Raw genomic sequence first — 55,187 nt, 5'->3', positions numbered from 1 at the left:
GGCAGATGGACAGGCCGAGGCCAAGGCCATCGGGCTTGCTGGTGTTGAAGGCGTCGAACAGGCGCGGACGGATCGCCGGGTCGATGCCGGGGCCGGTATCGCTGACCTCGACGCGGATCATGCCGTCGGGCTGGACGCGGGTCGCAATGGTGACGTCGCGCACCGGCATGTCCGCCAGCGCCTCGACCGCGTTGCGGATCAGGTTGACCAATACCTGCTGGATCTGGACCCGATCGACCAGCGCCAGGCGGGCATCGGGGTCGAGGTCCTTGAGGCCCCTCACCCCGCGCTCCCGCGCCCCGGTCATGGCGAGCCGGGTGGCGTCTTCGACCATCTGGGGCAGCGATTCGACGCGCTTTTCGACCTCGCCACGCGCGACGAATTCGCGCAGGCGGCGCACGATATTGCCCGCCCGCAGTGCCTCGTTTGCCGATTCGGAGACCGCCTCGCCCAGCAGCTCAAGATCCGGTTCGCCCGCCGCGATCAGATCTCGCGTCGCTTCCATATAGTTGGCAATCGCAGTCAGCGGCTGGTTGAGTTCATGCGCCAGCGTCGACGCCATCGTCCCCATCGCCGACACACGCGAAACGTGGACGAGCTCGGATTGCAGCTCCTTCATCTGCAGCTCGGCACGCTGCCGTTCGGACAGGTCGCGGATGAAGCCAGTGAAGATGCGGTGCCCGGCGCTGCGGGCTTCGCCGACCGCGAGCTCCATCGGAAACTCGCTGCCGTCGCGCCGCTTGCCGACCACGATGCGCCCGATGCCGATGATCCGGCGCTCCCCGGTCCGGCAATAATGGTCGATATAGTCGTCGTGCCGCAGGCGATCGCCATCAGGCATCATCATCGCGATATTTCTGCCGACGACCTCCGCCTCGGCATAGCCGAACAGCCGTTCCGCCGCCGCGCTGAACGACAGCATCTGGCCGCGCTCGTCGATCACGATCATCGCATCGGGCACGGTCGCCAGGATCGAGCGGAGATGAAGCTCGCTCCGCGCGACGGCTGCTTCAGCGGCCTTGCGGTCGGTAATGTCCTCGATCGTCCCGCCAAAGCCGAGCAGCGTGCCATCGTCGTCGCGTAGTGCGATGATCCGGGCATCCGCGGCGAACTCCGTCGCGTCCTGCCGCCGCCGCCAGCCTTCCTCGGCATAGCGGCCATAGGTCACTGCGCGGTCGAGATCGTCGCGGGGTTTGCCGGCGGCGGCGTCGGCCTGTGAATAGAGCATCGCGACCGATTGCCCGACCGCAGCGCTGGCGGCATAGCCGAGCAGGATCTGCGCGCCGGGATTCCAGCTGCGGATTGTGCCGTCCGGATCGACCACAAATTGCGCGCGATCAAGATCGCTCGCGATGAATCGCGCGGCAAGCTTCTCGACACTGTCGCCGCTCATTTCCATTCCCCGCCTATGGCCCCGGCATCCGGGCAAAACCCATTGGGAAAACTACCAATGCAGTCGCGCGCCGCAATATCCGATGCCGCCGCCGCGCACCCATCGCGCAGATCGTATCGGGGAACTACCCATGAAAACCACCCATGTCCTCATCGGCGTGCTGGCCTGTGCGGCCGGTGTGCAGCCTGCCATCGCCAAGGAAGGCGATTTCCTTGTGCGCGGTCGCGCCATCCTCGTCGCCCCGACCGAAAGCTCGGGTCCGGTGACCCCAGGCTTCCCGGGCAGCGAAGTCGGCGTCAGCGACAGCGTGATGCCCGAAGTCGACTTCACCTATATGCTGACCGACAATATCGGCGCGGAGCTGATCCTCGCGACGACCAAGCATGACGCGCAGGGCCGCGGCACGCTGTCGGGCTTTGACGAACTGGCCAGCACCTGGGTGCTGCCGCCGACGCTGACGCTGCAATATCATTTTGCGCCCGAGGGGAAGGTGCGGCCCTATGTCGGCGCGGGAGTGAACTACACCATCTTCTATTCGACGAAGGCGAGTGACGCGCTGGTGGCGGCGATCGGCGCTACCGATGTCGAGATGGACGACAGCTTCGGCTATGCGCTTCAGGCCGGGATCGACATCGACCTCAATGAGAAGATGTTCCTGAACCTCGACGTCAAGTACATCGACATGGACACCACCGCGCGGCTGCGCACCGGTGCGGCGACCAATACCGCGCGGGTCAGCATCGATCCGATCGTAGCGGGCGTCGGCGTCGGCTTTCGCTTCTGATGCAAGAAAGGGCGGCGAACCGGTTGGTTTGCCGCCCTTTTCTGCGCGCTCGATCCGGACCTAAACGTTCGGCTCAAGCAGCAGCTTGGGCGGCAGATCGCCATAGCGCAGTACCGTGGCCCGCTCACGCGCGGTCTGACGGACGATCGACAGATGCTCCGCGACGAACCGCGCGTCGAGCCCCGGCACCACCGCATCGAAATGGACATGGTGGCAATCGGCAAGACCGAAGGCGCGGGTGAGATAGGTGTCGAACGCCTGTTTGAGCGCGAGCCACTGCCCCCGCTCCTCCAGCCAGGGCCGCGTCGCTGCCGAGGTCGAGAAGATGATCAGGCGCTTGCCGCGCAGCACCGGGTTGGGCAGGTGCGCCTTCAGCTCTTCGGGCGAGAAATCCGCGCCCATCACCCGATCGACATAACCCTTGATCATCGCCGGCGGCATGCCGAACCAGATCGGATAGACGAGGACGATCGCGCTCGCGCCCTCGATCTGGGCGAGCGAGGTGGCGACATCGGGGCGCGGCTTGAAGCCGGGTCCGGGCAGTTCGTCGCGGCGCAGCAGCGGATCGAAGTTGCGCGCGTAGAGGTCGTCGACTTCGACCACCTGATGCAGGCTTTCGACCTCTTGCCGGTAGGCGCGGACGATCGCGTGGTTGAAGCTGTCGAGGCCGGGATGTCCGAGGACGACCAGGTGGCGCAGGCTTGCGGGATCGCGAGGCTCGGTCATCGGCTCTGCTCCTTCACTGCGCGAGGAAGACGGGATAGGGGCTGTTGTGCAGCAGGTCGCGCGTGACCCCGCCGAACAGCGTCTCGATCAGGCGCGAGTGGCCAAAGCCGCCCATCACGATCAGCGCTGGCTCGATCCGCAGCGCCTGGGCGAGGATCTGCTGGCCGATGCGGCCGGATTCGGCGGGCACGACCATGATCTCCGGGCGGATCCCATGGCGCGAGAGGTAGCTCGCCGCCAGCTCGGGCGGGTGCTTGATCGACCCGCGATCGATGCTGAGGATCCGCACTTCGCGGGCAAGCGCGAGGATCGGGATGGCGGCACGCAGCGCCGCGTCGGATTCGTCCGACCCATCCCACGCCACCAGCGCGGTGCCCTGAAGTGCGATCCCGCGCGTAGCGCTGGGGACGGCGAGTACCGGACGGTTGAGGCGCAGCATCGACGCGACCACGCCATCCATGTCGCCGCCGGGAAATCCGTCGAACACCGTGTTGATGACGACAAGATCGGTCAACGCAGTATGGCTGGCGAGGCAAGAGGCGACGTCGCCCATGCACTCGGCAAGGGTCCAGGGTGCGTCGTCGATCAACAGCCGCGCCTTGATCCGGGCGCGGTTATCGTCCTGCACCGCGAGTTCTTCGCTGATGTAGCCCGCGAGCGTCGCCGGGCCGATGACCGGGTCCTCCGCGATCGGGGGCATTGCGGTCACGTCGATCGCAATGAGGTGCCCATGGAGCCCGCGCACCAGGTCGAGCGCGGCCTGAAGTCGCGACTCCTGGCCGGCATCGGCGTGAATCAGTACGGCAACATTCTTCACAGCCCGTCTCCCGAGTTTCATGGGAGCAAGGCTAGGCCCCGTGTGCCGGGGTCACTATGAGGAGTGATACGTAGACGGATCAGACCGCCGCGCTGAACTGGCCGCGACTGACCGCGCGATAGCGGTCGAACGCCGCGGCGGCGAGGCGGGCATAGGGTGCGCCGGTTGGGGCGACTGCGATGTTCCAGCCGTCACGAAGGATCACGCCCTGCTCTTCCAGTTGGTCGAGCAGGGCCGGGTCGTGGCAGAGCTGCTCCGCCGTCGCACCATGCCGCGCCGCGATCACCGCGACATCGATCCGCCCGTCGCAGAGTAGGCGTTCGATAACTTCGCCCGCCGCGGCATCATGGGCATCGCGCACGACGCCGCGAACGCCCGCCAGCTCGCCGGCCAGCACCGCCATGCGATAGCGGCCGACATGCTTTTCATTCTGGACGATCGCGCCGTCGAACTGGCTGATCGCCGAAGCGCCAAGGCCGATCAGCGTGGTGGCGCGATCGTCGGTGAAGCCTTGAAAGTTGCGGCGCAGATCGCCTGCCCGCGCAGCGACCGCCAGACTGTCATCGCGCCGCGCGAAATGGTCGAAGCCGATCGCGTCATATCGTGCCTCGACCCACAGATCATGGGCCAATGCGCGTTGCCAGAAGCGCGCCTCTGCGCCGGGCAGTTTCGATGCATCGATCTGCCGCTGGCGCGGGAGCATCGCAGGGAGGTGGGCATAGCCGAACATCGCGACCCGGTCAGGCGCCAGGCGTCGCGCGGCAGCGACCGTCGCGGCGATATCGTCCAGCGTTTGACCGGGCAGGCCATACATCAGGTCGAGGTTGATCCGATCGATCCCGGCGCTGCGTGCCTCGGCAATGGCTGAGGCGACCTTGGCGAAGGGCTGGATACGTCCGATCGCGGCCTGCACGAGCGGCGCAAAGGTCTGCGCGCCGACGCTGATCCGCCCGATCCCTGCCCGCGCGAATGCATAGGCATGGGCGCGGCCAAAGAAGCGCGGGTCGATCTCCGCCGCCCAGTCCGCGTCCGGGGCAATGTCGAACCGCTGACGCAGGGTGCAACACAGTTCGGCGAAGGCTTCGGGGCTGAGCGCGTTGGGGCTGCCGCCGCCGAAATGGACGGAGGTCACCCGCCCGCGCATGCGTGCCGAAACCGTTGCAAGCTCCGCCGCGATCGCCGCCCGATACACGTCGAGCCGCTGCGGCCGCCCCACCGCCCCGGTGTTGCATCCGCAATACCAGCAGATCTGCTCGCAATAGGGGATGTGCAGGTAGAGCGAGACCGGCGTGCCCGGCGCAATGGCGTCGAGCGCCGCCGCCTGATCCCCCGCCCCCACCGCCGGTCCGAACTCGGCGGCGGTGGGGTAGCTGGTGTAGCGGGGCACCGCACGGGCGGCGAGCGCGGGCAGGTAACGGTGGGTCACCGGATCAGCCTTCGACGATCTGGTCTTCGGACGGCGGAGAATGGAACTCGTGCCAGATGCCGTTGAGCACGGCGACGGCGACGGCCAGCGTCACGCCGAGAATCCAGGCGAAATACCACATGGCGGCTTCCTTTCGATCAATAGTAATCGGGGTTGGTGCGGACCTGCTCGATCGTCACCCGACCGAACAGCACGCGATAGACCCATGCGGTGTAGAGCAGCACGATCGGCAGGAAGACGAGCGTGACGCCCAGCATGATGAACAGCGTGGTGTGGCTGGACGATGCATTCCACACCGTCAGGCTCGAGGTAGGATCGATCGCGCTCGGCAGGATGAACGGGAACATCGACAGTCCCACGGTCCCGATGATCCCGACATTGGCGAGCGAGGAACCCGCAAACACCAGCACATCGCGGCGCGCGCGGATCCCCGCCAGCGCCACCAGCGGACCGACGAGGCCGATCAGCGGTGCAGCGATCATCCATGGATAGGCCGCATAATTGTCGAGCCACGCACCCGGGGCTGCGACTGCGCCGGTGAAGCGCGGGTTGGACGGGCCGGCGGTGTCGACCAGCCCCTCGACCCGGAAGCCAAGGCCGCCCCAGGCGACATAGAGGCCGCCCGCGACGAACAGGACGACTGCAGCGACCGCAGCGAACTGCCCGATCGTCCGCGCCCGATCGAGCACCGGCCCCTGCTCCGCCTTGAGCGACAGCCAGCCCGCGCCGTGCAGCACCAGCATTGCGACCGACAGCAGCCCGGCGAGCAGGCTGAACGGGGTGAACAGGCCGAGCAGTGTCCCGTCATAGAAGGAGCGCAGGTCGCTATCGAGGCGGAAGGGCAGCCCGAGCAGGACGTTGCCGACCGCAACGCCGAACACCAGAGCGGGCACGAACCCGCCGACGAACAGCGCCCAGTCCCAGCGCGCGCGCCACTTCGGGTCCGGCCGCTTCGAGCGGTATTTGAACCCGACCGGCCGCAGGATCAGCGCGGCGAGGACCAGGAACATCGCGAGGTAGAAGCCGGAGAAGCTGACCGCATAAACGAACGGCCATGCGGCAAAGATCGCGCCGCCGCCGAGGATAAACCAGACCTGGTTCCCCTCCCAGGTCGCGCCGACGGTGTTGATCACCATGCGGCGTTCTTCATCGGTCTTGGCAATCCATGGCAGCAGCGACGCCACGCCGAGGTCGAACCCGTCGGTCAGGGCAAATCCGATCAGCAGCACGCCCATCAGCAGCCACCATATGACGCGGAGCGTCTCGTAATCGAGCGGTAGGGTCATGATTGGTCTCCTTGTCCCGCGCGGCTCATTCGGCCGCGACGGTCTGGAAGGGGTTGGGCGCGCCGGCGGGGGCGATGGGCTCGGCTTCGGGAGCGCCATGCTCAGGGCCGTGCTTGATCGCGCCGAGCATCAGCCGCACCTCGATCACCGCGAGCACGCCATAGATCAGGGTGAAGCCGATGATCGTCGTCCACACCTGCGCCACAGTCAGACTCGATGCGGCGAGGAAGGTCGGCAGCACGCCTTCGACAGCCCAGGGCTGACGCCCGATCTCTGCAATCAGCCAGCCCGACTGGATCGCAACCCATGGCAGCGGGATTACCCACAGCGCCGTGCGCAGAAACCATTTGCGGTCGAACTTGCGCGTGTTGGCGTAGTAGAGCGCAACCCCGAAGAAGGCGATGAAGAAGAAGCCAAGCCCGGCCATCCCGCGGAACAGCCAGAACAGCACCGGCACGTTGGGCACCGTCGACCACGCCGCCTTGTCGATCGCGGCCGCATCGGCCTGACGCGGGTCGGCGACATAGCGCTTGAGCAGCATCGCATAGCCAAGATCGGCCTTGTGCCGCTCGAACTGCTCGCGCGCGGCGAGGTTGGTGCGGTCGACCTTGAGCTTTTCCACCGCATCATAGGCGTCGATGCCGCGGATGATGCGGACGCGGGCCTGTTCGACCAGCGGCGTGATCCCGGCGACCTCGCCGGTCAGGCTGCGGGTGGAGATAAGGCCGAGGACATAGGGGATCTTGACCTCATATTTGGTCTCGCGCCCCTCATTCGACGGAATGCCGAAGATCGACAGGCCGGCCGGCGCGGGATCGGTGTGCCACGCACCCTCGATCGCGGCTAGCTTCATCCGCTGGTTGTCGGTGAGTGCATAGCCGCTCTCGTCACCAAGCACGACGACCGACAGCGAGGAGGCAAGGCCGAACGCCGCCGCCACCGCGAAGCTGCGCTTGGCGAATTCGACGTGGCGCCCCTTGAGCAGATACCAGGACGAGATGCCGAGCACGAAGACGGAAGCGAGGACATAGCCCGCGCTGACCGTGTGGACGAACTTCGCCTGCGCGACGGGGTTGAACACCACCGCCATGAAGTCGACGACCTCCATCCGCATCGTTTCGGGATTGAAGCGCGAGCCAATCGGGTTTTGCATCCAGCCATTGGCGACGAGGATCCACACCGCCGACAGGTTCGTGCCGAGCGCGACCATGAAGGTGGTCAGCAGATGCTGCCGCTTGGACAATTTGTCCCAGCCGAACACCATCAGGCCGATGAACGTCGCCTCAAGGAAAAAGGCCATCAGCCCTTCGATCGCGAGCGGCGCGCCGAACACATCGCCTACATAGTGCGAGTAATAGGCCCAGTTGGTGCCGAATTCGAACTCCATCGTGATGCCGGTGGCGACACCAAGCACGAAGTTGATTCCGAACAATTTTCCCCAGAAGCGCGTGATGTCGCGCCAGATCGGCCGATCGGTGATCACATAGACCGTCTCCATGATCACAAGCATGAAGGCGAGGCCGAGCGTCAGCGGCACGAACAGGAAGTGATACATTGCCGTGAGCGCGAACTGGAGCCGCGACAGCTCGACAACTGCCATATCTATCATCGTCATTTCCCCCCTTTTGCGGGACGTGTACCGCGCTGCCCTAGGTGGCGCGCTGGCATGCCGACATCGGGAATAGTACGGACTCGACCCGGCATCCGATTAGGCAGAAGGTCCACCCCATGCGAAAAGGCAGTCGCGCCGGAGGCTTCTGGCTTCTCGATATTGGTGGCGCCGCGGCCTTTGCATGGGGGCTGGCGGCGGCCGTTTCCGCGTTGATCGACGGATCGACGCCGCTGACCGGCATTCTTGCAATGCTGGGTGGCGGCGCGATCCGTGCGCTGTCGGGCTTTGCCGCCCAGTCGCTCGCGATCCGTGAGGCACAGCGCAGCGTCGCCCCGTTGCGCGCGCGACTGCATCGCCGCCTGCTCGGCGAGCCGCTTCCCCGTGCCATCCCGATCGGGGAGAGTGCCGCGATTGCGATCGACCATGTCGACCGGATCGAGGCGCATGCCGCGCGCTTCCTGCCCGTCCGGTACGCGGCGGCGATGGGGCCGCTGCTGGTCGCGGGTTGCGTCGCGCTCGCCAGCCCGATCGCAGCCGCGATCCTGATCGGGACGCTGATCCCGTTCATTCTCGGCATGATCCTGGCGGGCACGATGGCCCGCCGCGCCGCCGACGCACAGCTGCGCGCGCTGGAGCAGCTTTCGGACCTGTTCGTCGAACGCCTGCGCAGTTTGGCGATGATCCGGCATTTCGGCGCGGGCGAGCGGATTACGCGGCAGATCGGTGCCGCGACAACGGGCGTCGCGACGCGCACGCTGGTGGTGCTGCGGATCGCGTTCTTGTCGAGCGCGGTGCTGGAGTTTTTCGCGGCGCTCTCGGTCGCGTTGGTCGCGGTCTATTGCGGGTTCAGCCTGCTCGGCATCCTCCCCTTCCCCGTCCCGGAGACACTGACATTTCGCGAGGCGCTGTTCGCGCTGGCGTTGGCGCCCGAATTCTATCTGCCGATGCGCCGCCTTGCCTCCGCCTATCATGAAAAGCAGCTGGGTGAGGCCGCGCTTGCGGTGGTCGATCCGCTCTGCGAGCCTTTACCGGAATTAGCTGCCACGTCTGCTTCGTTTTCCGGGATCGCGGTCTCAGGGCTGGTCATCGCATGGCCCGGCGCGCGCATTGGCCCAGTGTCGTTCAGCCTTGGTAGGACCGGGCTGGTCGCGCTCACCGGCCCGACGGGGAGCGGCAAGACCAGCGTGCTCGCCGCCTGTGCGGCACAGGTCGCCGCGTCGGAGGGGACCGTGTCGGCTATCGCCGGGCCGGACATTGCCTGGGCGGCACAGCGCCCATTGGTGGTGCCGGGAACGCTGCGCGACAATCTCGCGCTTGCCCGGCCCGATGCGCGCGATGCCGAGATTCTTGAGGTATGCCACCGCGTCGGGCTCGACCCGCTGCTCGCGGCGCGCGGCGGGCTGGACCTTCCGCTTGATCATCGTGCGGCGGGGTTGTCCGGCGGCGAGCTTCGCCGCCTTGGCCTGGCCCGAGCACTGCTGTCGCAGCGTCCGGTGTTGCTGTGCGACGAGCCGACCGCCGATCTCGATGCCGCCAGCGCCGCGCAGATCACGGCGCTGCTCGTAGAACTCGCCAAGACCCATGCGATACTGGTCGCGACCCACGACATGGCACTCGCAGCACATGCGCAAGCGGAGGTGCGGCTGTGAGGGCTATGGACCGCATCGCTGCAAAATTGGGCATTGGCCGTCGCGTCGGCCTTGGCTGGCCGTTGCTGTTGTCGGGGATCGCGGCGGCGGCGTCGGTTGCTTTGCTTGGCATTTCGGGCTGGTTCCTGACCGGTTCGGCAATCGCCGGAGCGGGCGGATTGGCGGCGGTGACCGCGTTCAACTATCTGCTGCCCAGTGCCGCGATCCGCGCGCTGGCTATTGCGCGCACCGCTGCCCGTTATGGCGAGCGGCTGACCAGCCATAGCGCCGCGCTGACCGCGATGGCGGGGCTGCGCACCCGGCTGTTCGGCACGCTCGCCGCCGCTGACCCACGGAGTGCGCCGGATCTTGCCAGCGGTGAGGCCAGCACGCGCCTGATCGACGATATCGAGGCGATCGAGGATCTGGTGGTGCGCCGCTCGGCGCTGCCCGGTGCGCTGGTTGGCGGGGTAGTCGCCACTGGGTGTATCGCGCTGTCGGGGTGGCGCGCGGCGGCTGCGTTTGTGGTGCTCGCGGGGATCGGCTTGGTTGTCGGCGCGGCGCTGGCGCGGCGAGTGAGCGCCGGCGCCGCCCGTGCCGCGGCGCAAGCGCGCGGTCGGGTGCGCGACCGCTATGTCGAACTGGCCGCGGCTCGGCCCGAGATCATCGCTTATGGGCTGGCCGACCGCGTGGAGGCCGCGCTGGCCGAGGATCTCGCAGCGCTCGACGCGGCGCGGCGGTCGCTCGCTAGGGGAGAGGCGGCGCTGAACGGACTGGTGGCGCTATGGAGCGCGCTGCTGGCGGTCGTGATCTTGCTGGTCGCTGAGAATGGTCCCGCGCTGGCCGCGCTGGCTGCGCTCGCTGCCTTTGCGGGGAGCGAGGCGCTCGCGATCCGGGTGCGCAGTGCGTTGCGGGAGGCGGTCGTGGGTGAAGGGCTCGCGCGTGTGGGGGCGCTCGCGGCAATTGCGCCGCAGCCCGCGCCGGAGCCGGGCGCAGCCGCCCTCCAGCTGCGGATCGGGGACATGGAACTCGAGCCGGGAGCGCGGATCGTCATCACTGGCGACTCTGGCAGCGGCAAGACCACCTTGGTCGAGACGCTCGCCGGGCTGCGTTCCGCGCCGCTGCCGCTCAGCGTGGGCGCGACGCCGGTGGCACAGGCCGAAGCATCAACGCTTGCGGCGCAATTCGCCCTCGCGCCGCAATCCGCCCAGCTGATTGCTGGGACGATCGGCGACAATCTTCGCCTCGCCCGGCCGGGAGTCGATGCGGGCGCGATGTGGGCGGCGCTGGACGTCGTTCGCCTCGCCGACAGGGTGCGCACTATGCCCGGCGGTCTGGACTGCCCGATCAGGGAAGGCGGCGGAACGCTGTCAGGCGGCGAGCAGAAGCGGCTGTCGCTCGCCCGCGCTTTGCTGGCGAACCGACCCTGGCTAGTGGCAGACGAGCCCAGCGAAGGACTCGACCCGGCGACCGAAGCCGAACTGGTCGCGCGGCTCGATGTGTGGCTGACGCAGACCGGCACCGGCCTGATCCTGGTATCGCACCGCCCTGCCCCACGCGCGCTGTGCCCGCAGTCGCTAGCGCTTACTCCGCAGCCTTGAGCGTCTTCTCGGCGTCCGGCTCGGCTGCAGTGGAATGGCTGGCGAGCAGTTCGACCGGCGGCACGCTCTCGATCTCGCGCGCGCCGGTCTCGATATTATAGTCTCTGAGCTTGCGCGCCGATACGAGTGCGCGGCTTTCGAGCGAGCTGGCGAAAGCGTTGAAATTCTTGACCGCGGTGTTGAGTCCGCTGCCGACGGTACGCAGGTCGCCCAGCGCCTTGGCCAGCCGGTCGTAGAGTTCCTTGCCCAGCGCACCGATCTCGCGCGCATCCTTGGCCAGCATCTCCTGCCGCCAAACCGCCGCCACCGTCCGCGCAATCGCGATCAAATTGGTCGGCGTCGCCAGCAGAACGCGTTTCTCGAACGCGAAATCCCACAGCGCCGAGTCATGTTCCAGCGCAGCGGAGAGGAAATGCTCGCCGGGGACGAACATGATCACATAATCCGGCGCATCGTCGAACTGGTTCCAATAGGCCTTGTTACCGAGCGCGTTGATGTGGGTCTTCATCGATGCGGCGTGCGCGGCGAGGCCGATATTGCGCTCGCTCTCATCGACCGCCCCGAACGCGTCCTGATAGGCGTTGAGTGATACCTTGGCATCGATCACCAGCGACTTGCCCCCGGGCACCCGCACGATCGCATCAGGACGCAACCGCCCGCCATCCTCTCCCGCTACGTTCACCTCCAGATTGAAATCGGTATGTTCGGCGAGGCCACAGGTCTCCAGCACATTCTTCAACTGCTGCTCGCCCCAGCGCCCGCGCGACTTGGGGGCGTTGCGCAGCGAGTTGACCAACTTCGCCGCCTCGCTGCTCACCCGCTCCTGCCCGATCCGCATCTGTTCGATCTGGCCCTTGAGCTCGCCGAACGCGTCGCGGCGCTCCGCCTCGACCTTGGCGACGCCTTCTTCATAGCGCTGCAGCCGCTCGGTCACCGGCTGGAGCAGCGCCTTGAGGTTTTGGCCCGCAACGCCCTCCGATTCCTTGAAGCGATCTTCCGCGCGCTTGAGGAAGGCGGCCTGGGTTTCGGCGAGCATCGTCCCGGCCACCTCGCGGAACTGGCCGGTCAGCCGTTCCTCAAGCCCCTCTGCCTTGACCCGCAATTCGGCCAGTTCGATACGCGCGGCGTCGCGCTGGTCGCGGATCGCGTCGAGCTGGTCGCGCAGTTCCGGGATCTCTTTCGCGCGCTCCTCGGCCGCGGCGAGATCGGCGATGGCTGCCTTGAAGTCCCCCTCGCGCCGGTCGCGTTCGGCGCGCAGCGTGGCCGCCCCGCGGCTCCCCGCAAACCAGCCGAGCAACGCCCCGACCACCAGCGTCACCAGCAACGCCACCACGACTTCGATCGACACGCATCTTCCCTTCGGTTCCGTACGCGACGGAACATAGCCCGAACGCGCGCCGGGTTACAGGGCTAATCGAACTGCGGGATTTAGAAGGCGTGGGCGAGTCGGTCGAGCATTGTTCGTGCGGGGCTGATCGGAATCCCGACAACCTCGTCCTGCGCGGCGTCGAGCCGCGCGATGCGGCGGTGCAGGTCGATGCTGGCGGCGATCAGATGCTGGGCGCCGACCGGCATGGCCTCGAGTGCGGCGGCGTCGGTCACCGGCGCCTCGCCAAGCCGGCGTGACGGATCACGCGCTTCGCCCACACCAATCTCCCCCGCCGCGACCGCGCGCTGGGTCAGCAGCCACGCAATGCTGTGCATCAGCCGCGTCGTGACCTTGAGCGACTCGCATGAGAAGACGACGCGGTCCATTGCGCCCAGCATGTCGCGCTGTTCGCGCCCCACCACGTCGAAATAGGCGCGCGCCTCGTCGGCGAGCAGCATCGACTCGGTATAGAGCGAGTCGATCAGCGCGCGCTGAACGCGCATGGTTTCCACTTCCCCGGTCATGGACATGAACGCTGACAGAAAGAGTTCATTAACGAAATAGGGATTTGCACGACCCTGATGTCCCAAAGCGACGCGGGATCAGGCGATGATGTCCGGGATCAGCTGATCCTCAAGCATCGCGATCTCGTCCCGCAGCAGCAATTTGCGTTTCTTGAGTCGTGCGATCTGGAGCTGGTCGGGCATCGTCGTGGTGATGAGGGCGTCAATCGCCACGTCGAGATCGCGATGGTCGACGCGAAGCAGCTCAAGCCGCCGTAAAATCTCGCTTTCGTCCATCACTCGACCATCCCCGGACTCAACCCGTCGCACGTCGCCGTTGCCCTGTCGATGGGTAGTTTTGCAAGGGGCGACAAGCCCTGCGAATCGTGATCTACTCGATATTCCCCCAACCAGAGCAGGAGGATTGCTTCCATGCAGAACGCGCATCTCTCGGCACTTGAGGCCAAGCATGCATCACTCGACCGGCGGATTGTCGCCGAGTCGCAGCGGCCGGCGCCCGATCAGATCGTCATCGCCGACCTGAAGCGTCGCAAGCTCAAACTGAAGGAAGAAATCGCGTTTAGCTGACGCGCTCACCGGGTTGCCCCGCTTGTGCGGGGCGGCCCACCGGCGCCGCTGTGTCGGCGCGATGTTTAGAAATGCCCGACCGTTGCCCGCGCTACTCTAAGCGCGAAGAGCCGGTTCAACCCCGAAAAATCTGCGGCTTTGCGTAGTGCGGCGTGCTCTGCCCGTGCCCGACAGGTTTGCGCGCCAAAAGCGGGTCGATCGGACGGTCGAACGCAATGCCGATCCGGCCCTCCGCGCTCCATGCGATATGGCCGCGGGTCCACCCGACGCCACGCACATTGATCTCGACCGGCGTGCCCGAATCGACGGGGTCGCTATACTCGGCCATCAGCCCGCCCGCCGAGAGATTGCGCACGCGAACCGGAACCTCGACCTTTTCGATGCGCAGCGTTGCAGCGAGAAACAGGCTGTCGCGCACCGCATTGCGCTGGCTTGCCGGATCGTCGCTGAAGCGTCCGCTGAATGGGTCGGAAGAGAACTGGTCCATCTGCCGCTCGTGTCACGTGTTACGCGCGTAGTTTAGAGCAGCAATGACTATCGAAACCGTTAACCCGCGGACGAAAACGCCAACGTCACTCCTCGCGCGACACCTTTTCGTTCCGCTCGTGGCGCTCCTGCGCCTCGACGGTCATCGTCGCGATCGGGCGGGCTTCGAGCCGCGCGAGGCTGATCGGCTCGCCGCTCACCTCGCAATAGCCATATTCGCCCTCTTCGATCCGGCGCAGCGCGGCGTCGATCTTTGAGATCAGCTTGCGCTGGCGGTCGCGGGTGCGCAACTCGATCGACCAGTCGGTCTCGCTCGACGCGCGATCGGTCAGGTCCGCTTCGCGAAGCGAGTCGACCTGAAGCTGGTTGAGCGTCCCCGCCGCCTCACGATGAATCGCGTCCTTCCAGGCGAGCAGTTTCTCACGAAAATATTGCTGCTGGCGCGCGTTCATGAACGGTTCGTCTGCAGTCGGACGATAGCCATCAGGCAAATCGTTCGCAGCGACAGGCTTTTCAGGATCGTCGCGGTGATCGAAAACGGTCGCCATCCCACACTCCACAACGGGATCGGATGGCTGGGCCGATCGCAATCCCCTTATCCCCGCGCGCCCTATATCGGGGCAAATTGGGTACCACAAGCTACCGAATCCACAGATTCGTGCGCCAAGCCGTTCTTGGCACGCGGGAAATTACACCGCGCTGAACCAACGTGCAGTTTTATCTCAACAAAGTCCGGACGCTGGTTAAGCATTAAATAACCAACCGCATCCATTCCGTCCCTTTAAGGCACATTAACCATAGATCATCCGAGCGCCCTGCAAATAATGGCGTGGATAGCATCGAAACCATGGTTAACGACATTGCACTTAATACTTTCTTCTGCACTTTTAGGGCAATGACCCGCCAAACGGGTGCAGTGCGCACCCCTCGGCGGCCGGGGACAAGAGAGAAGCACAATGTCGGTTCGGATGGCTTTGGCAAAACTGTGCGCCTGCGCATGCGGCGGAGCCGTAGTCGGCGGCGGCGCAGTTCATGTCGCCGAAACCCGCGCCGAGCGCGGCTATCAGCAACAGCGCCAGTCGGTGAAGCAGGGTGTTGTCCAGCGCCGCGTCGTCAAGCGTCCGCTGCGCAAGCGCGTGGTCCGTCGCACGGTCACGACGACCGCACAGTGCCAGCCTCAGGTCCTGACCGTCACGACGCAGGGAACCGCGATCCCCTTGCCCCCGCCCACCTATGGATCGAGCGGCGAAATGCCGGTCGTCGGCGGTGGTGGCGGCGGCGGTGGCGCAGCGGCGGCCGTGACGGGTGGTGGCAGCGGCGGCTTTGTCGGCGGCTTCTTCGCGGGCGGCTTCTTCGGCGGATCGAGCGGCGGCAGCGGAGCGTCGGGCAGCGGCGGCATCGTTATCTCTTCGACCAGCAGCACCAGCGGCGGTTCGACTTCAACTTCGGGCGGGTCGACTTCGACTTCGGCCGGCGGGTCTTCGGGTGATGTGTCGTCGTCCAGCGGCAGCGTCAGCTCGACGTCCTCGACCGGCGGATCGTCCACGTCGACCGGCGGCCTGTCGAGCACCAGCACGTCATCGACCGGCGGTTCCTCGACCAGCTCGGCATCGGGCGGCTCTTCGGGCAATGTGTCGTCGGCCTCGGGTGGTTCTTCGGGCGACGTTTCGTCTTCGTCGGCCTCAGGCGGCTCGTCCGGCAACGTGTCCTCGTCGTCCAGCGGCGATGTCTCGTCGGCTTCGGGTGGCTCGTCGGGCAACGTCTCGTCAGCGTCGAGCGGTGACGTATCCTCGTCCGCCTCGTCGTCGGGTGATGTTTCGTCGTCGACCTCCGCATCGTCATCGGGCGACGTCTCGACCTCTTCGTCCAACTCCTCCGCTTCTTCGACGTCGGCCTCATCTTCGGGCGATGTGTCGTCATCGACCTCCAGCGGCTGGAGTACGTCGAGCGGCTGGAGCACCTCGACCTCGAGCAGCACGTCTTCGGGCACCTCGAGCGGCACCAGCAGCTCGTCGGGCGGACCCGATCCGGTTCCCGCGCCGCCGATGGTGCTGCTGTTCGGCGCAGCCGCAGCGGCGCTGGTGGTGCGCAAGCGGTTCCAGAACCGCAAGGCAAAGGACGCCGCGGCGGCTGAATAAGCGCCGCGGCGACCAGCGCCGGGTTACTCCGCGTTCATCAGGGCCTGTTCGATATCCGGGATCGGATGACCGGTCAGCGTCTTGTCGATCTCACCGGTCAGCCGCTCGCTCACTTCCTTGTGATAATGTTTGCGCAGCTCGCCCAGCGTGCGCGGCGGCGCGATGATGATCAGCGATTCGAAATCGTTGTTCAGCGCACGCTTCTTGAGCAATTCCGCCGTCTCCGCCGCGAACCGGTCTTCTTCCAACTGGTGGAAGTCGGTTTCCTCATAGGCGCTGCGGCCCGGCCCGACGCTTGAGAAGCTGCGGCCCGGCGCGTCGGTGCGCTGGTCGATATTGTCGGGATTATCCTGCACCCGCTTGCGCTCGACCTGCAGATTGAGATGCACCGCATCACCCTCGTTCCTCAGGAACAGCATCTTGCGGCCATCGGCGACGACGACCATTGCGTTATGGGGAACCTGCATCGGTGTTTCTCCTGGTTATGTTGTGCAGCATGAACGCACGCCGCGCGCACCGGGTTGCCTAGCCCCGCGCGGCTCGCCATAGCCTGCGCCCATGCACGACATCCGCGCCATCCGAGAGAACCCCGAGGCGTTCGACGCCGCCCTTGCCCGCCGTGGCGCCGAACCGCAGGCCGAGATGCTGGTCGCGCTGGACGAAGCCCGCCGCGCGCTGACCACGCAGCAGCAGGAGGCGCAGACGCGCCGCAACGACCTGTCGAAGCAGGTCGGTCAGGCCAAGGCGGCAAAGGACGAGGAGCGCGCGCAGGCGTTGATGGCGGAAGTCGCGGGGCTCAAGCAGACGCTGGAGGACCTTAATCTCGCCCAGAGCGCGGCGGACGAAGCGCTGCGGACCGCCCTCGCCGCGATCCCCAATTTGCCCGCCGCCGATGTTCCGGAAGGCGCGAACGAGGACGACAACCAACTCGTCCACACGATCGGTACGCAGCCGGCCTTTGCCTTCACGCCAGGGGAGCATCACGAATTCGGCCCTGCGCTCGGCCTCGATTTCGACACGGGCGCGATGCTCGGCGGATCGCGCTTCACCCTGCTGCGCGGCCCGGCGGCGAAGCTGCACCGCGCGCTTGGCCAGTTCATGCTCGACACGCTGACCGGCGATCATGGCTATGACGAGTGCGTGCCGCCGGTGCTGGTGCGCGACGAGATCATGTTCGGGACCGGCCAGTTGCCGAAGTTCGCCGAGGATTCGTTCCGCACCACCGATGGCCGCTGGCTGATCCCGACATCGGAAGTCAGCCTGACCAACAGCGTGCGTGAGCAGATCCTGAGCGGCGAGGAACTCCCGCTGCGGCTCACCGCGCTGACCCCCTGTTTCCGCTCCGAAGCGGGCGCAGCGGGGCGCGACACGCGCGGCTTCATCCGCCAGCACCAGTTCGAAAAGGTCGAAATGGTGTCGATCACGACGCCCGAGCAGTCCGAGGCGGAGCATGAGCGGATGACCGCGTGCGCCGAGGATATTCTGACGCGGCTCGGTCTGTCCTTCCGTCGCATGCTGTTGTGCGCGGGTGACATGGGGTTCAGCGCGACGCGGACCTATGACCTTGAGGTGTGGCTTCCCGGACAGGCGCGCTATCGCGAGATTTCGTCCTGTTCGACCTGTGGCGACTTCCAGGCGCGCCGGATGAACGCGCGCTACCGCAATGCTGAGGGCAAGCCGGCGTTCGTGCATACGCTCAACGGATCCGGCCTCGCGGTCGGCCGCACGTTGGTGGCGGTGCTGGAGAATTACCAGCAGCAGGACGGCGCGGTGGCAGTGCCTGAGGTGCTCCAGCCCTATCTGCGCGGCGTGAACCGGCTTGAGCCGCGCGGGTGAGGATCCTCCTCACCAACGATGATGGCGTCCATGCCCATGGCCTCGAGGTCCTCGAGCGGCTCGCCCGCACCCTATCCGACGACGTCACCATCGTCGCGCCGCTGGAGGAGCAATCAGGCAAAGGCCGTTCGCTCAGCCTGACCGATCCCGTGCGTCTGCGCCGCTTCGGCGAGCGGCGCTTTGCCGTTACCGGGACGCCAACCGATGCGGTGATGATGGCGCTGGCGGAGATCATGAAGGACGGGCCGCCCGACCTGATCCTCTCCGGCGTCAATCGCGGCGCGAATCTGGGCGAGGATGTCAGCTATTCCGGCACGGTCTCGGCGGCGATGGAGGGCGCGCTCGCCGGCATCCGCTCGATCGCATTGAGCCAGCGCTACGTCGCGCTCGCGCCCGGAGAGCGGGTGAGTTTCGAGGCGGCGGAGCAATGGGGCGAGCGCGTGCTGCGTCCGTTGATCGCAGCCGACTGGGCACCGCGCACGCTGATGAACGTCAACTTCCCGCCGATCCCGGCCAGCGATGTGGCTGGAATCAAGCCGGTAGGACAGGGTCTGCGCGATTATGGACGGCTCCGACTCGACAAGCGGACCGACCCGCGCGGGTTCGACTATTACTGGTTTGGCCTTGGCCGCGTCCCGCACTCGCCGGTCGCCGATACCGACCTTGAGGCGATCGAACAGGGATGGATTACCGTTACGCCCCTGCATCTGGACCTGACGCATCGTGAATCGCTTGTTATGCTCAACCGGACATTTGGCTAAGCCGGGCGGGATATGCGGGGGAACAGCAACAGGGCGGGATTGATTGCGGCGCTGGTGCTGGCGCCGCTGACCGGCGGTTGCATCCCGCCGGGAGCAGCTCCCGCTGCGCGTCCCGCTCCGGAACCCCGGCAGGTCGATCCCACCAGCGCGCCGCGCCGTGAGGCCGATGTCTCGGCACTGCCCGCACCGGTTTCGGCATGGGAAGCCCGCCGTGTCACCGCCGATGCCCGCGCGATCGCGGCGTCGGAATATGTCGTGGTTCCCGGCGATACGCTGCGCCGAATCGCCGACCGGACCGGCGCAGGGTCGGAGGCGATCGCGCGCGCCAACAACCTGCCCCCGCCCTACACGATCCGCGTCGGCCAGCGGCTGTCGATCCCCGGCGGGCGGTATCACCTTGTTCGTTCGGGTGAGACCGGCATCGCCATCGCCCGCGCCTATGGCGTCGATTGGGGCCGCATTGTCACCGAGAACGACCTGGCCGAACCGTTCATCCTGCGCACCGGAATGCGGCTGCTGATCCCCGGCGATCCGCGGACGATGACGCTGGAAGAGCGCGCTGCGGCGTTCCGACTCGACATCGACGACATTGTCACCGGCGGCCAGCCCGCGATTGCCGAGACCGCCCGCCCGACCCGGCCGACTGCCTCTTCTGCACGCATCCTGCCCCCTGACGCAGCGGTTGCGGCGCCGGCGACGCTACGCGGTGGCTTTGCCTGGCCCGCACGGGGTACGATCATCCGGCGCTTCGGCCCGATCGCGAGCGGCGAGCGCAGCGACGGGATCAAGATCGCGGTGCCGCTCGACACCCCGATCCTCGCCGCCGCCGACGGCACCGTCGCCTATGTCGGTAGCGAAATTCCGTCGCTCGGTGGCCTCGTGATCCTTCAGCATGGCAGCGGCTGGACCAGCGTCTATGGCCATGCCGGCCAGTTGCTCGTCCAGCGCGGCCAGTCGGTCAAGCGCGGTCAGATGATCGCCCTGTCCGGCGACAGCGGAACAACGCGCCCGCAATTGCATTTCGAACTGCGTGAGGGCCGCACCCCGGTCGATCCGCTACCGAGACTGCCCAGTCGTTGAGCCGCAAAAGCACCCCGACCCATGCGGCGCTCCGGCGCAAGTCGAGTTTATCGCCCTGGGTGTCGATCGCCTGGCGGGTTGGGGCGGTACTGGGCCTCTATGCCTTTGCGGTGGCTTTCCACTGGTTCGACCGCGAAGGGCTGCGCGACAATTTCGATCAGCATATCAGCTTTCTCGACATCATCTATTTCACGATGATCTCGATCACCACGACCGGCTATGGCGACATCGTGCCGATCTCGACCGGCGCGCGCATGTTCGACGCGCTGGTAGTGACGCCGATCCGCATCTTCGTGATCCTGATCTTTATCGGCACGACCTACCAATTCATCCTCAAACGCACATGGGACAGGTGGCGCATGGCCCAGATCCAGAAAATGCTCACCAATCACATCGTCGTCGCGGGGTACGGGAAAACCGGGTCCGACGCAGTCAACGAACTGGTCGCGCGTGGCATCGACCCCGCCTGTATTGTCGTCATTGACGGCAGCGAGCACGCGCTGTCCCGTGCCGAAGAGGCGGGCTGCAATGTGCTGGTCGGCGACGCGACCCGCGACCAGACGCTGCAGGACGTGCGCATTGGTGAGGCAAAGACGCTGATCGTCGCCACCGGGCGCGACGACACGTCGATCCTCGTTACCCTGACCGCCCGCCACCTCGCGCCCAAGGTGCCGATCTCGATCATCATCAAGGCGGACGACAACGAATTTCCGGCGCGCGCAGCCGGAGCGAATACCGTCATCAACCCGGTCAGCTTCGCCGGACTACTCCTCGCTGGGTCGGTCGAGGGGATGCATGTCGCGGACTATATGCTCGACCTCGCTTCGGTCGACGGGCGGGTGCATCTGTCGGAGCGCTGCGTGGCTGCCCACGAGATCGGCAAGCCGCTGTCGGCAATCGCCACGGGCCTTGGCGTGCGCATCTATCGCGATGGCGTGCCGCACGGATTCTTCGAGCCGGAAGCGCACGCGCTGCGCGAAAACGATGTAATCGTCGAGATTATCCCGACGGGCGCCGTCGCTTCCAGCTAGCAGGTTCGTCAATCCAGCTTTGGCAGCGCGCTTTCACGTTTCACGGTGATGCTGATCGTCGCGCCCTGCCCGCGGTTCCAGGCTTTCAGCTCACCGCCATGCACCTCGATGATCCGGCGGCAGATCGACAGTCCGATGCCCAGGCCATGCTCGGCTTTGGTCGAGATGAAGGGCAGGTTGAACTGCTCGAGCACACTGTCGGGAAAGCCCGGGCCATCATCTTCCACGCGGATTTGAAGCATATCATTGGGCAGAACGTCGCTCGCTATCCGGATCTCACGCCGCTCCGGTGGGAGCGGCGCGAGCGCCTCTTCGGCATTGCGGATCAGATTGACGAGAACCTGCTGGATCTGGATCCGGTCGATCAGCACGCGGGTCTGTCCATACCCGCCATTATACAGAATGCGCGCGCGCGGAGCGCTATTGCCGCCACGCGCCAGTTCGATCGCGTCGTAGATGACGGGGTCCAGCAGTTCGACGCGCAGTTCCGCGCTTCCCTTCGACAGATAATCGCGAATGCGGCGGATGATGTCGCCCGCGCGGGCAATCTGGCCGCGCACCTGGTGAAGCTGCGATGCCACGGCCTCTCGCGTGCCTTCACCCCGTAGCATCAGTTCACCCACCGCAAGGTAGTTCGACGCCGCGGTCAGTGGCTGGTTGAGCTCATGCGCCAGCCCCGCCGCCATCTCGCTCAGCGACGAAACGCGCGCCGAATGTGCGAATTCATTGCGCATCATATCGATCCGGCGCTGCGCCTGTTCCTGATTGCTGATGTGCCGGAAGTAGAGCACGAGCAGCGCACCGACCACCAATGTCAACGCGGTCGCAAAGCTCAGGAACCACCCCGCCCGGCGGGCAGCCGGGGCCAGCACATCAGCCTCACCGACCCCAGAGGTGACAAAAATGGGATAGTTGGGAAGCCGCTGGTGGCTGAACAGCCTACGCTGACCGTCGAGCACGCTCGGCCCCCAATAGTCTCCCATCGGATTGGCCAGCTGGCGCTGCATGACCAGCGTAAACTGCACGTTCTGTCCCCAGGTCACCCTGCTGCCTTCGCGTCGCGCGAGCGTCATGCCGCGCAATGAGATGAGGGAGATGAGGTCTGCCGCGCGATAGTTGAGCCCGACGTTGAAATCGACGAAGCGCTGCGCCGGAATCTCCACCGCCGCTATGCCCTGGAACCTGCCCCCTTCATCGCGGAGCGACCGGGCGATCAGCAGCACGGTCTCGCCGGTTTCGCGTCGCAGGATGGGATCGGAGATGGCGCGCATGCGATCGGGCGTGGCCCTCAGCTCGCGAAAAACACGTAGCCCGCTCAGATTTTTCTGCTCGCCGTCCCCGGCGCTGAAGCGAACATTGCCATCCGCGTCGGCAATTTGCGCACCGACGATCGCCGGATCAAAATACCGCGGCAGGACGATCTGGCGCGGGGCGCTAGCTTCCTCGGCGCGCGCCTGTTCGCCATAGCGTTGCTCAAGATAGACCGTGGCAAGCTCAGCCGCCTCCAGCGTCTTGCGCACATATTGGCCGAACGCGACCACCCGACCCCGATTTTCGCGTATCGCCGCCTCAGCCGCAGCGGCCCGGTCTTCCGTGATCTGCCAGATCACCGTGACCCAGGCGACGATGATGAACAGCGTGCCCGTGATCGTCACGATACGCGCGGCTGGCTGACGAAGGATCGTCAGCATGATGTTCGGTGCCTGCACCCGCCCCACCAGCCTCATTCAAATGAGGACCTTTCATTCACCACGTTAGGACGGTGATTCGGCAAAGACCAGAGACGTCATCGCCGCTGCGCGCCGGGGTGAAAAGACACGCACTTGCACCGTCGTGAAAGTCTGGCGGCACGCGGCACGGTCGACAACTGACAAGTTCCGGCACAACAAAGCTGGAGGATTGCCCGCGCCCCTATCTTTTTTCGCCAAATCGCCTATGTCGCCGACCGATCATGGCAACGCGACTCCCCGAAGCCCCGAAGGTGGGCATGGTGTCGCTCGGCTGTCCCAAGAATCTGGTCGACTCCGAGCGTATCCTGACCAAGCTCCGTTCCGATGGCTATGCCATGTCCGCCGACTATGCCGGCGCCGATGTGGTGCTGGTCAACACCTGCGGCTTCCTCGACAGCGCCAAGGAAGAATCGCTCGAAGCGATCGGCGAGGCGATTGCCGAGAATGGTCGCGTCATCGTCACCGGGTGCATGGGCAAGCAAGCCGAGGTCATCCGCGCCCGCTTTCCCAATGTGTTGGCGGTGACAGGTGCGCATCAGTATGAGGAAGTGGTCGGTGCCGTCCACGACGCCGCGCCAATGCCGCCCAACGCGTTTCTCAACCTCGTCCCCGAAGGCGGGCTCAAGCTCACGCCGCGCCACTACAGCTATCTGAAGATCAGCGAGGGCTGTAACCACCGCTGCTCCTTCTGCATCATCCCGGCGCTGCGCGGCGATCTGGTTAGCCGCCGTCCCGACGCGATCCTGCGCGAGGCGGAGAAGCTGGTCGAGGCGGGGACCAAGGAACTGCTGGTCATCAGCCAGGATACCTCGGCCTATGGCGTCGACATCCGCAAGGAACCGCGGATGTGGAAGGGTGCGGAGGTCGTTCCCCACATGACCGATCTCGCCCGCGAGCTGGGGAAGATCGCGCCATGGGTGCGGCTGCACTATGTCTATCCCTACCCGCATGTCGATCAGGTCATCCCGCTGATGGCCGAGGGGCTGATCCTCCCCTATCTAGACATCCCGTTCCAGCATGCCGCGCCCAGCGTGTTGCGCACCATGCGCCGCCCGGCGAACGAGGCGAAGGTGCTCGAGCGCATTCACAAATGGCGCGAAATCGCCCCGGACATCACGATCCGCTCGACCTTCGTCGTGGGCTTCCCCGGTGAAACCGAGGCGGATTTCCAGTATCTGCTCGACTGGCTCGACGAGGCACAGCTCGACCGCGTCGGCGCGTTTCGCTTCGAACCGGTCGAGGGCGCTGCCGCCAACGACCTGCCCGGCGCGGTGCCGGAAGAAGTCAAGGAAGAGCGCTACGCCCGGATCATGGCCAAGACCGCCGCGATCAGTGCGGCCAAGCTGCAGGCAAAGGTCGGCCGCACGCTTGAGGTGATCATCGACGAGGTCGATGGTGACGGCGCCAATGCCCGGTCACAGGCCGACGCGCCCGAGATCGACGGCACCGTCTTCCTGCGTGATGCCGGGCATCTGAAACAGGGCGATATCGTCAAGGTCGAGATCGAAGACGCCGACGAGCACGACCTCTACGGCGCGCCGCTGGCCTGAATGAAGCGCCGGCTCCTCGCCCTTCCGGTCTGGCTTGCCCTCACCGGGATCGCGCCGGAGCCGGGTGTTCGCGGCGAGGCGGTCGATCCGCTGACGCTGACCGACGACGATTTCGCCCGTCATCGCGATCCCGCGACGTGGCGCGGGCTATCGGTCACGAAGATCGAATTTCGTGAAGAACGAGGGGCTTGGCGGCTGTTCCGCATCGCCAATGTCAACAAGCCACGCGGGCCGCTGTGGTTCGTGCCGCATGACAACGAGAATGCCGGCTTCGAAGCAGGTCTGGCCGGCGTGCGCGCCTATGGCGGGGTGATGATCGTCGTAGACTCAGGAATCGCCGAGGACGGCCGCCGCCGGAACGCGGCGGTCGATCGTGGCGGGCCGATCGACCCCAATCGCAACTTCCGTGACGGCACACCGCTCTACGCCAACACCATCCTCGCCGATGTGCGCCGCGGGGCGCTGCCGATCATCGCGCTGCACACCAACTCGCCCGGCTTCGACACGCGCAACTCACGCTGCAACCAGTCCGACCCGCCGGGGCGCGGCGAGGTGTCGATCCGCTTCTGCGACGACGTCATGCAGCCGCACGCGTCGCAGGGCCGGGCATGGCCGTTCGATGATGACGACAGCCTGGCCTATGTCGCCTACCGCTCCGGCCGCTCGCCCTATTCGGCCTGGTGCGGCAAGGCGCTGGCGCTGGCCGATTTCAACGTCGTGTTTGAGCGGGTGAGCGTCAGCGACGGGTCGCTGTCCAACTACGCGCTGCTGCGCGGCCTGCCCTATGTGAATTTCGAGACGCAGGAGCGCGGGCTGGACCCTGCCCGCCTCGCGGAAAGCCGCAACCGGCTGGTCGCGATGATCGATCGCGCAATGGAGCGCTGTACCGCGCCGACCACGCGGCTCGCCCGCTAGTTGCCGTCGCCGGGTCACCGTCCTAGATCAGCGGCGATGACCGATCTCTCCATGCAGCTTCAGCCCGATCGCGGCCAGTCCGCCCGCACCATCCATGTTGTCCACCCCGACCAGTGGCAGGACTGGCTCAAGGCACAGCCACCGCGCATCCGCACCGCGATCGCCGCGCACAAGCTGACGGGCAAGGCGGGCAACCGCGCCGTGCTGCCCGGCGAGGGGCCGGAGGATTGGGCGATGCTGCTGGTTTGCGACGAGGCTGAGACCTCGCCCTTCCGCATCGCCTCGCTCGGGGAGCAGCTGCCCGAAGGCACCTATCGCCTTGCGAACGGAGAACCCGGCGCAGCGATGCTCGGCTGGGTGCTCGCGCAATATCGCTTCGATCGTTACCGCAAGGACGAGGCAGCGCAGGGCCCGCGCGTCCTGCTCACCGGTGAGCCGGGACGGATCGAGGAGACGCTGCGCCTCGCTGCAGCGACCTTCAAGGTTCGCGATCTGGTCAACACTCCTGCGTCCGACATGGGACCGGCGGAGTTGGAGGCCGAGGTCGAGGCGCTGGCCAAGACCAACGGTGCGACGCTGACCGTCACGCGCGGCGATGCATTGGAGCAGGGCTACCCGATGATCCACACGGTCGGCATGGCGGCGGCGCGCGGGCGGGAACCACGGCTGATCGAGCTGGAGTGGGGCAATCCCGAGCATCCCCGGCTGGCCCTGGTCGGCAAGGGCGTGTGCTTCGACACCGGCGGGCTCGACATCAAGCCGAGTGCGGGCATGCGGCTGATGAAAAAGGACATGGGCGGCGCGGCGCATGCGATTGCGCTGGCCGGACTGGTGATGGCGCAGCGGTTGCCGGTGCGGCTGCATTTGCTGGTCGCGGCGGTCGAAAATTCGGTGGCCGGCAATGCCTTTCGCCCCGGCGATGTCTTGAACACCCGCAAGGGCCTGACGGTGGAGAACACCAATACCGATGCCGAGGGGCGCCTGATCCTCGGCGACACGCTGACCAAGGCGGTCGAGGGCAAGCCCGGCCTGATCCTCGATTTCGCTACGTTGACCGGCGCCGCGCGGGTAGCACTTGGTCCCGATCTCCCTGCCCTGTTCGCCAATGACGATGCGCTGGCGGGCGCAATGCTCGATGCGGGCGATGGAGTGAAGGACCCGTTGTGGCGGCTACCGCTATGGGACGGCTATGACGAGATGTTGAAGTCGGACATCGCCGACATGGTCAACGCCCCCGATGGACCGTTCGCCGGGCCGATCACCGCCGCGCTGTTCCTGCGCCGCTTCGTGCCGAAGGACATCGCCTGGGCGCATCTCGACCTGTTCGCCTGGCGACCCGCTGCCAAGCCGGGTCGACCCAAAGGCGGCGATGCGATGGGGCTGCGTGCAACCTGGGCGATGTTGAAGTCGCGCTACGCCGACAAGCCGTAAGCGGCTCGACTTCGCGGTATCGCGGCGGCAAGGTGCGGCGATGACGAATACGCGCAACGGCGGCCGCATCCTGGTCGATAACCTCGTGGCCCAGGGCTGCGACCGCATCTTCCACGTACCGGGCGAGAGCTTTCTCGCGGTGCTCGACGCCCTGCACGACGTGCCCCAAGTCGATCTGGTCACATGTCGCCAAGAGGGCGGCGCGGCGTTCATGGCGTGCGCCGATGGGGCAATGACCGGCAAGCCCGGCATCTGCTTCGTCACGCGCGGCCCCGGCGCGACCAATGCCAGCATCGGCGTGCATGTCGCGATGCAGGATTCGATCCCGATGATCCTGTTCATCGGCGATGTCGACCGGTCGATGCGCGATCGCGAGGGGTTTCAGGAGGTCGATTTCCCGGCCTTCTTCGGTCCGCTCGCCAAATGGGCGACGCGGATCGAGGATGCAGCACGCATCCCCGAATATGTCGCCCGTGCGTGGAATGTGGCGATCAGCGGTCGTCCCGGCCCGGTCGTCGTCGCACTGCCCGAAGACATGCTGCTCGATGTCGTCGAGACGCTCGACCGCCCGCGCTTGACCCGGCACAGCGCCGGGCTGGACCCGGAAGACTTCACCGACGTCCTCGACCTGCTCCGCACCGCCGAGCGCCCGGTGGCGATCGTCGGCGGCGCGGGATGGGACATAGCCACCGGCGCGGCGTTCGACAGCTTCGCGCGCAGCTGGGGCATTCCCGTCGCGGGCGCATTCCGGCGGCAGGACGCGATTCCGAACAGCTCCCCGGCATGGGCCGGCAACCTCGGCTATGGTCCCAATCCCAAGCTCGTCGCGCGGATCAAAGCCGCCGACCTGCTACTGGTCGTCGGCGCGCGGCTGGGTGAGGCAACCACCGATGGCTATACGCTGGTGACGCCCGACCATCCCGGCCAGACGCTGATCCACGTTCACCCGGATGCAGGCGAGCTCAACCGCGTCTATCGCGCCGACCTCGGCATCGCCGCCCCGGTATTCGAGTTCGCCGCGATGCTGGCGGCCGCCGATGCTCCCGCAACGCCCCGCCCCGCCTGTGCCGAGGCACATGCGGAGTGGCAGGACTGGTCCACGCCAAAGCCGCGCGACGGCGTCGCGCTCGACCTCGGCCAGTGCGTCGCGGCGATGCGTGAGCGGATCGATGCCGACCATGCGATCGTCTGCAACGGCGCGGGCAATTTCTCGGGCTGGTGGCACCGCTACTGGCGCTATGGCGCGCAGCCGTCGCAGCTGGCCCCGACTGCTGGAGCGATGGGTTACGGCACCCCCGCCGCCGTCGCCGCAGCTTTGCGCCGCAAGGACAAGCTCGCGGTCGCGCTCGCGGGCGACGGCGATTTCCTGATGAATGGGCAGGAACTGGCGACCGCGGTCCAGCATGGCGCGGACATGCTGGTGCTGGTGATCGATAACGGCGCCTATGGCACGATCCGCATGCATCAGGAGCGTGAGTTCCCCGCGCGCCTGTCGGGCACCACGCTGCACAATCCCGATTTCGCGGCGCTCGCCCGTGCTTATGGTTGCTGGGCAGAGACGGTCGAGCGCACCGAGGATTTCGCCCCGGCGCTCGACCGTGCGCTGGCGGAGCGCGGGGTTCGCCTGCTGCATCTGAAGACCGATGTGGAGGTGATCAGCCCAGCGACCACGATAACGGCGATACGGGGATAGCGATCAGGCGCGAGCGGGCTTCAACCCATCCGCCAGCATGGCGCTAACCGCGTCGACCGCCCAGCGCTCGCATAGCCCCACCGCGCGGGCGAACGCTTTCACAAAGCCCTTGATGTAGATCACGCCGGGAATCTCGTCGAACCGCTCCGCCTCGATCGCGGCGAGATAACGGATCGGCACGCGCGTCTGCGCGGCGATATCTTCGATCGACAGGGCACAGCGGCGGCGCGCATCAGCCAGCGCGTTACCCACGCTGCCACGCGGTTCAATCCGCCAGTCCCCTCTGGCAAAGGGCAGAACAGGCTGCTGAGTAACGGCGTTCATCGGCGTCTAGCCCCCCGGCTGGCTGACAATGCCGAGGTAAGTCCCGGCCCGGACCGATGTGATGACTCGAATCGCCGCAGGAGTCGATTCGACTCGTCCACGAAAAAGGGCCGTTTCCCGAAGAAAACGGCCCCAGATCGGTTAAACGTTGGATTCGAACGATCAGATGTCGTCGCCCAGCGCGCCCTTGATCTTGCCGCCGAGCTGCTGGGCCTTGCCCTTGCCTTCCTGAGCGGCGCCCTCGGCGCGCGTCTCGGGGTCGTTGCTCTGCTGCTTGGCCTTGCCGATCGCTTCGTTGACGTTGCCTTTGATCTTGTCGACGAGTTCGCCCATGATGGTCTCCACTGGCTCGGGGTTGGGGTTTCCTGTTCAACCGCCGGACCGCGTTTGAGTTCCGAAATTCCGCCCCTATCCCGGAGGTTCGGACGATGCCACACCGGATTGTCGACCTTTACCAGCGCCATGCAGCAGCGTTCGACGCGGCACGGCGCGGCAGCTTCCCTGAGCGGACCTGGCTCGAACGATTCGACCGCATGCTCCCGCGCGAGGCAAATCTGCTCGACCTTGGCTGTGGCGGCGGCGAGCCGGTTGGACGCTTTCTGATTGATCAGGGGCATCACCTCACCGGGGTCGACACCTCGACCACGCTGATCAACCTCGCCCGCACGCGCTTTTCACGCCACACATGGATCGAGGCGGACATGATGCGCTTTGGCGGCGACAGCGCGGCCTATGACGGCATCGTCGCCTGGTGCAGCCTGTTCCACCTTGAGGTGGAGCGGCAGGAAAAGCTGATCCGCCGGATGAGCGTGTGGTTGCGCAAGGGTGGCGTCGCGCTGTTCAACACCGGCCCCGCAAACGGCGTCGCGATGGGCGAGTTCGAAGGCGAAGACCTCTATCACGCCAGCCTGTCCCCCGCCGAATATCGCGCGATCCTTGCCGAAAGTGGGCTGACTGTCGTCAATCACGTCAGCGAGGATGCGAGCTGCGGTGGGTTCACCGTGTGGCTGGTGGGGAAGATGTGATGCGGTTGAGCCGAAAGAGCCTCGCTACCGGACTTGCGCTTGTCACCGCTGGTTGGGTCGTTGGACCGCTTGTCACTGCTGCAGTTCAAGCAGCCAGTCCTTGGGCAGATAACGGACCGGCTCGGGCGATCGCGGCCTACACCTCGGAACCGGTGTACTATCTCCCACGGCGTGCAGAACATGCCCACTTTGTCGATCGAATTCCCGCAGAGGAGTGCGGATATGACAGATCACTGTTCCACAAATCCGAGCGCCTTTCACATAAACCCGATCAGACAAACTTGGGCTATAATCGTCTGATGGATGTAAGCCCGTGGGTAGACCGTCACAGCGCCCAGACCCTGCAGGCTTGGCAGCTTGAGGCGAGCGCTTCTGAACTCGAACTCAACTTCCTCGCTAATTGCATAACCTACACGGCATTCAGCGGGTTATGCCGACGAAGGGTCGCTCACTATCTCGGGGGAGACAGCGATCTGGATGCTACGGTCGCTAAGGTGGTCGCGCTGGGCCGCTCAAATGGCAGGTATGTCATGTGCCGCTATCTCGATGGAATCGCGTCCCGAAAGGGAGTGCCGATTCCGAGAGATCGTTTTGGCACGGCCCCCTAAATCAACCCCGCCAGCGGACTCGACGGATCGGCATAGCGCCGCTGCCCCATCCGCCCGCTGCGATAGGCCAGCCGCCCACTTTCGACCGCCAGCTTCATCGCGCGCGCCATCATGATCGGGTTTTTCGCCTCAGCGATCGCCGTGTTCATCAGCACGCCGTCGCAGCCCAGCTCCATCGCCACCGCCGCGTCGCTCGCCGTTCCGACGCCGGCATCCACCAGCACCGGCACCTTCGCGCCCTCGACGATCAGGCGGATCGTCACGCGGTTCTGGATGCCCAGCCCCGATCCGATCGGTGCGCCCAGCGGCATGATCGCGACCGCGCCGACATCCTCCAGCCGCTTCGCTGCGATCGGATCATCGACGCAATAGACCATCGGAAGGAAGCCTTCCTTGGCCAGCACCTCGGTCGCGCGCAGCGTTTCAACCATGTCAGGATACAGCGTCTTCGCCTCGCCCAGCACCTCCAGCTTGACCAGATCCCATCCACCCGCCTCACGCGCCAGGCGCAGCGTGCGGATCGCGCTCTCCGCGTCGAAACAACCCGCAGTGTTGGGGAGGTAGGTGATCTTCTTGGGATCGATAAAATCGGTCAGCATCGGCGCATTGCGGTCACTGACGTTGACGCGGCGCACCGCGACAGTGACGATTTCCGCGCCGCTCGCCTCGACCGCCGCCGCATTCTGCGCGAAATCCTTATACTTGCCGGTCCCGACGATCAGGCGCGAGTTGAACGTGCGCCCCGCGACCGTCCAGCTGTCGTCGTGATCGCCACCGCCGACGAAATGCACGATCTCGATCTCGTCGCCATCCTCGACCACGACCTGCGCCAGCGTCGAACGCGGCACGACTTCCAGATTGCGCTCCACCGCGACCTTCTCGGGCACCAGCCCCAGCTCGTTCGCCAGATCGGCAAGGCTGATCCCGCCTGCAACGCGGCGATGCTCGCCATTGACCGTGATCGTGATCGTCCCGTCGGTGTGAGTCATGCTGGTCCTTTCGCTGCGCCGCGATATAGGGAGTTAGGCGCAAGGCTCAAATGCGGGCCGCAAATTCTCGGGGAAGCGAATTGGCCGACACCATCTTTGTCCTCAACGGTCCGAACCTGAACCTGCTCGGCACGCGCGAGCCGGACATCTATGGCTCCGACACGCTCGACGACATTGCCGGGATGCTGGAGGATCGCGCCCGCGAGCTCGACCTGACCGTCGATCTGCGCCAGTCGAATCATGAGGGGCATCTGGTTGACTGGATGCACGAGGCGCAGGCGCGCGGGGCAAAGGCGGTGCTGCTCAACGCCGGCGCCTTTACCCACACCAGCATCGCGCTGTACGATTGCATCAAATCGATCCGCACCCCGGTGATCGAGGTGCATCTGTCCAACCCCCACGCGCGCGAGGAATTCCGGCATCTGAGCTATGTCGGACGCGCCGCGAAGGGCACGATCGCGGGCTTCGGTGCCGTTTCCTATCTGCTGGCGCTCGAGGCCGCTGCCCGCCTTTGACCGAGGACCGGTTTGCAAGCCGGTCCATCTTGACTATTAGCCGCGTTTTCCTGCGCGCCCTTGGGGAAGGGCGCGCGCCAAGATATTCGAGGTCGCATGAGCGAAGAACACAAAAAGGGGATGCACGTTGATATCGAGCTGGTGCGCCAGCTTGCTGCCGTGCTCGACGACACCAACCTGACCGAGATCGAAGTCGAGGACGGCGATCGCAAGGTCCGCGTCGCGCGCAAGGTCAGCGCCGCACCGGTCGCCTATGCGGCGCCCGCGCCGGTCGCAGCTCCGCTCGCAGCCGCGCCTGCGACGATGCCTTCGGACCCCGCGTCGATTACCCCGCCGCATGAGAATGCGGTCAAGTCGCCGATGGTCGGCACGGTGTACCTTTCGGCCGAGCCCGGCGCGAAGGCGTTCGTGTCGGTAGGACAGGCGGTCAAGGCTGGCGACACGCTGTTGATTGTCGAGGCGATGAAGGTGATGAACCCGATCGCTGCGCCGCACGGCGGTACCGTCAAGGCGATCCTGGTCGACAACGGCCAGCCGGTCGAATTCGACCAGCCGCTCGTCGTCGTCGAGTAACGCGCCTTGCCCGAGATCAAGAAACTTCTGATCGCCAATCGCGGCGAGATTGCACTCCGCATCCACCGCGCGTGCCATGAGATGGGGATCAAGACCGTCGCGGTGCACTCCACCGCCGATGCCGACGCGATGCATGTGCGTCTGGCGGATGAGGCGATCTGCATCGGCCCGCCGGCTGCGGCGGAGAGCTATCTCAACATCCCCAACATCATCTCGGCCGCCGAGATCAGCGGCGCCGACGCGATCCACCCCGGCTATGGCTTTCTCAGTGAGAATGCCAAGTTCGCCGAGATCGTGGAGCTGCACAACCTGATCTTCGTCGGGCCGAAGCCCGAGCATATCCGCACCATGGGCGACAAGATCGAGGCGAAGCGCACTGCTGGCGCGCTCGGCCTGCCGCTCGTCCCCGGTTCGGACGGCGCGATCAGCGACCTTGAGGAAGCCAAGGCGATCGCCGCCGAGGCGGGCTATCCCGTGATCATCAAGGCGGCGTCGGGCGGCGGTGGTCGTGGCATGAAGGTGTGCACGTCCGAGGACGAGCTTGAGACGCTGATGCAGCAGGCCGGCCGCGAGGCGAAGGCCGCGTTCGGCGACGCGACGGTCTATCTCGAAAAATATCTTGGCAACCCGCGCCACATCGAAATCCAGGTGTTCGGCGACGGCAATGGCAACGCCATCCATCTGGGCGAGCGCGACTGCTCGCTCCAGCGCCGCCACCAGAAGGTGCTGGAAGAAGCCCCCTCCCCCGTGCTCGGCCAGGCCGATCGCGATCGGATCGGCAACATCTGCGCCAAGGCGATGGCCGATATGGGCTATCGCGGCGCAGGGACGATCGAGTTCCTGTGGGAGAATGGCGAGTTCTACTTCATCGAGATGAACACCCGGCTTCAGGTCGAGCATCCGGTGACCGAGGCGATCACCGGCCTCGACCTCGTCCGCGAACAGATCCGCGTTGCCGAAGGCCATGGCCTGACGCTGCGTCAGGAAGACGTGCAGTTCCGCGGCCACGCGATCGAATGCCGCATCAATGCCGAGGATCCGCGCACCTTCGCCCCGTCGCCGGGGCTGGTGAAGCAGTTCCACGCGCCGGGCGGCATGAACGTCCGCGTCGATAGCGGCCTCTACTCGGGCTATCGCATCCCGCCTTATTACGACAGCATGATCGCCAAGCTGATCGTGTACGGCACGACCCGCCAGGGCGCCCTGCGCCGCCTGCGCCGCGCGCTCGAGGAATTCGTGATCGAGGGCGACGGGATGAAGACGACGATCCCGCTGCATCAGGCACTGCTTGACGTGCCGGAATTCCAGCAGGGCGACTATACGATCAAGTGGCTTGAGGAGTGGCTGGCGAAGCAGGACGCCAGCGAGTCCTGACATCCGTTCGCCCTGAGCCTGTCGAAGGGCGATCTTCATCCGGTCGTCGCTTCGTGCTTCGACAAGCTCAGCACAAACGGAGGTTCCGGTGAACGCCACCATCCTGCACAACCCGCGCTGTTCCAAGTCGCGTGAGGCGCTGGCGATCCTTCAGGACGCCGGCGCGGACGTGACGGTGGTCGAGTATCTCAAGACCCCGCCATCGCGCGACGAACTGGCGCGGCTCTACGCGAAGGGCGAGATGTCCCCGCGCGATGGGCTGCGCAAGGCGGAGGCCGGCGCGAAGCTGCTCAAGGACGCGTCGGACGACGCGATCCTCGATGCGATGGCCGCCGCCCCGATCCTGATCGAACGCCCGCTGGTCGAAACCGACAAGGGCGTGCGGCTGGGCCGACCGCCGGAGCGGGTGCGGGAAATCCTCTAACGCCCCGTCCCATCTGGCGCGTTCAAATTCAGGCCACCAGACCCTTCGCGATCGTCTCGCACCACGGCGTCGTCGGGCGCCCGATCAGCTGGGGCAAGGTGCCCGAACCGCTGAACAATGCACCTTCGCCCGCGCGCGCCTAAGCGGGCACCTGTGTCAGGCGCACATGCGAGACGACGCGATGATCTCGTCAGTAACGTCGATCTTCGTGCCATAGAGGTAGCGCGCGACGCCATCCTCAACCGCCACATCCGCCGTCACCCGCATCCACCGCAACTGGCCATCGGGACGGCGGATCTTCGCCTCGAACGTGAAGCTGCCACGTTCGGCGATCGCCACTTCACGCAGCCGGCGCAGTTCCTCACGCGACTCGGCTGAATACATCGCGACCACTGCTTCGCGCGTCACAGGTGCGCCGCGTTGAAGACCGAACAGGTCATAAACGCCGTCGCTCCAGCTGAGCGAGTCGTCGCTGAGATCGCACTGCCAGCGGGCCTGAATCGCCATCAACCGCTGGGGGCTTGAAACCGGATTCGCGTCCATGGCGTCTCGTTACCAAGCGCTTCGCTAAAGTCCAGTGAACGCGTGACCTTTCGCGCGCACATCGGTATCGATGCTGCCATGTCATCCGGCTCAGACGACTCGCTGCTCCTTGAGCCTGGCCACAATTGCTGGCGCACCGCGCAGGCGTCGCGGCTGTCGGTGATCGTCGATGCCGAGGACTATTTCCGCACCGCCCGCGCCGCGATGCTCCGCGCGGAAAAGCAGATCATGCTGATTGGCTGGGACTTTGATGCGCGCATCCTGCTGACGCATGACGATCCGCCCGACCATCCCGAAGCTCCGCGCGAAGTCGGCGCGTTCATCACCTGGCTGGTGCGGCGCAAGCCCGAACTCAACGTCCATATCCTGCGCTGGGATGTCGGTGCCGTTGCCTCGATCCTGCGCGGGCGCACGCTGCAGACGCTGATCAAGTGGAAGCTTGCCAAGCGGATCCATCTGAAACTCGACGCGACCCATCCCGCCGGCGCCTCGCATCACCAGAAGATCGTCGTGATCGACGACTGCCTCGCCTTTTGCGGGGGGATCGACATGACGTTGGGCCGTTGGGACACGCGCGCGCATGCCGATGACGATCCCGGCCGGACGAACCCGGATGGCGAGCGCTACATGCCCTGGCACGATGCGACGACGGCGATTCAAGGGCCTGCCGCCGCCATGCTCGGCGATCTGTGCCGCGAGCGCTGGCACCGCGCGGGCGGGAATCGTCTCGACCGGCCGCAGGTCGAGCATGAATGTTGGCCCGACAAGCTGACCCCCGACTTCACCGATATCCGCGTCGCCGTTGCGCGCACGCAGCCCGAGTTGAACGGCGAGGCACCGGTGCAGGAGATCGAGAAGCTCTACCTCGACCTGATCGGCACGGCGCGCCACTTCATCTATGCCGAAAGCCAGTATTTCGCGTCGCGCCGCATTGCCGAGGCGATTGCCAAACGCCTGGCCGAGCCCGACGGGCCGGAATTCCTGATCGTGAACCCGCGCCGCGCCGATGGCTGGCTGGAACAGAGCGCGATGGACACTGCCCGCGCGCGGCTGTTCCAGGCGCTCAAGCAGCGTGACCCGCACGGGCGGCTGCGCATTTACCACCCCTACACCGCCGCGGGTGAGGCGATCTATGTCCATGCCAAGGTGCTGGTCGTCGACGACCGGTTCCTGCGCATCGGCTCATCCAACTTCAACAACCGCTCGCTCGGCCTCGACACCGAATGCGACGTCGCGCTTGCGGCGGGGACGCCGGAGGAAGCGGCCCGCATCGCCGCAATCCGCGACGGGTTGCTCGCCGAACATCTCGGCACCGATTCGCTGACCGTGGCGGCGGCGATTGCTGACAAGGGTTCGCTGGTAGCCGCGGTCGAGGGATTGCGCGGCACCGGCCGTTCGCTGCGGCCCTATGAGGTTCCTGACCTCAGCGCGGTCGAGGAGTGGCTGGCGGAGAACCAGGTTCTCGACGCGGGGGATGAATCGCCGATGGAAGCGATGACCAAGGGCGGGCTATTGCGGAGGCTGGGCCGCAAGCGCTGATCGCGCCCAACGCCATAGACCGCGAAGCACAATTGTGGCGTTGAGCGCCACGAACAGTCCCCATGCCACCAGCCACAACCCCTCTGCCTCCGCAAGGCACTGGGCTCCCCAAAACAGCAGAGGAATCGCCGCGGGCCATCTTGGCTGGCTCGAACCAAAGGCTTGGGCAACTTCGATCGGAACACGCGGTTGCGCCAGACTATTCACCCGGCAATGCGTATATACCAGCGTCACCACCATGATCACGCCGAACAGGAGCGCGACCATGAACGCCGGTACACTCGAACCCCGTACAGAGAGCAGGATCGGTAGCGCGACTCCCAGCAAGAGCCACCCGCCCCAAAGATAGGGGCTCAGCCAAACGCGCCGCCATTCCCCGAGCAGTTCGGCGACCTCAACGCGCGAGAGCCGCACGTCATAGCCCCACTGCGTGAACGTGAAGCCATCTTCGGCCGGGGTGAACCGCCTAAGATACCAGTTTTCAAGTGTCGTCACAGCATGGCCCCCGTCCGCCTTGAGGATAGCCTATCAACCCTCAACGCGCTCGAACACCCACTCATGGCTCTCTCGGATCAGCGCCGGCACCGGCTTGCCCGACCCGTCACGCGACGGACGGAAGCGGAAGCGCTCGCGGATCAGACGGCAGGTCAGCGCATCCAGGCGGCCCACCCCACTCGACCCCACCACATCGCAATCGCTGACCCGACCGTTCGCTTCGACCAGATACAGCACGGTCACCCGCCCCCCGGTCCCGGCATCGGCGAGATCATCGGGATAGTCCGAATCGCGGATGCTGCCGCGAATCCAGCGCGGTGGGGTCGCGTCGGGATCTCCCGCACCGCGCCCGTCGCCGCTCCCGCCCGCGCCAAAGCCGTTGCCTTGTCCGCCAGCACCACTGCCCGGACCCGGCACATCCGCAGCACCGCTGGTCGCTTGATTGCTGTCCGCAGCCTTCTCGGCGACCGGGAGCGGTGGTGGCGGCAGGGGTAACGCCACCACGGGTTGCGGAGCCACAATCTGCGTTGCTCGCGACGTCAGATTGGGCGGCGCCGCCTCGCCCTCGGGTCGCGTGTCGCGCTGCGGCGATCGGATCGCTTCGGGCGGCGGCGGCGGATCGGGGGCGACGCGGAACAGCGCCATTCCGTCCCCCTGCTCCGCCACCCGCGCGCGCACCGCCAGCCCTGCGACCAGCAATACGCCCAGCGCCACTGTCAGCGCGGCCGCTGCTGCGGCACCGCCTGCGCGCCCTCGCGGTTGGGACAGGATCGTAGCCATGGCCTCCAAACGCACGAACCGCCTGAACGATCGCTGGCCGCAAGGGGATGACGAACCCGCGCGGCCCCGCTATGCGCGCGACCATGACTCAGATCACGCCCGAAATCGTCGCCGAACACGGCCTGTCGCCCGAGGAATATGAGCGCGTCCTGCACGCGATGGGGCGCGAGCCGAACCTGACCGAACTCGGCATCTTTTCGGTGATGTGGTCGGAGCATTGCAGCTACAAATCGAGCCGCATCCATTTGAAGAAGCTGCCGACCGAGGCGCCGTGGGTGATCTGCGGTCCCGGCGAGAATGCCGGTGTCATCGACATCGGCGACGGGCAGGCGGCGATCTTCAAGATGGAGAGCCACAACCACCCGTCCTACATCGAACCCTATCAGGGCGCAGCCACGGGCGTGGGCGGCATTCTCCGCGACGTCTTCACCATGGGCGCGCGCCCGATCGCCAACATGAACGCGCTGCGGTTCGGCCGCCCCGATCATCCGAAGATGAAGCACCTGATCTCCGGCGTCGTTCACGGCATCGGCGGCTATGGCAATTGCGTCGGCGTTCCGACGGTCGGCGGTGAGGTCAACTTCCACAAGGCCTATGACGGCAACATCCTGGTCAATGCGATGACCGTGGGCGTCGCGGCGACCGACAAGATTTTCTACAGCGCAGCTGCGGGCATCGGCAATCCGGTCGTCTATGTCGGCTCCAAAACCGGCCGCGACGGCATCCATGGCGCGACCATGGCCAGCGCCGACTTTGACGAGCATAGCGACGAGAAGCGCCCGACCGTTCAGGTCGGCGACCCCTTCACCGAAAAGCTGCTGATCGAGGCCTGCCTCGAACTGATGGCGTCGGATGCGATCGTCGCGATCCAGGATATGGGCGCGGCGGGCCTGACCTCGTCGAGCGTCGAGATGGCGAGCAAGGGCGGGGTCGGGATCGAGCTGGTGATGGACAATGTGCCCCAGCGCGAAACCGGCATGACGCCGTATGAGATGATGCTGTCGGAGAGCCAGGAGCGGATGCTCATGGTGCTCAAGCCCGGCCGCGAGGATTTCGCCGAAGCGATCTTCCGTAAATGGGAGCTGGATTTCGCGGTCATCGGCACCGTCACCGATACCGGTCGCATGGTGCTGAAGTGGAAGGGCGATGTCGTCGCCGACATCCCGCTCGCCCCGCTGGCGAACGAAGCGCCGCTCTACGATCGCCCGCACGTCGCGACGCCCAAGCCCGCTGACCTCGCGGACGAGCCGGAATCGACCGATATCGCCGCTGACCTCATCAAGCTGATGGGCTCGCCCGACATCGCCTCGCGCCGCTGGATCTGGGAGCAATATGACCACATGGTCGGCGCCGACACCGTCCAGCGCCCCGGCGGCGACGCTGCGGTGGTCCGCGTCCATGGCACCGACAAGGCGCTGGCAATGACCACCGACTGCACCCCGCGCTATTGCTTCGCCGACCCGGTCGAAGGCGGAAAGCAGGCGATTGCCGAAGCGTGGCGCAACCTGACCAGCGTCGGCGCGACCCCGCTCGCGGTGACCAACTGCCTCAACTTCGCCAACCCGCAGCGGCCCGAAATCATGGGCCAGATCGTCGGTTGTCTTGAGGGCATGGGCGACGCCTGCCGCGCGCTCGACTTCCCGATCGTGTCGGGCAACGTCTCGCTCTACAATGAGAGCAAGGCGACCGGCGGCGGATCGGCGATCCTCCCCACCCCCGCAATCGGCGGCGTCGGCATCCTCGCCGACTGGTCCAAGTCGATGACGATCGCCTTCAAGGAAACCGGCGACGCAATCATCGCAGTTGGCGAGCGAATGGGCCATGTCGGCCAGTCAATCTGGCTGCGCGAAATCCACGGCCGCGAAGAAGGTCCGCCCCCGCCGGTAGATCTGAAGGCCGAAAAGCGTACCGGCGATTTCGTCCGAGACATGATCACGCGCGGCTTCGTCAACGCGGTCCATGACGTCTCGGACGGCGGCGTTGCGGTGACGCTCGCAGAAATGGCGCTCGCCAGCGGCATCGGCGCGACGATCGACCAGGCCCAGCCCTTCGGCATCGCTGGCAGCTTCTTCGGCGAGGATCAGGGTCTCTACATCGTCACCGTGCCGGACGAAGCGCTGACCGAGTTCCTCAGCGCCGCTGCAGCAGCCGACGTTCCCGCCGACCCGATGGGCCGCACGATCAAGGACCGGCTGATCTTCGAGCTCGACGAAGGCGACTGGTGCGTGACGATCGACGACCTGCGCAGCGCGCATGAAGGCTTCTTCCCGGCGCTGATGGGTTCCTGACACCGCGTCGGCGCGAACGCGGCCACCACAACCACCGTCGCCCCGGGTTTAACCCGGGGCCGGGCTTCTTGCGGCCGCGAGCGCCACGCATTCCCTCTATGCCGCGAATCTGCCACCTTCCCGAGCGACTCATCGCACGCACCCAATCCGCGCCTCGTGCGTAGGCATAGGGACTCGTGACGTTTCGACCCGCAGGAGGGACCCATGACCGCCGGCTATTCCACCACCCCGCTCGCTGACAAGCTCGGCTTCAAGCCCGGGATGCGGCTCTTCATCGCCGATATGCCAGCCAGCGTCCGGGCCGAGGCGCAGCTCGATGATCTTGGCCTCGAGGTGCTCGCGGCACCCTGTACTGGGATCGACGCGGCGCATGTCTTCGTCACCGAGCGCGCGATCTTGGAACGCGAGCTCAACGCGTTGCGCCAGTTGATCGCGCCGAGCGGGTTCGTCTGGGTCTCCTGGCCCAAAAAGGCGGCTAAGCTGGACACCGACATCACCGAAGACACCATCCGCGAGGTCGCCCTGCCCCTCGGTTTGGTTGATGTGAAAGTATGTGCAGTGAATGACGTCTGGTCGGGCCTCAAACTGATGATCCGCAAAGAGCTGCGCGTCGATGCCTGACGTCCCGGCAATCGCTTGGCGCCCCTATCCCGACCTCGACGACGCGCAGCGGATCGCCGCTGCCCGCGCGTTTCACGACGCAATGGTGACGCGCCGCTCGTGTCGCGCCTTCGCCGAGAGGCCGGTCCCGCGCGAAGCGATCGAATGGGCAATCCGCGCCGCCGGAACGGCCCCCAGCGGCGCCAACCATCAGCTATGGCACTTCGCAGTCGTCGCAAGCGCGGCGGGCAAGGCCGCCATCCGTTCAGGAGCAGAGGCGGAGGAACGCGAATTCTACGCCGGCAAGGCAGGTGCGGAGTGGCTTCGCGCGCTGGCCCCCCTCGGCACCGATGCCGACAAATCCTATCTCGAGATCGCGCCATGGCTGATCGTCATCTTTGGCCAGCGACGGGGCGGGCTTAAGCCGGGCGATGATTTCCAAAACTATTATGTGACCGAGAGCGTCGGCATCGCGACCGGCCTCCTCCTGACCGCGCTCCACGCGGCGGGGCTGGCCACTCTCACCCACACCCCCAATCCGATGAAGTTCCTCAACACTGTCTGCGCGCGACCGGACGCCGAGAAGCCAGTGATGATCGTCGCGGTTGGCCATGCCGCGGCCGATGCGACGATTCCGGTTCATGCGCTGCAGAGAAAGCCGCTTGAGGACACCGCGTCCTGGCTCTGACACGACTGGCGCCGGCCGACGAGTAGGTGTATTCCCCGGGCAACACGGGGGGAGACATTTCATGGCGACGACCATGGCGGGTGACCGCCATCTGACGCTCGACACCGTTCGCGGGGTCGCGGTGCTCGGCATTCTGCTGCTCAACATCATCGCCTTTTCGATGCCGCCAGCCGCCTATTTCAATCCGGCGGCCTATGGCGGCGCCGAGGGGATCGATCTCGGCGTATGGTTCGGCAATTTCGTGCTGTTCGACGGCAAGATGCGCGGGCTGTTCTCCTTCCTGTTCGGGGCGTCGACCCTGCTGGTGATCGAGCGCGCGACCGCGAAGGGTGAAAGCGCCGCCAAGGTCCATTACGCCCGGATGATCTGGCTGCTGGTCTTTGGCCTGCTCCATCTCTGGGCGATCTGGTGGGGCGATATCCTCAATCACTATGCGCTGATCGGGATGATCGCCTTCCTATTTCGCAATGCGCGCGTGAAGACGCTGCTGATCGTCGGCTGCATCCTGCTGGTGGTGCAGTTTATCGTGAGCGCGTTCATCCCGATGCTCGCCGCGATCGCTCAGGTGAATCCGGGCAAGCCGGGAATGGCTGAAGCGTTCGAGGGGCTCAAGCAAGGCTTTGGCCAGCCCTCGAGCGCATGGCTGACAGAGGATGTCGCGCTGCATCGCAGTGGCTGGTGGGCCATCGCTGTCGACCGGTTCAGCGAAGCCAAGTGGCTGCCGCTCGCCGGGCTGATCCAATATGGCTGGGAAACGCTCGCTTACATGCTGTTCGGCATGGCGGCCTATCGCAACGGCTTGCTGACCGGGCAGTGGGAGCGGCGGCGCTACTGGCGCTGGGTCGCGATCGGCTTTGGGATCGGCATCCCGGTCTATGCCGCGCTCGCGCTGTGGACGATCCGATCCGATTTCGGTCTGGTCGAGGTAACCTCAGCGACGATGGTGCTGACCACGCCGATCCGCCCGCTGATGATCATGGGCTGGGCCGCCCTGATCGTGCTGCTGATGCGTCCGGGTGGGTTCCTGACCGATCGCCTTGCTGCGGCGGGTCGCATGGCGTTCACCAACTATCTGGTGACCAGCCTGATCTGTACCACCATCTTCTACGGTTATGGCTTGGGCTGGTACGGCGCGTTGTCGCGGGCCGAGGTCTATCTGGTCGTGCTCGGCGTGTGGGCGCTGATCCTGCTGTGGTCCAAGCCTTGGCTCGAGCGATTCGCTTATGGCCCGCTCGAATGGCTGTGGCGCAGCCTGTCGCGGGGGCGGCCTCAGGGAATGACCGGCGGGGCGCTGGTTAAGGGGTAAGGACCGCCGCTGCCTCGGCGAGCGGGCGAAGCCGGATCGGTTTCGTCTGCTCGTCCACCTTGGGCAGCGATCGGCCATCGGACAAAAAGCTCCGCTCGATCAGACTGCCGTCGGGCTGTTCAAATGCGATCACGCAGGTTTCAAGCGCAGCCATGCGCTCGGCCATGAGGCGCACCACCATGATCGCGAAGCGCATGTCTTCGCTCAGCGGGCGACCGGCGGGCGCGAGGATCGTGAGCGAGTCCCACCCCCGCCCGCACAGCGCGTTGCCCCGGCGCGCAAGCCGCGTGCTGGTCCGCATCCACATGCCTTCGCCCAGTTCGGAGATGCTCCGCCACCCAATATCGCCAGACGTCGGTCGCGCTGGCAGGTCGAGCACAGGTTCCAGCCCCGACGGTATTGGAAGCGCCCCATTGCCGTAGTGATCGACCGAACGATCACCCGCAGACTCGGCAACGGTAGCCGTCTGGTCGATGCCGCCGGGCGCGGCCGAGAGTCGGGCAATCAGGTCCACGCCCTGCTTGTCCCAGTTGGGCTCGGCAGGACCGCCCGGCGCGACCAACTCGGCAAATGCTGCATCGGCAAGCCGCACTACCGCCTCCGGCGGTGTCAGCTCGGCAGTCGGCGTCCGCGGATTGTCTGTAGCGATTGCCGCAATCGGCGCGAAGATCAGGGTGAGCGAGAGGCATAGGCGCATCCGGTCTTGTTCCACGCCCTCCCCGATCTTCCAACATGATTTCTCGCGAATGCCTCGCAATAGGCTTGCGAATCACTCTCAATCGCCTTAACTCCTACATATCGAGCGAGAGGGTTCCATGGTCGTCTGCGTTTGCAATGCCATTCGGGAGAAAGACGTTCGCGCTGCTGCGCGTGACGGAGCGATCAGCGCCTGTCAGGCCTATCGCGCGCTCGGTCGCCAGCCGAAATGCGGCCAGTGCGTCCCGTTTGCGCGAGCCATTATCGACGCCGAACGCGCTGCTGCGTAGCGTTCGCACCTGCGCTAACCCGCAGAAATCCGCCATTTTCTCACTGTTTGAAGCGCCCTACCCGCGCTATACTCGCGTTCGAATTCCGAACGCGAAAGGTGCGACATGAAGGGCGACCCCAAGGTCATCGATTTTCTGAACGAGGTGCTCAAAGGCGAGCTGACCGCGATCAACCAATATTGGCTGCACTATCGCCTGTTCGACCATTGGGGCGTCAAGAAGCTCGCCGAGTTCGAGCGGCACGAATCGATCGACGAGATGAAGCATGCCGACATGCTGGCCGAGCGCATCCTGTTCCTCGACGGCCTGCCCAATTTCCAGCTGCTCGGGCGCCTTCGCATCGGTGAGAGTGTCGAAGAGGCGCTCAAGGCCGATCTGGATCTCGAATATGAAGCGGTCGCGCTGCTCAAGGACGCGATCGAACATTGCGAAAAGGTCCGCGACTATGGCAGCCGCGACCTGTTCCAGCGCATCCTCGACAGCGAGGAAGAGCATGTCGACACGCTCGAAACCCAGTTCGAAATGATCGAGCGGATGGGGATCCAGAACTATATTCAGCTCAACGCCAAGCCTGAGCAGGCGGAGTAAAAATTACGCGGCTGGGCGGCGTCCGAACATCGGGCGCCGCTCGACCAGCGGGTTTGCCTCGCGCTCCAACAGCGTCAGCGTCGCCTGAAACAGGGGGCGCAATTCGACGACATGCTTGAGCGCCTCGCTCGGCTCATAGCGATTCTCGACGCAATGGCGGGCGATATCCTCGATTGCTGCAGCACATTCGGCCAGCGGCTCGGCACCGAACTGGCGCGACTCCCCCTTCAGCGTGTGCGCGGGCAGCACCATCGCGGCAGCATTGGCTGACCGCATCGCGTCTTCGATCAGCGCGACCGACTTGACGCCGTCCTCCTGAAAATAGCCGAGGATGCGGACGAAATTGGCGCCAAGCTGCGTCCGGGCCTGCGCGAACGCCGTCCAGTCCACCAGCCGGTCCCCATCGAGCGTCGCCACATCAGCCTCCAGCACACGCGTTACTTCCAGATCACAGATATGGGTAAGCCGGTAAACGTGAGGTTGACGTGAAACGCTTATCCGATCCGAAAACCGTCCACGCCGTCGATTTCGACATGCTGCACGGTCAGCCCATGCGCGCTGGCGAGCGCGCCGATCTCGCGTTCGGCGGCGGGATCGTCGGCAAGGATATCCACAGATTGCGCACCCGACCGCAATGCCCGCGCCAGTCGCAGCGCGGGCCAGGGGCAGCGCAGGCCTCGTGCGTCGATGTGCAGCGGCGTCGCGCCGTCATTCACGATCGAACGGGTTCTTCGATGGCCGCATCGTCAGCCGCACCGGCACTGCGCCGAAATCAAACTCCTTGCGCATGCTGTTGACCAGATAGCGCTCATAGCTTTTGGGCAGCAGGTCGACGCGCGTGCCGAACAGAATGAAGCTCGGCGGCCGCGACTTGGCCTGGGTGACGTAGCGCGGCTTGATCCGCTTGCCACCGGGCGCGGGCGGCGGGTTCGCCTCGATCGCGCGCTCGAACCAGCGGTTGAGCTGGCCAGTAGTGATGCGCCGCGACCATGCCTTACGCGTTTCGAACGCGACCTTGATCAGCGTATCGAGCCCCTTGCCGGTCGCACCGGAGACGGTGAGCAGCGGCACGCCCTTCACCTGCGCCAAGCCCTCGTCGAGCGCGCCCTTCACGCCGTTGAACAGGCTCGACTGATTCTCGGCCACGTCCCATTTGTTGAGCGCGATGACGAGCGCGCGGCCCTCTTGCAGCACCTTGTCGGCGATCTTGAGGTCCTGAACCTCCAGCCCCTTGGTCGCATCGAGCAGCAGCACCACCACTTCGGCGAAATCGACCGCGCGCAACGCATCGAATACCGAGAGCTTCTCCAGCTTCTCCTGCACCTTGGCGCGCTTGCGCATCCCCGCGGTGTCGATCAGCCGCACCGGGCGGTCCTTGCCATCGGCATCGGTCCACATCCATTCGATCGCGATCGAATCGCGGGTGATCCCCGCCTCTGGTCCGGTGATCAGGCGGTCCTGCCCGAGCAGCTTGTTGATCAGCGTCGACTTGCCGGCATTGGGGCGTCCGACCACGGCGAGCTTGAGCGGTGCGTCGGGGGACTCCTCGTCCCCCTCCTCGAACTCATCCACTTCGCGGTCGATATAGGGCTGGAGCGCTTCGAACAGGTCGGCGATGCCCTCGCCATGTTCGGCCGAGAACGGGACCGGATCGCCCAGCCCCAGCGCCATCGCCTCATGGATGCCGGGTTCAGCGGCGCGGCCCTCGGCCTTGTTGGCGAGCAGGACAATCGGGGTGCCGGAACTGCGCAGCCAGCGCGCGACCTCGGCATCGAGCGGGGTGATGCCGGCGCGGGCATCGATCATGAACAGGGCGACGTCCGATTCGCGGACCGCCGCCTCGGTCTGCGCGCGCATCCGGCCCGGCAGGCTCGCCGGGTCTTCTTCCTCGAACCCCGCAGTGTCGGTCAGCCGGAACTTGCATCCGAGCAGGTCGCCATCGCCTTCGCGACGGTCACGGGTGACGCCGGGCTGATCGTCGACAAGCGCAAGGCGCTTGCCGACCAGCCGGTTGAACAGGGTCGATTTGCCCACATTGGGGCGGCCGATGATCGCTACGGTAGGAAGACGCATCCGCGCCTCCTACCGCAACTCCTGCCTCAGCGATAGGCGGTGATCTCACCCTTGTCGGTCAGGACGTACAGCATGTTGTTGGCAACGATCGGGGCAAGGCTCAAATTGCCACCAACCTCGATGGTCGAACCCATGCTGCCGTCTGCGGGCGATGCCGAGACAAGCTCGCCGCGCGAATTGGCGAGCCACAGGCGATCACCAGCCAGAACCGGGCCGACCCAGTTGATCGGGCCCTTCTTGTCCTTCTCATCGCGCCACGCGCGCATCTGGCTGATCCAGCGCACTTTGCCGCTGCCGCGTGCGATGCAGACGAGGCGCGCATCGTCGGTCATAACGAAGATCCACTCGCCCGCGACCCACGGGGTCGAGATGCCAGCGAAATTCTGTTCCCACAGCCGCGTGCCCGAATTGAGCTCGACCGCAGCCATGCGCTCGCCCTGCCCGACCGCATAGACGCGGCCCTGATCGATCACCGGCTCGGCATCGATATCGACCAAGCTGGAGACCGAGGTCGAAATGGTCGAACGCGACAGCGTGTCGGTCCAAAGCGAGCGGCCGTTTTCGTAGCGATAGGCGTTCAGCTCACCCGACGAGAAACCGGCGACGATCGTGCCCTGCGCCGCGGCGGGAGCCGCCACGCCGAACACGCCCTGGGTTTCCGGGGTGCCCGACTGGGTCCACACCACCGCGCCATCGGCCTGTGCCAGTGCGAACAGCTGATTGTCCTGCGACACGACATAGGCGTTGCCGAGGAACAGCGTCGGTGCGCCGCGCAGCGGGCCGCCCGGCTTCTTGCGCCATACTTCCGTGCCCGCCGCTGCGTCGATCGCGACGACATCGCCGATCCCGTTGGTCGCGAACACGCGCCCGCCCTCGACGCTCACGCCGCCGCCGAACGCCGCGTTGCGGTTTTCCTTGTCGGCCGAGGTCGCGAGCGACCACAGCTTGCCACCCGTGTTGGCATCAAACGCATGAACCACCGCGTCGGTATCGACGACGAACAGCTTGCCGTCCGACACGACCGGGGTCGCGGCCAGCCGCACCCGACCCGTGGTACCGGCGATCTTCGCCGACCACACGCGCGCAGGCGTCTGGCCGAGCGCGAGATGGCCCATTGCCTTGGACGCGTTGCCGCCCGGCTGAGTCCAGCCCGGGTTGACTGCCGCCACCGGCAAAACGACCTGAACTTCGGCGATTGCCTTGTCGGCGGTGATGCCGGACTCGCCCGCGAGAATCGGCACGCGCTGCCCGAGCACCGGGGTCTTGCTGCCGCCGCCCTTGAAGATGCCGCAAGCGCTCAACGCGACCAGCGCCGCGAGCGCGACGGGGATACGAACCGACTTCATCATTGTGCTTTCTTGTCCTCACCCTCGTCGACGATCGCGTCGACACCCAGTACGCCGGCCATCTGAACCGCGCGTTGACGGATCGAGCGCGGAACGCCCTCGTCCTTGGCGATTTCGCCGTAAAGCTTGCCGGCATCGGCGCGCTTGCCCTGGCGCAGATAGGCGCCGGCGAGCATTTCGCCCGCGCTGCCATACCAGGGGCTGTCCTTGACCGCGAGCGGACGCAGGCGAGCGACGACTGCATCGGACTTCATCGTGTCATATTCGATCATGGTCTGACGAATCAGCGCGAGGTCGCGAAATTCCTGCGGGACATTCGTGTCCGCAGCGATCGCACCCATCAGCGCGGCCGCGCCCTTGAGATCGTTCTTCTGCAGCAGCAGCGTCGCCTGCGTGAAGCGCGCGCTCGCGCTGAAGCCGGCGGTGCCGGAGCCAGCGAGCTCCTTCAGCGACGTTTCGGCCAGCTGCGGCTTGTTCTCACCCAGCGCCTTGAACACCGCGGCATATTTGTCGCCCTCGGCCGCCCGCTGCCCCTCATTGTGGCTCTGCCAGTAGAGGAAGCCGCCGAACGCGACGAGCGCGGCGATCACCGCGACGATGATCCAGCGTCCGTAATTCTGCCAGATGTGCAACGCCTGATCCTTGCGGAGCTCTTCGTCGACCTCACGCAGAAAGGCATCGTTGCTTTGCGGGCTCAGCGCCAAGGGGAAACTCCATCGGGAAAACTAGGGGGGTGCGGGCGCGGACCTTAGCCGCGCCGAACGGGAAACGAAAGCGTCAGTCCTTGGGCTTATAGACTTGTTCGTCGCCCGGAAAACTCCGATCGCGCACGGCCCCTGCATAGCTCTCGACCGCGGCGGAAATGCGGCCAGCCATGTCGTCGAACTTCTTCACGAAGCGCGGGGTGCGTTCGAACATGCCCAGCATGTCCTCGGTCACCAGAACCTGGCCGTCGCACTGCGCCGACGCACCAATGCCGATCACCGGACACGACACCGCGGCGACGATCTCGTTCGCCAGCGTCTCGACCACCCCCTCGGCAACGATGGCAAAGGCACCGGCCTCCGCCACGGCCCGCGCGTCGCCGATGATTTTGGCGAACTCGGCATTGCCGCGCCCGCGCGCGCCATAGCCGCCCAGTGCGTTCACCGCCTGCGGCGTCAGGCCGATATGGCCCATCACCGGGATGCCACGGCTGGTGAGGAACGCGACCGTCTCCGCCATCGCCTCACCGCCCTCCAGCTTCACGCCGGCGGCGCCGGTCTCCGCCATGATCCGCGCAGCCGATTCGAACGCCTGTTGCGGGCTCGCTTCGTAGCTGCCGAACGGCATGTCGATGATGACGACCGAATGATAGCTGCCCCGCACTACCGCCGCGCCATGCGCGCACATCATGTCGAGCGTCACCGCCAGCGTCGAGGGCAGGCCGTAGATCACCTGCCCCAGGCTGTCGCCGACCAGCAGCATGTCGCAATGCGGGTCGAGCAGCTGCGCCATGCGCGCGGTGTAGGCCGTCAGCATTACCACCGGCTCCTTGCCCTTGCGCCCCTGAATCGCCGGGACGGTCAGGCGCTTCATCGGCGCCGGAGTCGGCGTCGCGCGGCTGGTGGAGGTGTCGATGGTGAAGGTCGTGGACATGGGTGGCGCTCTAGCGGGACCAGCGCGAGCACGCCAGCGACCTCGTTCGTCATGTCAGCTGAACTTGACTCAATGTTCAATATATATAACATTGAGTCGCATAGAGCTTACATGGGAGGAAGCGCATGGCGTTTCGAGAGAAGATTGCGTGGGTGTCGTTTCTGAGCACCGTACTGATCTGGGGTGCGTTCTTTATCATCCTGGCCCTGACGCCGCACGGCGTACGCGGGCTGGCGATGCTCGGCCCGTTCATCGTCGCGACGGTGGCACAGGCGGCCGTGATGATCGCTGCGGCGTCGATCTGGGCGATCGGTGCCCCCAAGGAGGCCAACGCCCCCGCCGATGAGCGCGACCGCGCGGTCGGGCGACGCGCGACGGGATTTGCCTATCTCACCCTGATCCTTGGCGTGGTCGCGGTGATCGTCTGGCTGCATTTCGGCCTGCACGGCCCCGACACGATCTTCGCGCTCGCAGGTGCCTTCATCCTCGCTGAAGCGGTGCGGTTCGGCGCCACCGCGCTCGGCTATCGCAAGGGAGTCTGATCATGGCCTATCGTGAAAAGCTCGCCTGGCTCGAACTGATCGGCATGGTGATCGCTTATGGCGGCTATTTCATAGCGGTCGGCATCGTCGACCCTGCGCCCGGCCGACTGGAGACGCTGACCTATGTCGCGCTGTTCGGGGCGGCGAGCGTGATCCGGCTGCTGATCCTCGGCTCCGGCTGGCTGTTCCTCCGCGCACAGATGGGGAGCGACGCGCGTGCAAAGCCCGATGAGCGCGACCGTTCGATCGCGCGGCGCGGGGCCAGCACCGGCTATTATGTCCTGATGGGCCTGATGCTGTGGGTCGGCGTCGTGCTGCCGCTGACCGACAGCGGCTGGGCGGTTGCCAACGCCGCGCTCGCCGCGATTATCATCGCCGAAATCGTGCGCGATATCATGGTGGTGATCAGCTATCGGCGGGGCTGGCATGGCTAATCCCCCGATCAGCAATCAGATCCGCACTTTGCGCTTCATGGCGGGTGAGATGACCCAGGCCGATCTCGGCGACCGGGTCGGCGTCACCCGCCAGACGATCGCGGCGATCGAACAGGGGAAGTATTCCCCGACGCTCGAAACCGCGTTCCGCATCGCCCGCGCGTTCGAAAAGCCGCTTGAGGAGGTGTTCCAATGGGCGGGGGAGTGATCCCCCTGCCCGTCACAGCAGCGCTGCGGCCCATATCTCGGGTTTGAACCCGACCAGCAGCCCGCCGCGATGTTCGACCACCGGGCGCTTGATCAGCGAAGGCTGCGCCGCCATCCGCGCCAGTGCCTTGGCCGCATCGATGTCGGCCCTGTCGGCTTCATCGAGCTTGCGAAAGGTCGTGCCAGCGCGGTTGAGCAACGGCTCCCACCCCACCGACTCGGCCCATTTCGCGAGGCGCGCAGGGTCTGCGCCTTCCTTCTTATAGTCGTGGAAGGCGTAGGCGATGCCATTGGCGTCGAGCCAGGTCCGCGCCTTCTTGACCGTGTCGCAATTTGGGATGCCGTAGACTTCGACGTTCATGCCATCACCTCCGCACCGACCGCGACCCAATTGGTCCCGCGATGCCCAAAATCGACTCCCGGATGCAGGATTTCCGCCAGGATCTCCGCCGATTCGACCAGACGCGGGCCGGGGCGGTTGAAGAAATACTGGCCATCGGTCGCCGCCACCCGCCCAGCGCGGACGGCGCGCAGCGACTGCCACAGCGGATGCGCGGCGAGCGCGGGCAGTTCGTCCAGCGTCTGCGGGATACGGAACCCGCACGGCATCAACACGATCGCGTCGGGGTCTGCCTCAGCCAGCGCCTCGATCCCGACATAGGGCGAATGCTGGCCATGCGCTGCGAGCAGGCTCTCGCCGCCGGCAATCTCGATCAGTTCCGGCACCCAGTTGCCCGCCATCATCAAAGGATCGAGCCATTCGATCGCGGCGACGCGCGGCCGAGGCCGATCGGCAACCGCAGCGCGCACGGCATCCATCCGCGCCTTGAGCTGCGCCACGACCGGCCCGGCATCAGTGCCAGTCGCCGCCGCCACCGCCGCGAAATCGCACCACACATCGCCGAGCGTATCTGGCGCGGTGCTGATCAGCACCGGCGCGGTTCCGGTCCAGTCATTCAGAGCCGCGCTCAAATCGTCCGGCGTCACCGCGCACACCGCGCATTGCGTCTGGGTCAGCACCACATCGGGGTTTAGCGCGCGTAACCCATCGGCATCGACTTCATAGACCGACAGCCCGGCGCCGACGATATCGCGCACGCGATCTTCGATCTCACCCGAGTTCAGCCCTTTGGCGAGCTTGCTGCGCGTGAGCACCGGCAGCCCCTCCACGCGCGGCGGCCAGTCGCACTCATGGCTGCGCCCGACCAGCGCATCGCCCAGCCCCAGCGCGACCGCGATCTCGGTGGCGCTGGGCAGTAGCGAAACGATCCGCAGGTCCGACATCAGGCGAGGCGCAGCCGGCGTCCGAACAGCTGCGGCGCGCTGCTGCTCAACACGGCATAGGCGGCCATCAGCACCGCCAGCCACAGTGCGTCGTTGGCGAGGATGGTCAGCACGATCTTTGGCGTGAAGGTGCCAAGGCCACCAAAGGCGAGCGCCACCATGTACAGCGAGCCTTCATAGGCGATGAAGCCGAGCGCCGCGCCGCCGGCGATCTGCACCAACGTCGCACCCCTGCGCGCGACCATCCGCGCGGCGACCCAGGCGAGCATCGCGCCACCCGCAATCGCGGCGCCCCAGCCGATTGCATAGCCATCGACCGGATAGCCCATGAAGCCAAAGCCCAACGCCTGGTTCGCCGACCAGCATGCCAGCACGGTCAGCGCGCCCGCGCGCCGCTCCATCGTCCCCGCCGCCGCTGCCGAAGCCGCGACGAACGGCGTCACGCAGCCGAAGATCGGAGTCGCGGCCAGCACGAACAGGAACAGGGTGGTCGGCCAGGCATATTTGCTGGCGGAAGGAAGCTGCATCATCTGTCTCCGAAACCGTCCACTTATTCCCACTCGATCGTGCCCGGCGGCTTCGAGGTATAGTCGTACACAACGCGGTTGACGCCCTTCACCTCGTTGACGATCCGGGTGGCGACGCGGGTCAGAAAGCTCGCATCGAACGGATAGACATCGGCGGTCATGCCATCGGTGCTGGTCACCGCGCGCAGGCCGCACACGCTGTCATAGGTGCGTCCGTCGCCCATCACGCCGACGGTCTTGACCGGCAGCAGCACCGCAAACGCCTGCCAGATCGCGTCGTACAGGCCGGCGTTGCGGATTTCCTCCAGATACACCGCGTCCGCCTTGCGCAGGATGTCACAGCGTTCCTTGGTCACTTCGCCCGGGATGCGGATCGCAAGGCCGGGGCCGGGGAACGGGTGGCGGCCGACGAACACGTCGGGCAGCCCCAACTCGCGGCCGAGCGCGCGCACCTCGTCCTTGAACAGCTCGCGCAGCGGCTCGACCAGTTGCATGTTCATGCGCTCGGGCAGGCCGCCGACATTGTGGTGGCTCTTGATCGTGACCGACGGACCGCCGGTGAAGCTGACGCTCTCGATCACGTCAGGATAGAGCGTGCCCTGAGCCAGGAACTCTGCGCCACCGATCTTTTTCGCTTCGTCTTCAAAGACATCGATGAAGGTCTTACCGATAAACTTCCGCTTCGCCTCCGGGTCGGTGACACCAGCGAGGCCATTCATGAACAGCGTCTCGGCGTTCACATGGACCAGCGGGATGTTGTAGTGGCCGCGGAACAGCGACACGACCTGATCGGCCTCGCCGCTGCGCATCAGGCCGTGGTCGACGAACACGCAGGTCAGCTGCTCGCCGATCGCCTCGTGGATCAGTACCGCCGCGACCGCGCTGTCGACGCCGCCCGACAGGCCGCAAATGACCTTGCCGCTGCCGACCTGCTTGCGGATCTCCGCGATCTTCGTCTGGCGGAATTCCGCCATCGTCCAGTCGCCCTTGAGCCCGCAGACATGCCGCACGAAATTGGCGAGCAGCTTGCCGCCATCGGGGGTGTGAACCACCTCAGGGTGGAACTGCATCGCATAATAGCGGCGCGTATCGTCCGCGATCACCGCGAACGGTGCGCCGGGGCTGGCCGCGACCGGGCGGAAGCCGGGGGCAAGGTCGGTGACCTTGTCGCCATGGCTCATCCACACCTGATGCGTTTCGCCCTCGCTCCACAGCCCGTTGAACAGTGCGCAGCCATCGGCGATGTCGATGAACGCGCGGCCGAATTCGCCGCTGTCGCCCAGCTGCACCCGCCCGCCCAGCTGGTGCATCATCACCTGCTGCCCGTAGCAGATGCCCAGCACCGGCACGCCGCTTTCGAAGATTGCGTCGGGAACGCGCGGCGAGCCTTCTTCCAGCACCGAGGCGGGCGAACCCGAGAGGATGACGCCACCCGGCTTCATCCGTTCGAACGCCTCTGCGGCGGCATTGAAGGGGGCGATTTCGCTGTAGACGCCCGCTTCGCGCACGCGGCGTGCGATCAGCTGGGTCACCTGGCTGCCGAAATCAACGATGAGGATGGATTCGCCGGGCTGTGTCATGGCGAGCCGATAGGAAGCTGCGGCGCGGGTGTAAAGGCGAAGCAGCCCGCTTTTGGCCCTGCAATCTTGGTCACCGCGCCCTTAACCCCACCCGCACACCATTCTGAAGCGCACCCCTTCTATCCTGCCCATATGCAGTCGAACCGGACCCCCCGCCGGATCATGCTGTCGATCCTTGGCGCCGCGGCACTGGTCGCGGCGCCCGCTTCGGCATCGATCCTCAACTATGTCGGCGAATGCGTGCCGTTCGCGCGCGCCGCGTCGGGCATCCAGATCTGGGGCGATGCCTGGACCTGGTGGAGCCAGGCCGCGACCAAATATCAGCGGGGGCAGGCGCCGGAGGTCGGCGCAGTCGTCGCCTTCGCCAAGTCGGGCGCCCTCCCCCTCGGCCATGTCTCGGTGGTCAGCCGCGTGATCGAGCCGCGCGTCGTGATGGTCACCCACGCCAACTGGTCGCGCTTCGACGGCAAGCGCGGACAGGTCGAGCAGGACGTGACGTTATTCGACGTGTCGCCGGAAGGCGACTGGACGCAGGTCAAGGTCTGGTACCGCGACAATCGCGGTCTCGGTTCGACCACCTACCCCGTCCACGGCTTCATCTATGGCCGCCCGACCAGCGGGGCCAAAGTGGCAAAGGCCCGCCCTGCCCCCGAGCTGACCGGCGAACGCCCGGACTATGTCGGATCGCTGATCGACGCCTACGCGCGCTGAGGCTGGACGCGCGCGTTTCCCCGCGCCACACTCGCCCCATGTTCTTCTCCTTCGTCGATGAGCTTCGCGCCGCAGGCATCCCCGCCAGCATGAAGGAGCATCTCGTGCTCCTCGAAGCGCTCGACCGCGACGTGATCGATCGCACGCCGGAGGCATTCTACTATCTCGCCCGCGCGACGTTCGTGAAGGACGAGGGGCTGCTCGACCGGTTCGATCAGGTGTTCGCGAAAGTCTTCAAGGGCATCGCCTCGACCTATGGCGTCCAGACCGCTGAGATTCCGGAGGAATGGCTCAAGGCGATCGCCGAGAAATATCTGACGCCCGAAGAGATGGAGGCGATCAAGTCGCTCGGCTCGTGGGAAGAAATCATGGAGACGCTCAAGAAGCGGCTCGAGGAACAGCATGAGCGCCATCAGGGCGGCAACAAATGGGTCGGGACCGGCGGCACCTCCCCTTACGGCAATTCGGGTTACAACCCGGAGGGCGTGCGCATCGGCGGCGAGAGCGTCCACAAGCGCGCGCTGAAAGTCTGGGAAGGCCGCGAGTTCAAGAATCTCGATTCGACCCGCGAACTTGGCACGCGCAACATCAAGGTCGCGATGCGCCGCCTGCGCCGCTTTGCCCGCGAAGGCGCTGCGGACGAGCTGGACATCGATGCCACAATCGACGGAACCGCGCGCCAAGGCTGGCTCGATATCCGCATGCGCCCCGAGCGGCACAATGCGGTCAAACTGCTCCTGTTCCTCGATGTCGGCGGATCGATGGACCCGTGGGTCAAGCTGTGCGAGGAATTGTTCAGCGCCGCGACCGCCGAGT

General features: G+C 65.8%; 61 protein-coding genes (2 of these 61 only partly in view). 29 read left to right on the top strand and 32 right to left on the bottom strand.

From position 1 onward, the window contains the following. Positions 1–1,393, bottom strand: the 5' portion of a protein-coding gene (locus K9B35_RS01510) for a PAS domain-containing sensor histidine kinase (protein WP_224920039.1). 104 nt of this gene lie to the left of the window's left edge; 1,393 of the gene's 1,497 nt are visible here — the first part of the coding sequence; it begins with the start codon at positions 1,391–1,393; its stop codon lies beyond the left edge, outside the window. 130 nt (positions 1,394–1,523) lie between these two features. Between K9B35_RS01510 and K9B35_RS01505 the strand changes: the two genes are divergently transcribed. Next, positions 1,524–2,177 (top strand): OmpW/AlkL family protein, encoded by a 654-nt coding sequence (locus K9B35_RS01505; protein ID WP_224920038.1) that lies wholly within the window; start codon positions 1,524–1,526, stop codon positions 2,175–2,177. Between the two features lie 60 nt (positions 2,178–2,237). On the opposite strand, the gene K9B35_RS01500 is transcribed toward K9B35_RS01505, so the two are convergent. From K9B35_RS01500 to K9B35_RS01475, 6 genes are all read right to left on the bottom strand, one after another. Next, positions 2,238–2,903, bottom strand: a complete 666-nt coding sequence (locus K9B35_RS01500; RefSeq protein WP_224920037.1) for an NAD(P)H-dependent oxidoreductase — start codon at positions 2,901–2,903, stop codon at positions 2,238–2,240. A gap of 13 nt (positions 2,904–2,916) precedes the next feature. Further along, complete coding sequence (locus tag K9B35_RS20250; RefSeq protein ID WP_224920036.1) at positions 2,917–3,720, bottom strand: universal stress protein; 804 nt, start codon at positions 3,718–3,720, stop codon at positions 2,917–2,919. Between the two features lie 79 nt (positions 3,721–3,799). Further along, the gene (hemN, locus tag K9B35_RS01490; RefSeq protein ID WP_224920035.1) at positions 3,800–5,146 is read right to left on the bottom strand and encodes an oxygen-independent coproporphyrinogen III oxidase; all 1,347 of its coding nucleotides are present in this window, start codon (positions 5,144–5,146) and stop codon (positions 3,800–3,802) included. A gap of 4 nt (positions 5,147–5,150) precedes the next feature. Next, complete coding sequence (cydX, locus tag K9B35_RS01485; RefSeq protein WP_224920034.1) at positions 5,151–5,267, bottom strand: cytochrome bd-I oxidase subunit CydX; 117 nt, start codon at positions 5,265–5,267, stop codon at positions 5,151–5,153. 16 nt (positions 5,268–5,283) lie between these two features. Next, positions 5,284–6,432: a cytochrome d ubiquinol oxidase subunit II gene (cydB, locus tag K9B35_RS01480; RefSeq protein ID WP_224920033.1), complete on the bottom strand. Its 1,149-nt coding sequence runs from the start codon at positions 6,430–6,432 to the stop codon at positions 5,284–5,286. A 25-nt stretch (positions 6,433–6,457) separates the two neighbouring features. After that, positions 6,458–8,038, bottom strand: coding sequence for a cytochrome ubiquinol oxidase subunit I (locus K9B35_RS01475; protein ID WP_224920490.1), 1,581 nt, complete (start codon positions 8,036–8,038; stop codon positions 6,458–6,460). A 122-nt stretch (positions 8,039–8,160) separates the two neighbouring features. Between K9B35_RS01475 and K9B35_RS01470 the strand changes: the two genes are divergently transcribed. Then, a complete protein-coding gene (locus K9B35_RS01470; protein WP_224920032.1) occupies positions 8,161–9,693 on the top strand; it encodes an ATP-binding cassette domain-containing protein in 1,533 nt (510 codons plus the stop codon). Positions 9,694–9,698: 5 nt separating this feature from the next. After that, positions 9,699–11,273 (top strand): ATP-binding cassette domain-containing protein, encoded by a 1,575-nt coding sequence (locus K9B35_RS01465; RefSeq protein ID WP_224920031.1) that lies wholly within the window; start codon positions 9,699–9,701, stop codon positions 11,271–11,273. On the opposite strand, the gene K9B35_RS01460 is transcribed toward K9B35_RS01465, so the two are convergent. From K9B35_RS01460 to K9B35_RS01450, 3 genes are all read right to left on the bottom strand, one after another. Beyond that, entirely contained in the window at positions 11,257–12,621 is a 1,365-nt protein-coding gene (locus K9B35_RS01460; protein ID WP_224920030.1) for a DNA recombination protein RmuC, read from the bottom strand. The two genes, K9B35_RS01465 and K9B35_RS01460, sit on opposite strands and share 17 nt — an antisense overlap. An 80-nt stretch (positions 12,622–12,701) precedes the next feature. After that, positions 12,702–13,166 carry a DUF1465 family protein gene (locus K9B35_RS01455; RefSeq protein ID WP_224920029.1) on the bottom strand — a complete coding sequence of 155 codons (465 nt, stop codon included), beginning with the start codon at positions 13,164–13,166 and terminating at the stop codon, positions 12,702–12,704. A 78-nt stretch (positions 13,167–13,244) separates the two neighbouring features. After that, on the bottom strand, positions 13,245–13,442 hold the full coding sequence (locus K9B35_RS01450) for a YdcH family protein (protein WP_224920028.1): 198 nt from the start codon (positions 13,440–13,442) through the stop codon (positions 13,245–13,247). 135 nt (positions 13,443–13,577) lie between these two features. On the opposite strand from K9B35_RS01450, the gene K9B35_RS01445 reads away from it, so the two are divergent. Then, the gene (locus tag K9B35_RS01445) at positions 13,578–13,733 is read left to right on the top strand and encodes a YdcH family protein (protein ID WP_224920027.1); all 156 of its coding nucleotides are present in this window, start codon (positions 13,578–13,580) and stop codon (positions 13,731–13,733) included. Between the two features lie 115 nt (positions 13,734–13,848). Here the strand turns inward: K9B35_RS01445 and K9B35_RS01440 are convergent, their stop codons facing one another. The 4 genes from K9B35_RS01440 to K9B35_RS01425 form a co-directional block, all read right to left on the bottom strand. Then, positions 13,849–14,220: a PilZ domain-containing protein gene (locus K9B35_RS01440; protein ID WP_224920026.1), complete on the bottom strand. Its 372-nt coding sequence runs from the start codon at positions 14,218–14,220 to the stop codon at positions 13,849–13,851. Between the two features lie 85 nt (positions 14,221–14,305). Continuing rightward, positions 14,306–14,767, bottom strand: a complete 462-nt coding sequence (gene dksA, locus K9B35_RS01435) for an RNA polymerase-binding protein DksA (protein ID WP_224920025.1) — start codon at positions 14,765–14,767, stop codon at positions 14,306–14,308. Positions 14,768–15,450: 683 nt separating this feature from the next. Then, positions 15,451–16,311, bottom strand: a complete 861-nt coding sequence (locus K9B35_RS01430) for a hypothetical protein (RefSeq protein ID WP_224920024.1) — start codon at positions 16,309–16,311, stop codon at positions 15,451–15,453. Positions 16,312–16,380: 69 nt separating this feature from the next. Next, positions 16,381–16,824, bottom strand: coding sequence for a host attachment family protein (locus K9B35_RS01425; protein WP_224920023.1), 444 nt, complete (start codon positions 16,822–16,824; stop codon positions 16,381–16,383). A gap of 91 nt (positions 16,825–16,915) precedes the next feature. Between K9B35_RS01425 and serS the strand changes: the two genes are divergently transcribed. From serS to K9B35_RS01405, 4 genes are read left to right on the top strand one after another with little or no spacing between them, the layout of a single operon-like run. After that, positions 16,916–18,193, top strand: coding sequence for a serine--tRNA ligase (gene serS, locus K9B35_RS01420; RefSeq protein WP_224920022.1), 1,278 nt, complete (start codon positions 16,916–16,918; stop codon positions 18,191–18,193). Beyond that, positions 18,190–18,954, top strand: coding sequence for a 5'/3'-nucleotidase SurE (gene surE, locus K9B35_RS01415; RefSeq protein ID WP_224920021.1), 765 nt, complete (start codon positions 18,190–18,192; stop codon positions 18,952–18,954). The genes serS and surE overlap by 4 nt, the downstream gene beginning before the upstream one ends. A gap of 12 nt (positions 18,955–18,966) precedes the next feature. Beyond that, positions 18,967–20,034 carry a M23 family metallopeptidase gene (locus tag K9B35_RS01410; RefSeq protein WP_224920020.1) on the top strand — a complete coding sequence of 356 codons (1,068 nt, stop codon included), beginning with the start codon at positions 18,967–18,969 and terminating at the stop codon, positions 20,032–20,034. Next, complete coding sequence (locus tag K9B35_RS01405) at positions 20,031–21,065, top strand: potassium channel family protein (protein WP_224920019.1); 1,035 nt, start codon at positions 20,031–20,033, stop codon at positions 21,063–21,065. Before K9B35_RS01410 ends, K9B35_RS01405 begins: the two co-directional genes overlap by 4 nt. Before the next feature lie 8 nt (positions 21,066–21,073). Here K9B35_RS01405 and K9B35_RS01400 read toward each other — a convergent pair whose 3' ends face one another. Next, positions 21,074–22,756 (bottom strand): ATP-binding protein, encoded by a 1,683-nt coding sequence (locus tag K9B35_RS01400; protein WP_224920018.1) that lies wholly within the window; start codon positions 22,754–22,756, stop codon positions 21,074–21,076. A 260-nt stretch (positions 22,757–23,016) separates the two neighbouring features. On the opposite strand from K9B35_RS01400, the gene rimO reads away from it, so the two are divergent. The 4 genes from rimO to K9B35_RS01380 are packed head-to-tail and all read left to right on the top strand — an operon-like array spanning position 23,017 to position 28,384. Then, positions 23,017–24,345: a 30S ribosomal protein S12 methylthiotransferase RimO gene (gene rimO, locus K9B35_RS01395; protein ID WP_224920017.1), complete on the top strand. Its 1,329-nt coding sequence runs from the start codon at positions 23,017–23,019 to the stop codon at positions 24,343–24,345. Continuing rightward, on the top strand, positions 24,346–25,260 hold the full coding sequence (locus K9B35_RS01390; RefSeq protein WP_224920016.1) for a hypothetical protein: 915 nt from the start codon (positions 24,346–24,348) through the stop codon (positions 25,258–25,260). 36 nt (positions 25,261–25,296) lie between these two features. Beyond that, on the top strand, positions 25,297–26,691 hold the full coding sequence (locus K9B35_RS01385; protein ID WP_224920015.1) for a leucyl aminopeptidase family protein: 1,395 nt from the start codon (positions 25,297–25,299) through the stop codon (positions 26,689–26,691). A 40-nt stretch (positions 26,692–26,731) separates the two neighbouring features. Further along, complete coding sequence (locus tag K9B35_RS01380; protein ID WP_224920014.1) at positions 26,732–28,384, top strand: thiamine pyrophosphate-binding protein; 1,653 nt, start codon at positions 26,732–26,734, stop codon at positions 28,382–28,384. A gap of 3 nt (positions 28,385–28,387) precedes the next feature. Here the strand turns inward: K9B35_RS01380 and K9B35_RS01375 are convergent, their stop codons facing one another. Both K9B35_RS01375 and K9B35_RS01370 read right to left on the bottom strand, forming a co-directional pair. Continuing rightward, a complete protein-coding gene (locus K9B35_RS01375; RefSeq protein ID WP_224920013.1) occupies positions 28,388–28,636 on the bottom strand; it encodes a helix-turn-helix domain-containing protein in 249 nt (82 codons plus the stop codon). 234 nt (positions 28,637–28,870) lie between these two features. Next, positions 28,871–29,041 carry a CsbD family protein gene (locus K9B35_RS01370; RefSeq protein ID WP_224920012.1) on the bottom strand — a complete coding sequence of 57 codons (171 nt, stop codon included), beginning with the start codon at positions 29,039–29,041 and terminating at the stop codon, positions 28,871–28,873. 95 nt (positions 29,042–29,136) lie between these two features. Between K9B35_RS01370 and K9B35_RS01365 the strand changes: the two genes are divergently transcribed. After that, positions 29,137–29,733 carry a class I SAM-dependent DNA methyltransferase gene (locus tag K9B35_RS01365; protein WP_224920011.1) on the top strand — a complete coding sequence of 199 codons (597 nt, stop codon included), beginning with the start codon at positions 29,137–29,139 and terminating at the stop codon, positions 29,731–29,733. A 604-nt stretch (positions 29,734–30,337) separates the two neighbouring features. Here the strand turns inward: K9B35_RS01365 and thiS are convergent. Then, positions 30,338–31,330 (bottom strand): sulfur carrier protein ThiS, encoded by a 993-nt coding sequence (gene thiS / locus K9B35_RS01360; RefSeq protein ID WP_263622228.1) that lies wholly within the window; start codon positions 31,328–31,330, stop codon positions 30,338–30,340. A gap of 80 nt (positions 31,331–31,410) precedes the next feature. Between thiS and aroQ the strand changes: the two genes are divergently transcribed. The 4 genes from aroQ (at position 31,411) to arsC (ending at position 34,216) form a co-directional block, all read left to right on the top strand. Continuing rightward, positions 31,411–31,845 (top strand): type II 3-dehydroquinate dehydratase, encoded by a 435-nt coding sequence (gene aroQ, locus K9B35_RS01350; protein ID WP_224920010.1) that lies wholly within the window; start codon positions 31,411–31,413, stop codon positions 31,843–31,845. Between the two features lie 96 nt (positions 31,846–31,941). Further along, positions 31,942–32,418: an acetyl-CoA carboxylase biotin carboxyl carrier protein gene (accB, locus tag K9B35_RS01345; protein WP_224920009.1), complete on the top strand. Its 477-nt coding sequence runs from the start codon at positions 31,942–31,944 to the stop codon at positions 32,416–32,418. A 6-nt stretch (positions 32,419–32,424) separates the two neighbouring features. After that, positions 32,425–33,792: an acetyl-CoA carboxylase biotin carboxylase subunit gene (gene accC, locus K9B35_RS01340; RefSeq protein WP_224920008.1), complete on the top strand. Its 1,368-nt coding sequence runs from the start codon at positions 32,425–32,427 to the stop codon at positions 33,790–33,792. Positions 33,793–33,880: 88 nt separating this feature from the next. Then, positions 33,881–34,216 (top strand): arsenate reductase (glutaredoxin), encoded by a 336-nt coding sequence (arsC, locus tag K9B35_RS01335; protein ID WP_224920007.1) that lies wholly within the window; start codon positions 33,881–33,883, stop codon positions 34,214–34,216. Between the two features lie 156 nt (positions 34,217–34,372). Here arsC and K9B35_RS01330 read toward each other — a convergent pair whose 3' ends face one another. Then, a complete protein-coding gene (locus K9B35_RS01330; RefSeq protein ID WP_224920006.1) occupies positions 34,373–34,723 on the bottom strand; it encodes a PAS domain-containing protein in 351 nt (116 codons plus the stop codon). Between the two features lie 114 nt (positions 34,724–34,837). Between K9B35_RS01330 and K9B35_RS01325 the strand changes: the two genes are divergently transcribed. Continuing rightward, complete coding sequence (locus tag K9B35_RS01325) at positions 34,838–36,298, top strand: phospholipase D-like domain-containing protein (RefSeq protein ID WP_224920488.1); 1,461 nt, start codon at positions 34,838–34,840, stop codon at positions 36,296–36,298. Here the strand turns inward: K9B35_RS01325 and K9B35_RS01320 are convergent. Beyond that, positions 36,269–36,793: a hypothetical protein gene (locus K9B35_RS01320; RefSeq protein WP_224920005.1), complete on the bottom strand. Its 525-nt coding sequence runs from the start codon at positions 36,791–36,793 to the stop codon at positions 36,269–36,271. The two genes, K9B35_RS01325 and K9B35_RS01320, sit on opposite strands and share 30 nt — an antisense overlap. Positions 36,794–36,826: 33 nt before the next feature. Continuing rightward, entirely contained in the window at positions 36,827–37,573 is a 747-nt protein-coding gene (locus K9B35_RS20100; RefSeq protein ID WP_263622227.1) for an energy transducer TonB, read from the bottom strand. A gap of 83 nt (positions 37,574–37,656) precedes the next feature. On the opposite strand from K9B35_RS20100, the gene purL reads away from it, so the two are divergent. The 4 genes from purL to K9B35_RS01290 all read left to right on the top strand — a co-directional run bounded on the left by purL (position 37,657) and on the right by K9B35_RS01290 (position 42,455). Further along, the gene (gene purL / locus K9B35_RS01305) at positions 37,657–39,861 is read left to right on the top strand and encodes a phosphoribosylformylglycinamidine synthase subunit PurL (RefSeq protein WP_224920004.1); all 2,205 of its coding nucleotides are present in this window, start codon (positions 37,657–37,659) and stop codon (positions 39,859–39,861) included. Between the two features lie 204 nt (positions 39,862–40,065). Beyond that, positions 40,066–40,482, top strand: coding sequence for a DUF3052 domain-containing protein (locus K9B35_RS01300; RefSeq protein WP_224920003.1), 417 nt, complete (start codon positions 40,066–40,068; stop codon positions 40,480–40,482). After that, positions 40,475–41,149 (top strand): nitroreductase family protein, encoded by a 675-nt coding sequence (locus K9B35_RS01295; RefSeq protein ID WP_224920002.1) that lies wholly within the window; start codon positions 40,475–40,477, stop codon positions 41,147–41,149. The genes K9B35_RS01300 and K9B35_RS01295 overlap by 8 nt, the downstream gene beginning before the upstream one ends. 61 nt (positions 41,150–41,210) lie before the next feature. Then, complete coding sequence (locus tag K9B35_RS01290) at positions 41,211–42,455, top strand: DUF418 domain-containing protein (RefSeq protein WP_224920001.1); 1,245 nt, start codon at positions 41,211–41,213, stop codon at positions 42,453–42,455. On the opposite strand, the gene K9B35_RS01285 is transcribed toward K9B35_RS01290, so the two are convergent. Then, entirely contained in the window at positions 42,445–43,167 is a 723-nt protein-coding gene (locus K9B35_RS01285; protein ID WP_224920000.1) for a hypothetical protein, read from the bottom strand. The genes K9B35_RS01290 and K9B35_RS01285 overlap by 11 nt on opposite strands. Positions 43,168–43,270: 103 nt before the next feature. Here K9B35_RS01285 and K9B35_RS01280 point away from each other — a divergent pair, with 103 nt between their 5' ends. Together K9B35_RS01280 and bfr are read left to right on the top strand one after the other, a co-directional pair. After that, positions 43,271–43,441: a bacterioferritin-associated ferredoxin gene (locus tag K9B35_RS01280; RefSeq protein WP_224919999.1), complete on the top strand. Its 171-nt coding sequence runs from the start codon at positions 43,271–43,273 to the stop codon at positions 43,439–43,441. Positions 43,442–43,546: 105 nt separating this feature from the next. Beyond that, positions 43,547–44,029 carry a bacterioferritin gene (gene bfr / locus K9B35_RS01275; RefSeq protein ID WP_224919998.1) on the top strand — a complete coding sequence of 161 codons (483 nt, stop codon included), beginning with the start codon at positions 43,547–43,549 and terminating at the stop codon, positions 44,027–44,029. 3 nt (positions 44,030–44,032) lie between these two features. Here bfr and K9B35_RS01270 read toward each other — a convergent pair whose 3' ends face one another. The 6 genes from K9B35_RS01270 to panB all read right to left on the bottom strand — a co-directional run bounded on the left by K9B35_RS01270 (position 44,033) and on the right by panB (position 49,086). Continuing rightward, entirely contained in the window at positions 44,033–44,446 is a 414-nt protein-coding gene (locus tag K9B35_RS01270) for an Hpt domain-containing protein (RefSeq protein ID WP_224919997.1), read from the bottom strand. Between the two features lie 77 nt (positions 44,447–44,523). Next, positions 44,524–44,745, bottom strand: coding sequence for a sulfurtransferase TusA family protein (locus tag K9B35_RS01265; RefSeq protein ID WP_224919996.1), 222 nt, complete (start codon positions 44,743–44,745; stop codon positions 44,524–44,526). After that, complete coding sequence (der, locus tag K9B35_RS01260) at positions 44,738–46,102, bottom strand: ribosome biogenesis GTPase Der (protein ID WP_224919995.1); 1,365 nt, start codon at positions 46,100–46,102, stop codon at positions 44,738–44,740. Before der ends, K9B35_RS01265 begins: the two co-directional genes overlap by 8 nt. A 26-nt stretch (positions 46,103–46,128) precedes the next feature. Continuing rightward, on the bottom strand, positions 46,129–47,451 hold the full coding sequence (locus K9B35_RS01255) for a PQQ-like beta-propeller repeat protein (protein WP_224919994.1): 1,323 nt from the start codon (positions 47,449–47,451) through the stop codon (positions 46,129–46,131). Beyond that, positions 47,448–48,152 carry a tetratricopeptide repeat protein gene (locus K9B35_RS01250; RefSeq protein WP_224919993.1) on the bottom strand — a complete coding sequence of 235 codons (705 nt, stop codon included), beginning with the start codon at positions 48,150–48,152 and terminating at the stop codon, positions 47,448–47,450. The genes K9B35_RS01255 and K9B35_RS01250 overlap by 4 nt, the downstream gene beginning before the upstream one ends. 73 nt (positions 48,153–48,225) lie before the next feature. Further along, a complete protein-coding gene (gene panB / locus K9B35_RS01245; protein ID WP_224919992.1) occupies positions 48,226–49,086 on the bottom strand; it encodes a 3-methyl-2-oxobutanoate hydroxymethyltransferase in 861 nt (286 codons plus the stop codon). A 125-nt stretch (positions 49,087–49,211) separates the two neighbouring features. On the opposite strand from panB, the gene K9B35_RS01240 reads away from it, so the two are divergent. The 3 genes from K9B35_RS01240 to K9B35_RS01230 are packed head-to-tail and all read left to right on the top strand — an operon-like array spanning position 49,212 to position 50,270. Beyond that, a complete protein-coding gene (locus tag K9B35_RS01240; protein WP_224919991.1) occupies positions 49,212–49,628 on the top strand; it encodes a hypothetical protein in 417 nt (138 codons plus the stop codon). Positions 49,629–49,630: 2 nt separating this feature from the next. Then, positions 49,631–50,062, top strand: coding sequence for a hypothetical protein (locus K9B35_RS01235; RefSeq protein WP_224919990.1), 432 nt, complete (start codon positions 49,631–49,633; stop codon positions 50,060–50,062). Next, positions 50,055–50,270 (top strand): helix-turn-helix transcriptional regulator, encoded by a 216-nt coding sequence (locus K9B35_RS01230; protein ID WP_224919989.1) that lies wholly within the window; start codon positions 50,055–50,057, stop codon positions 50,268–50,270. Before K9B35_RS01235 ends, K9B35_RS01230 begins: the two co-directional genes overlap by 8 nt. A gap of 12 nt (positions 50,271–50,282) precedes the next feature. Here K9B35_RS01230 and K9B35_RS01225 read toward each other — a convergent pair whose 3' ends face one another. Genes K9B35_RS01225 through guaA form a run of 4 tightly spaced genes read right to left on the bottom strand, consistent with a single transcriptional unit; the run spans position 50,283 to position 53,660 of the window. After that, positions 50,283–50,630, bottom strand: a complete 348-nt coding sequence (locus K9B35_RS01225) for an ArsC family reductase (protein ID WP_224919988.1) — start codon at positions 50,628–50,630, stop codon at positions 50,283–50,285. Beyond that, positions 50,627–51,553 (bottom strand): cobalamin-binding protein, encoded by a 927-nt coding sequence (locus K9B35_RS01220; protein WP_224919987.1) that lies wholly within the window; start codon positions 51,551–51,553, stop codon positions 50,627–50,629. Before K9B35_RS01220 ends, K9B35_RS01225 begins: the two co-directional genes overlap by 4 nt. Beyond that, the gene (locus K9B35_RS01215; protein WP_224919986.1) at positions 51,553–52,080 is read right to left on the bottom strand and encodes a hypothetical protein; all 528 of its coding nucleotides are present in this window, start codon (positions 52,078–52,080) and stop codon (positions 51,553–51,555) included. The genes K9B35_RS01220 and K9B35_RS01215 overlap by 1 nt, the downstream gene beginning before the upstream one ends. A 23-nt stretch (positions 52,081–52,103) precedes the next feature. After that, a complete protein-coding gene (guaA, locus tag K9B35_RS01210; RefSeq protein ID WP_224919985.1) occupies positions 52,104–53,660 on the bottom strand; it encodes a glutamine-hydrolyzing GMP synthase in 1,557 nt (518 codons plus the stop codon). Between the two features lie 162 nt (positions 53,661–53,822). Here guaA and K9B35_RS01205 point away from each other — a divergent pair, with 162 nt between their 5' ends. Continuing rightward, positions 53,823–54,371, top strand: a complete 549-nt coding sequence (locus K9B35_RS01205) for a CHAP domain-containing protein (RefSeq protein ID WP_224919984.1) — start codon at positions 53,823–53,825, stop codon at positions 54,369–54,371. A 38-nt stretch (positions 54,372–54,409) separates the two neighbouring features. Continuing rightward, positions 54,410–55,187 carry the 5' portion of a vWA domain-containing protein gene (locus tag K9B35_RS01200; protein WP_224919983.1) on the top strand. The gene runs 401 nt beyond the window's last position, so 778 of the gene's 1,179 nt are visible here — the first part of the coding sequence; the start codon lies at positions 54,410–54,412; its stop codon lies off the right edge, out of view.

The organism is Sphingomonas sp. R647 (assembly GCF_020177055.1).
Taxonomy (GTDB): Bacteria; Pseudomonadota; Alphaproteobacteria; order Sphingomonadales; family Sphingomonadaceae; genus Sphingomonas.
The sequence above is the reverse complement of the archived record's forward strand: the minus strand, read 5'-3'. Positions and strand labels throughout refer to the sequence as shown.

Bases quoted from the DNA above. Each gene is read 5' to 3' on its own strand.
- K9B35_RS01505 (WP_224920038.1), top strand. From the start codon at position 1,524: ATGAAAACCACCCATGTCCTCATCGGCGTGCTGGCCTGTGCGGCCGGT.
- K9B35_RS01500 (WP_224920037.1), bottom strand. From the start codon at position 2,903: ATGACCGAGCCTCGCGATCCCGCAAGCCTGCGCCACCTGGTCGTCCTC.
- cydX (WP_224920034.1), bottom strand. From the start codon at position 5,267: ATGTGGTATTTCGCCTGGATTCTCGGCGTGACGCTGGCCGTCGCCGTC.
- cydB (WP_224920033.1), bottom strand. From the start codon at position 6,432: ATGACCCTACCGCTCGATTACGAGACGCTCCGCGTCATATGGTGGCTG.
- K9B35_RS01470 (WP_224920032.1), top strand. From the start codon at position 8,161: ATGCGAAAAGGCAGTCGCGCCGGAGGCTTCTGGCTTCTCGATATTGGT.
- K9B35_RS01465 (WP_224920031.1), top strand. From the start codon at position 9,699: ATGGACCGCATCGCTGCAAAATTGGGCATTGGCCGTCGCGTCGGCCTT.
- K9B35_RS01455 (WP_224920029.1), bottom strand. From the start codon at position 13,166: ATGACCGGGGAAGTGGAAACCATGCGCGTTCAGCGCGCGCTGATCGAC.
- K9B35_RS01450 (WP_224920028.1), bottom strand. From the start codon at position 13,442: ATGGACGAAAGCGAGATTTTACGGCGGCTTGAGCTGCTTCGCGTCGAC.
- K9B35_RS01445 (WP_224920027.1), top strand. From the start codon at position 13,578: ATGCAGAACGCGCATCTCTCGGCACTTGAGGCCAAGCATGCATCACTC.
- K9B35_RS01440 (WP_224920026.1), bottom strand. From the start codon at position 14,220: ATGGACCAGTTCTCTTCCGACCCATTCAGCGGACGCTTCAGCGACGAT.
- dksA (WP_224920025.1), bottom strand. From the start codon at position 14,767: ATGGCGACCGTTTTCGATCACCGCGACGATCCTGAAAAGCCTGTCGCT.
- K9B35_RS01425 (WP_224920023.1), bottom strand. From the start codon at position 16,824: ATGCAGGTTCCCCATAACGCAATGGTCGTCGTCGCCGATGGCCGCAAG.
- serS (WP_224920022.1), top strand. From the start codon at position 16,916: ATGCACGACATCCGCGCCATCCGAGAGAACCCCGAGGCGTTCGACGCC.
- K9B35_RS01410 (WP_224920020.1), top strand. From the start codon at position 18,967: ATGCGGGGGAACAGCAACAGGGCGGGATTGATTGCGGCGCTGGTGCTG.
- K9B35_RS01400 (WP_224920018.1), bottom strand. From the start codon at position 22,756: ATGCTGACGATCCTTCGTCAGCCAGCCGCGCGTATCGTGACGATCACG.
- rimO (WP_224920017.1), top strand. From the start codon at position 23,017: ATGGCAACGCGACTCCCCGAAGCCCCGAAGGTGGGCATGGTGTCGCTC.
- K9B35_RS01390 (WP_224920016.1), top strand. From the start codon at position 24,346: ATGAAGCGCCGGCTCCTCGCCCTTCCGGTCTGGCTTGCCCTCACCGGG.
- K9B35_RS01385 (WP_224920015.1), top strand. From the start codon at position 25,297: ATGACCGATCTCTCCATGCAGCTTCAGCCCGATCGCGGCCAGTCCGCC.
- K9B35_RS01380 (WP_224920014.1), top strand. From the start codon at position 26,732: ATGACGAATACGCGCAACGGCGGCCGCATCCTGGTCGATAACCTCGTG.
- K9B35_RS01370 (WP_224920012.1), bottom strand. From the start codon at position 29,041: ATGGGCGAACTCGTCGACAAGATCAAAGGCAACGTCAACGAAGCGATC.
- K9B35_RS01365 (WP_224920011.1), top strand. From the start codon at position 29,137: ATGCCACACCGGATTGTCGACCTTTACCAGCGCCATGCAGCAGCGTTC.
- thiS (WP_263622228.1), bottom strand. From the start codon at position 31,330: ATGACTCACACCGACGGGACGATCACGATCACGGTCAATGGCGAGCAT.
- accB (WP_224920009.1), top strand. From the start codon at position 31,942: ATGAGCGAAGAACACAAAAAGGGGATGCACGTTGATATCGAGCTGGTG.
- K9B35_RS01330 (WP_224920006.1), bottom strand. From the start codon at position 34,723: ATGGCGATTCAGGCCCGCTGGCAGTGCGATCTCAGCGACGACTCGCTC.
- K9B35_RS01325 (WP_224920488.1), top strand. From the start codon at position 34,838: ATGTCATCCGGCTCAGACGACTCGCTGCTCCTTGAGCCTGGCCACAAT.
- K9B35_RS20100 (WP_263622227.1), bottom strand. From the start codon at position 37,573: ATGGCTACGATCCTGTCCCAACCGCGAGGGCGCGCAGGCGGTGCCGCA.
- purL (WP_224920004.1), top strand. From the start codon at position 37,657: ATGACTCAGATCACGCCCGAAATCGTCGCCGAACACGGCCTGTCGCCC.
- K9B35_RS01300 (WP_224920003.1), top strand. From the start codon at position 40,066: ATGACCGCCGGCTATTCCACCACCCCGCTCGCTGACAAGCTCGGCTTC.
- K9B35_RS01295 (WP_224920002.1), top strand. From the start codon at position 40,475: ATGCCTGACGTCCCGGCAATCGCTTGGCGCCCCTATCCCGACCTCGAC.
- K9B35_RS01290 (WP_224920001.1), top strand. From the start codon at position 41,211: ATGGCGACGACCATGGCGGGTGACCGCCATCTGACGCTCGACACCGTT.
- K9B35_RS01280 (WP_224919999.1), top strand. From the start codon at position 43,271: ATGGTCGTCTGCGTTTGCAATGCCATTCGGGAGAAAGACGTTCGCGCT.
- bfr (WP_224919998.1), top strand. From the start codon at position 43,547: ATGAAGGGCGACCCCAAGGTCATCGATTTTCTGAACGAGGTGCTCAAA.
- der (WP_224919995.1), bottom strand. From the start codon at position 46,102: ATGCGTCTTCCTACCGTAGCGATCATCGGCCGCCCCAATGTGGGCAAA.
- K9B35_RS01255 (WP_224919994.1), bottom strand. From the start codon at position 47,451: ATGATGAAGTCGGTTCGTATCCCCGTCGCGCTCGCGGCGCTGGTCGCG.
- panB (WP_224919992.1), bottom strand. From the start codon at position 49,086: ATGTCCACGACCTTCACCATCGACACCTCCACCAGCCGCGCGACGCCG.
- K9B35_RS01240 (WP_224919991.1), top strand. From the start codon at position 49,212: ATGGCGTTTCGAGAGAAGATTGCGTGGGTGTCGTTTCTGAGCACCGTA.
- K9B35_RS01235 (WP_224919990.1), top strand. From the start codon at position 49,631: ATGGCCTATCGTGAAAAGCTCGCCTGGCTCGAACTGATCGGCATGGTG.
- K9B35_RS01230 (WP_224919989.1), top strand. From the start codon at position 50,055: ATGGCTAATCCCCCGATCAGCAATCAGATCCGCACTTTGCGCTTCATG.
- K9B35_RS01225 (WP_224919988.1), bottom strand. From the start codon at position 50,630: ATGAACGTCGAAGTCTACGGCATCCCAAATTGCGACACGGTCAAGAAG.
- K9B35_RS01220 (WP_224919987.1), bottom strand. From the start codon at position 51,553: ATGTCGGACCTGCGGATCGTTTCGCTACTGCCCAGCGCCACCGAGATC.
- K9B35_RS01215 (WP_224919986.1), bottom strand. From the start codon at position 52,080: ATGCAGCTTCCTTCCGCCAGCAAATATGCCTGGCCGACCACCCTGTTC.
- guaA (WP_224919985.1), bottom strand. From the start codon at position 53,660: ATGACACAGCCCGGCGAATCCATCCTCATCGTTGATTTCGGCAGCCAG.
- K9B35_RS01205 (WP_224919984.1), top strand. From the start codon at position 53,823: ATGCTGTCGATCCTTGGCGCCGCGGCACTGGTCGCGGCGCCCGCTTCG.